General features: G+C 61.7%; 63 protein-coding genes (1 of these 63 running past the window's edge). 22 read left to right on the top strand and 41 right to left on the bottom strand.

All coding sequences use genetic code 11. The annotated features are described in order from the left end of the window. On the bottom strand, positions 1-903 hold the 5' portion of the coding sequence (locus X751_RS159200; protein ID WP_023743974.1) for a metallophosphoesterase. Its footprint begins 222 nt before the window's first position; 903 of the gene's 1,125 nt are visible here — the first part of the coding sequence; it begins with the start codon at positions 901-903; its stop codon lies beyond the left edge, outside the window. Between the two features lie 131 nt (positions 904-1,034). On the opposite strand from X751_RS159200, the gene X751_RS159205 reads away from it, so the two are divergent. Next, entirely contained in the window at positions 1,035-1,628 is a 594-nt protein-coding gene (locus tag X751_RS159205) for a hypothetical protein (RefSeq protein ID WP_023743973.1), read from the top strand. Positions 1,629-1,646: 18 nt separating this feature from the next. On the opposite strand, the gene X751_RS159210 is transcribed toward X751_RS159205, so the two are convergent. Further along, positions 1,647-2,333 (bottom strand): TetR/AcrR family transcriptional regulator, encoded by a 687-nt coding sequence (locus X751_RS159210; RefSeq protein WP_023712737.1) that lies wholly within the window; start codon positions 2,331-2,333, stop codon positions 1,647-1,649. A gap of 85 nt (positions 2,334-2,418) precedes the next feature. Here X751_RS159210 and X751_RS159215 point away from each other — a divergent pair, with 85 nt between their 5' ends. From X751_RS159215 to X751_RS159240, 6 genes are all read left to right on the top strand, one after another. Continuing rightward, positions 2,419-3,180, top strand: coding sequence for an NIPSNAP family protein (locus tag X751_RS159215; RefSeq protein WP_023743972.1), 762 nt, complete (start codon positions 2,419-2,421; stop codon positions 3,178-3,180). A 128-nt stretch (positions 3,181-3,308) separates the two neighbouring features. After that, positions 3,309-4,070 carry an SDR family oxidoreductase gene (locus X751_RS159220; RefSeq protein WP_023712735.1) on the top strand — a complete coding sequence of 254 codons (762 nt, stop codon included), beginning with the start codon at positions 3,309-3,311 and terminating at the stop codon, positions 4,068-4,070. 73 nt (positions 4,071-4,143) lie between these two features. Beyond that, positions 4,144-5,160, top strand: coding sequence for a glycosyltransferase family 10 (locus X751_RS159225; RefSeq protein ID WP_245265732.1), 1,017 nt, complete (start codon positions 4,144-4,146; stop codon positions 5,158-5,160). Positions 5,161-5,732: 572 nt separating this feature from the next. After that, positions 5,733-7,130 (top strand): class II fumarate hydratase, encoded by a 1,398-nt coding sequence (gene fumC, locus X751_RS159230; protein ID WP_023671491.1) that lies wholly within the window; start codon positions 5,733-5,735, stop codon positions 7,128-7,130. Between the two features lie 256 nt (positions 7,131-7,386). After that, complete coding sequence (locus X751_RS159235) at positions 7,387-7,809, top strand: DoxX family protein (RefSeq protein WP_023743970.1); 423 nt, start codon at positions 7,387-7,389, stop codon at positions 7,807-7,809. 135 nt (positions 7,810-7,944) lie between these two features. After that, positions 7,945-8,352, top strand: coding sequence for a DoxX family protein (locus X751_RS159240; protein WP_023743969.1), 408 nt, complete (start codon positions 7,945-7,947; stop codon positions 8,350-8,352). 256 nt (positions 8,353-8,608) lie between these two features. Here X751_RS159240 and ppx read toward each other — a convergent pair whose 3' ends face one another. Together ppx and X751_RS159250 are read right to left on the bottom strand one after the other, a co-directional pair. Then, positions 8,609-10,141, bottom strand: coding sequence for an exopolyphosphatase (gene ppx, locus X751_RS159245; RefSeq protein ID WP_023697723.1), 1,533 nt, complete (start codon positions 10,139-10,141; stop codon positions 8,609-8,611). Beyond that, positions 10,141-12,333 carry an RNA degradosome polyphosphate kinase gene (locus tag X751_RS159250; RefSeq protein ID WP_023689905.1) on the bottom strand — a complete coding sequence of 731 codons (2,193 nt, stop codon included), beginning with the start codon at positions 12,331-12,333 and terminating at the stop codon, positions 10,141-10,143. The genes ppx and X751_RS159250 overlap by 1 nt, the downstream gene beginning before the upstream one ends. Positions 12,334-12,567: 234 nt before the next feature. Here X751_RS159250 and X751_RS159255 point away from each other — a divergent pair, with 234 nt between their 5' ends. Further along, on the top strand, positions 12,568-12,813 hold the full coding sequence (locus X751_RS159255; RefSeq protein WP_023705697.1) for a zinc-finger domain-containing protein: 246 nt from the start codon (positions 12,568-12,570) through the stop codon (positions 12,811-12,813). Positions 12,814-12,832: 19 nt separating this feature from the next. Beyond that, positions 12,833-14,071, top strand: coding sequence for an FAD-dependent monooxygenase (locus X751_RS159260; RefSeq protein ID WP_023743968.1), 1,239 nt, complete (start codon positions 12,833-12,835; stop codon positions 14,069-14,071). A 224-nt stretch (positions 14,072-14,295) separates the two neighbouring features. Here X751_RS159260 and X751_RS159265 read toward each other — a convergent pair whose 3' ends face one another. From X751_RS159265 to X751_RS159285, 5 genes are all read right to left on the bottom strand, one after another. After that, positions 14,296-14,961, bottom strand: a complete 666-nt coding sequence (locus tag X751_RS159265) for a TIGR02117 family protein (protein WP_023743967.1) — start codon at positions 14,959-14,961, stop codon at positions 14,296-14,298. Between the two features lie 105 nt (positions 14,962-15,066). Then, entirely contained in the window at positions 15,067-15,870 is an 804-nt protein-coding gene (locus X751_RS159270) for an amino acid ABC transporter ATP-binding protein (RefSeq protein WP_023671483.1), read from the bottom strand. 84 nt (positions 15,871-15,954) lie between these two features. Continuing rightward, the gene (locus tag X751_RS159275) at positions 15,955-17,112 is read right to left on the bottom strand and encodes an amino acid ABC transporter permease (protein ID WP_023743966.1); all 1,158 of its coding nucleotides are present in this window, start codon (positions 17,110-17,112) and stop codon (positions 15,955-15,957) included. Positions 17,113-17,116: 4 nt separating this feature from the next. Continuing rightward, the gene (locus X751_RS159280; RefSeq protein ID WP_023671481.1) at positions 17,117-18,304 is read right to left on the bottom strand and encodes an amino acid ABC transporter permease; all 1,188 of its coding nucleotides are present in this window, start codon (positions 18,302-18,304) and stop codon (positions 17,117-17,119) included. A 63-nt stretch (positions 18,305-18,367) separates the two neighbouring features. Beyond that, complete coding sequence (locus X751_RS159285; RefSeq protein ID WP_023671480.1) at positions 18,368-19,396, bottom strand: amino acid ABC transporter substrate-binding protein; 1,029 nt, start codon at positions 19,394-19,396, stop codon at positions 18,368-18,370. A gap of 458 nt (positions 19,397-19,854) precedes the next feature. Here X751_RS159285 and X751_RS159290 point away from each other — a divergent pair, with 458 nt between their 5' ends. The 5 genes from X751_RS159290 to X751_RS159310 all read left to right on the top strand — a co-directional run bounded on the left by X751_RS159290 (position 19,855) and on the right by X751_RS159310 (position 24,069). After that, complete coding sequence (locus tag X751_RS159290; RefSeq protein ID WP_023743965.1) at positions 19,855-21,024, top strand: cystathionine beta-lyase; 1,170 nt, start codon at positions 19,855-19,857, stop codon at positions 21,022-21,024. A 224-nt stretch (positions 21,025-21,248) separates the two neighbouring features. Next, a complete protein-coding gene (locus X751_RS159295; protein ID WP_023700669.1) occupies positions 21,249-22,337 on the top strand; it encodes an HPP family protein in 1,089 nt (362 codons plus the stop codon). Positions 22,338-22,438: 101 nt separating this feature from the next. Continuing rightward, the gene (locus X751_RS159300; RefSeq protein ID WP_023743964.1) at positions 22,439-23,107 is read left to right on the top strand and encodes an RNA polymerase sigma factor; all 669 of its coding nucleotides are present in this window, start codon (positions 22,439-22,441) and stop codon (positions 23,105-23,107) included. 115 nt (positions 23,108-23,222) lie between these two features. Then, positions 23,223-23,747 (top strand): DUF4142 domain-containing protein, encoded by a 525-nt coding sequence (locus X751_RS159305; RefSeq protein WP_023743963.1) that lies wholly within the window; start codon positions 23,223-23,225, stop codon positions 23,745-23,747. Positions 23,748-23,757: 10 nt separating this feature from the next. Beyond that, positions 23,758-24,069: a cupredoxin family copper-binding protein gene (locus tag X751_RS159310; RefSeq protein WP_023689894.1), complete on the top strand. Its 312-nt coding sequence runs from the start codon at positions 23,758-23,760 to the stop codon at positions 24,067-24,069. On the opposite strand, the gene X751_RS159315 is transcribed toward X751_RS159310, so the two are convergent. Then, on the bottom strand, positions 24,045-24,929 hold the full coding sequence (locus X751_RS159315) for a crotonase/enoyl-CoA hydratase family protein (RefSeq protein ID WP_023743962.1): 885 nt from the start codon (positions 24,927-24,929) through the stop codon (positions 24,045-24,047). The genes X751_RS159310 and X751_RS159315 overlap by 25 nt on opposite strands. 81 nt (positions 24,930-25,010) lie before the next feature. On the opposite strand from X751_RS159315, the gene X751_RS159320 reads away from it, so the two are divergent. Continuing rightward, positions 25,011-25,601, top strand: a complete 591-nt coding sequence (locus X751_RS159320) for a TetR/AcrR family transcriptional regulator (RefSeq protein WP_023705688.1) — start codon at positions 25,011-25,013, stop codon at positions 25,599-25,601. 97 nt (positions 25,602-25,698) lie between these two features. Here the strand turns inward: X751_RS159320 and X751_RS159325 are convergent, their stop codons facing one another. After that, on the bottom strand, positions 25,699-27,000 hold the full coding sequence (locus X751_RS159325) for an anion transporter (protein ID WP_023743961.1): 1,302 nt from the start codon (positions 26,998-27,000) through the stop codon (positions 25,699-25,701). A gap of 764 nt (positions 27,001-27,764) precedes the next feature. Then, a complete protein-coding gene (locus tag X751_RS159330) occupies positions 27,765-28,001 on the bottom strand; it encodes a hypothetical protein (RefSeq protein WP_023671471.1) in 237 nt (78 codons plus the stop codon). A 274-nt stretch (positions 28,002-28,275) separates the two neighbouring features. Here X751_RS159330 and X751_RS159335 point away from each other — a divergent pair, with 274 nt between their 5' ends. Continuing rightward, entirely contained in the window at positions 28,276-28,602 is a 327-nt protein-coding gene (locus tag X751_RS159335) for a hypothetical protein (protein ID WP_023705687.1), read from the top strand. Between the two features lie 16 nt (positions 28,603-28,618). Here X751_RS159335 and X751_RS1000000167795 read toward each other — a convergent pair whose 3' ends face one another. Continuing rightward, the gene (locus tag X751_RS1000000167795; RefSeq protein ID WP_245265731.1) at positions 28,619-28,987 is read right to left on the bottom strand and encodes a sensor histidine kinase; all 369 of its coding nucleotides are present in this window, start codon (positions 28,985-28,987) and stop codon (positions 28,619-28,621) included. Positions 28,988-29,779: 792 nt separating this feature from the next. Here X751_RS1000000167795 and X751_RS1000000165285 point away from each other — a divergent pair. From X751_RS1000000165285 to X751_RS159355, 4 genes are all read left to right on the top strand, one after another. Then, positions 29,780-29,947 (top strand): Thivi_2564 family membrane protein, encoded by a 168-nt coding sequence (locus X751_RS1000000165285; RefSeq protein WP_023705685.1) that lies wholly within the window; start codon positions 29,780-29,782, stop codon positions 29,945-29,947. Positions 29,948-29,975: 28 nt separating this feature from the next. Then, positions 29,976-30,254: a hypothetical protein gene (locus tag X751_RS159345; protein WP_023705684.1), complete on the top strand. Its 279-nt coding sequence runs from the start codon at positions 29,976-29,978 to the stop codon at positions 30,252-30,254. Positions 30,255-30,415: 161 nt separating this feature from the next. Next, entirely contained in the window at positions 30,416-30,886 is a 471-nt protein-coding gene (locus X751_RS159350) for a GFA family protein (RefSeq protein WP_023705683.1), read from the top strand. Positions 30,887-31,456: 570 nt separating this feature from the next. Continuing rightward, positions 31,457-31,651 carry a hypothetical protein gene (locus tag X751_RS159355; RefSeq protein ID WP_023705682.1) on the top strand — a complete coding sequence of 65 codons (195 nt, stop codon included), beginning with the start codon at positions 31,457-31,459 and terminating at the stop codon, positions 31,649-31,651. Positions 31,652-31,734: 83 nt separating this feature from the next. Here the strand turns inward: X751_RS159355 and waaF are convergent, their stop codons facing one another. Beyond that, positions 31,735-32,757, bottom strand: coding sequence for a lipopolysaccharide heptosyltransferase II (gene waaF, locus X751_RS159360; RefSeq protein WP_023743960.1), 1,023 nt, complete (start codon positions 32,755-32,757; stop codon positions 31,735-31,737). Further along, positions 32,754-33,695, bottom strand: a complete 942-nt coding sequence (locus X751_RS159365) for a glycosyltransferase (RefSeq protein ID WP_023808296.1) — start codon at positions 33,693-33,695, stop codon at positions 32,754-32,756. The genes waaF and X751_RS159365 overlap by 4 nt, the downstream gene beginning before the upstream one ends. 629 nt (positions 33,696-34,324) lie before the next feature. Between X751_RS159365 and X751_RS01000000163505 the strand changes: the two genes are divergently transcribed. Beyond that, complete coding sequence (locus tag X751_RS01000000163505; RefSeq protein WP_023708544.1) at positions 34,325-35,023, top strand: glycosyltransferase family 25 protein; 699 nt, start codon at positions 34,325-34,327, stop codon at positions 35,021-35,023. A 19-nt stretch (positions 35,024-35,042) separates the two neighbouring features. Here the strand turns inward: X751_RS01000000163505 and msrA are convergent, their stop codons facing one another. The 25 genes from msrA to X751_RS159450 form a co-directional block, all read right to left on the bottom strand. Further along, positions 35,043-35,561, bottom strand: a complete 519-nt coding sequence (gene msrA, locus X751_RS159370) for a peptide-methionine (S)-S-oxide reductase MsrA (RefSeq protein WP_023671461.1) — start codon at positions 35,559-35,561, stop codon at positions 35,043-35,045. Positions 35,562-35,629: 68 nt separating this feature from the next. After that, on the bottom strand, positions 35,630-35,953 hold the full coding sequence (locus tag X751_RS159375) for a hypothetical protein (RefSeq protein WP_023689880.1): 324 nt from the start codon (positions 35,951-35,953) through the stop codon (positions 35,630-35,632). Between the two features lie 3 nt (positions 35,954-35,956). Beyond that, positions 35,957-36,148 carry a hypothetical protein gene (locus X751_RS159380; protein ID WP_023671459.1) on the bottom strand — a complete coding sequence of 64 codons (192 nt, stop codon included), beginning with the start codon at positions 36,146-36,148 and terminating at the stop codon, positions 35,957-35,959. Continuing rightward, complete coding sequence (locus tag X751_RS159385; protein ID WP_023705680.1) at positions 36,133-36,372, bottom strand: hypothetical protein; 240 nt, start codon at positions 36,370-36,372, stop codon at positions 36,133-36,135. The genes X751_RS159380 and X751_RS159385 overlap by 16 nt, the downstream gene beginning before the upstream one ends. A gap of 96 nt (positions 36,373-36,468) precedes the next feature. Next, on the bottom strand, positions 36,469-36,672 hold the full coding sequence (locus X751_RS159390) for a hypothetical protein (RefSeq protein ID WP_023705678.1): 204 nt from the start codon (positions 36,670-36,672) through the stop codon (positions 36,469-36,471). Continuing rightward, positions 36,669-37,361: a glycosyl hydrolase 108 family protein gene (locus X751_RS159395; protein WP_023743959.1), complete on the bottom strand. Its 693-nt coding sequence runs from the start codon at positions 37,359-37,361 to the stop codon at positions 36,669-36,671. The genes X751_RS159390 and X751_RS159395 overlap by 4 nt, the downstream gene beginning before the upstream one ends. Before the next feature lie 373 nt (positions 37,362-37,734). Then, positions 37,735-39,744, bottom strand: coding sequence for a pyocin knob domain-containing protein (locus tag X751_RS1000000164710; protein WP_023743958.1), 2,010 nt, complete (start codon positions 39,742-39,744; stop codon positions 37,735-37,737). A 110-nt stretch (positions 39,745-39,854) separates the two neighbouring features. Further along, positions 39,855-40,007, bottom strand: a complete 153-nt coding sequence (locus X751_RS1000000166785) for a hypothetical protein (RefSeq protein WP_023694660.1) — start codon at positions 40,005-40,007, stop codon at positions 39,855-39,857. Next, positions 39,998-40,288, bottom strand: coding sequence for a hypothetical protein (locus X751_RS159400; RefSeq protein ID WP_023694659.1), 291 nt, complete (start codon positions 40,286-40,288; stop codon positions 39,998-40,000). The genes X751_RS1000000166785 and X751_RS159400 overlap by 10 nt, the downstream gene beginning before the upstream one ends. 383 nt (positions 40,289-40,671) lie before the next feature. Continuing rightward, complete coding sequence (locus tag X751_RS1000000166780) at positions 40,672-40,929, bottom strand: hypothetical protein (RefSeq protein WP_156936355.1); 258 nt, start codon at positions 40,927-40,929, stop codon at positions 40,672-40,674. Positions 40,930-40,986: 57 nt separating this feature from the next. After that, entirely contained in the window at positions 40,987-41,247 is a 261-nt protein-coding gene (locus X751_RS159405; RefSeq protein ID WP_023694658.1) for a hypothetical protein, read from the bottom strand. Positions 41,248-41,381: 134 nt separating this feature from the next. Then, positions 41,382-41,588, bottom strand: a complete 207-nt coding sequence (locus tag X751_RS159410; protein WP_023734799.1) for a hypothetical protein — start codon at positions 41,586-41,588, stop codon at positions 41,382-41,384. Then, positions 41,585-41,980 (bottom strand): SMI1/KNR4 family protein, encoded by a 396-nt coding sequence (locus X751_RS159415; protein ID WP_023743957.1) that lies wholly within the window; start codon positions 41,978-41,980, stop codon positions 41,585-41,587. The genes X751_RS159410 and X751_RS159415 overlap by 4 nt, the downstream gene beginning before the upstream one ends. A gap of 181 nt (positions 41,981-42,161) precedes the next feature. Further along, positions 42,162-42,398: a hypothetical protein gene (locus X751_RS1000000164705; protein WP_023734797.1), complete on the bottom strand. Its 237-nt coding sequence runs from the start codon at positions 42,396-42,398 to the stop codon at positions 42,162-42,164. After that, positions 42,395-42,628 (bottom strand): hypothetical protein, encoded by a 234-nt coding sequence (locus X751_RS1000000164700; RefSeq protein WP_050592344.1) that lies wholly within the window; start codon positions 42,626-42,628, stop codon positions 42,395-42,397. Before X751_RS1000000164700 ends, X751_RS1000000164705 begins: the two co-directional genes overlap by 4 nt. 85 nt (positions 42,629-42,713) lie before the next feature. Further along, the gene (locus X751_RS1000000165275; RefSeq protein ID WP_084558240.1) at positions 42,714-43,028 is read right to left on the bottom strand and encodes a hypothetical protein; all 315 of its coding nucleotides are present in this window, start codon (positions 43,026-43,028) and stop codon (positions 42,714-42,716) included. 3 nt (positions 43,029-43,031) lie between these two features. Beyond that, positions 43,032-43,319: a hypothetical protein gene (locus tag X751_RS1000000166775; RefSeq protein ID WP_156936354.1), complete on the bottom strand. Its 288-nt coding sequence runs from the start codon at positions 43,317-43,319 to the stop codon at positions 43,032-43,034. A gap of 11 nt (positions 43,320-43,330) precedes the next feature. Continuing rightward, on the bottom strand, positions 43,331-45,949 hold the full coding sequence (locus X751_RS1000000167440) for a hypothetical protein (RefSeq protein ID WP_023743955.1): 2,619 nt from the start codon (positions 45,947-45,949) through the stop codon (positions 43,331-43,333). Further along, the gene (locus X751_RS159420; protein ID WP_023743954.1) at positions 45,950-46,480 is read right to left on the bottom strand and encodes a hypothetical protein; all 531 of its coding nucleotides are present in this window, start codon (positions 46,478-46,480) and stop codon (positions 45,950-45,952) included. Between the two features lie 2 nt (positions 46,481-46,482). After that, a complete protein-coding gene (locus X751_RS159425; RefSeq protein WP_023743953.1) occupies positions 46,483-47,202 on the bottom strand; it encodes a hypothetical protein in 720 nt (239 codons plus the stop codon). Positions 47,203-47,453: 251 nt separating this feature from the next. Further along, positions 47,454-49,934 (bottom strand): hypothetical protein, encoded by a 2,481-nt coding sequence (locus X751_RS159430; protein ID WP_023743952.1) that lies wholly within the window; start codon positions 49,932-49,934, stop codon positions 47,454-47,456. After that, a complete protein-coding gene (locus X751_RS159435; protein WP_023743951.1) occupies positions 49,931-50,533 on the bottom strand; it encodes a hypothetical protein in 603 nt (200 codons plus the stop codon). The genes X751_RS159430 and X751_RS159435 overlap by 4 nt, the downstream gene beginning before the upstream one ends. Positions 50,534-50,801: 268 nt before the next feature. Next, entirely contained in the window at positions 50,802-51,791 is a 990-nt protein-coding gene (locus X751_RS159440; RefSeq protein WP_023743516.1) for a hypothetical protein, read from the bottom strand. A gap of 45 nt (positions 51,792-51,836) precedes the next feature. Further along, positions 51,837-52,748 carry a hypothetical protein gene (locus X751_RS159445; RefSeq protein ID WP_023743950.1) on the bottom strand — a complete coding sequence of 304 codons (912 nt, stop codon included), beginning with the start codon at positions 52,746-52,748 and terminating at the stop codon, positions 51,837-51,839. A 247-nt stretch (positions 52,749-52,995) separates the two neighbouring features. Next, positions 52,996-53,568, bottom strand: a complete 573-nt coding sequence (locus X751_RS159450; protein WP_023743949.1) for a hypothetical protein — start codon at positions 53,566-53,568, stop codon at positions 52,996-52,998. 258 nt (positions 53,569-53,826) lie between these two features. Here X751_RS159450 and X751_RS159455 point away from each other — a divergent pair, with 258 nt between their 5' ends. Next, positions 53,827-54,144, top strand: a complete 318-nt coding sequence (locus tag X751_RS159455; protein WP_023743948.1) for a YMGG-like glycine zipper-containing protein — start codon at positions 53,827-53,829, stop codon at positions 54,142-54,144. Between the two features lie 121 nt (positions 54,145-54,265). Here the strand turns inward: X751_RS159455 and X751_RS159460 are convergent, their stop codons facing one another. Beyond that, entirely contained in the window at positions 54,266-54,751 is a 486-nt protein-coding gene (locus X751_RS159460; RefSeq protein WP_245265730.1) for a hypothetical protein, read from the bottom strand. Between the last annotated feature and the right edge of the window lie 128 nt (positions 54,752-54,879).

Genomic DNA, 54,879 nt, shown 5'->3' with positions numbered 1-54,879 from the left:
CTTCAGCGCCGCCAGCAGCGCCTGGCGGTCGGCCTCGCTCCACCAGTGCGGCGCGCCTGCGCCGTCATCGTCATAGGTGCGCTTGGCCGGGTCCCAGCGCTCGACCGAGAAAGTGTCCCAGCCATAGTGCTGGAACAGGATGACGGGACGGCCATCCGCCGCGTAGGTCGCCAGATCCTGCTTCAGCCACGGCAGGCTGCTCACCGCGCCATGGCCGGTGTCGCCGGCAAAGCGGTGGGTCTGGACGAGATGCAGGCCGCCCCAGTCCCAGGAATAGCAGTCGGTGTCGACATCGTATTCGGTGGCCGGCACCGGCGGCTTGAAGAACACGCCGGGGCGGTGGTTGACCTCGACATAGTCGCGCAGTTCACGCCGATACCAGTCGACATGGGGCGGCGAGCCGTTCTGGTCGAGATCGTGGTTGCCGAGGCCGACATAGACCGGCATGTGCACGCGGTCCGGGCCGACGCCTTGTTGATAGCGCTGGCTGAACTGCAACAGTTGCGTGCCTTCGCTGGGCTCGGTGATCTGGCCGCCGCCATCGTCGGTGATGTCGCCGCCGACAACGAGGCCGAGCGGCGCATCGATGCGGCTGCCGGCCGAACGCAGGCGGGTTGCAACGCCATCGATCTCGACTGGCCATTGCCGGCCGGCCAAGCCATTGAGGACAGCGACATTGCGCAACAGCGCGGCATCGGTCTTGCCTTCCTCCAGGCAGTTGGGGCTGAGGCCGCTCGACATGCGGCAGGCATGGACATCGGCGATGAACAGAAAGGTGGCGTCGATGGGCTGGATGCGCTTGCCGGTCTGGCCAAGCGCGGCGCGCGGCAGCATGCCAGCCATGGCAAGGCCGGCTGCCTGTGCGAGGAAATTGCGACGGGAGAGGACGAGCTTGCGATTCATGACCTGAAATTCAGCACAGCCGGCGCCCCACCGTCCAGTTGCCAGGAATGGCAGGTCGACACGGCACTGAGGCTCTGGCATTTCTTGGGTCATGCTGGCGCGCAGCAAATACAAGCAGAGGGGAGGATTTCATGAGAGCCGTTTCGATAGGCGTGGTGCTGGCTGGGTTGCTGCCGGGGGCTGCGGTGCATGCCGCCGATTGTGTCGACGCAAAATCGGCCAAGGCCGGCTTCGTTCTGGAAATGCCTGGCGTCCGCAGCGAGTTTCGGCCGGTGGCCGGCGGCATGGTGTCCGTCGCCAACAACTACGAATCGCAATCACCGCAGACACAGTTCCTGTTTGCAGGCCTGGTCGAAGTGTTTCGCGACAGCGATACCGGACGGGTGGCGACGATCCCGTTTTCCGATCTGCGAAAACTGTTTCCGCTGAAGACGGGAGCCAAGAGCACGATCGAATTCGTCGAGTTGTCGCCGAACAAGCAGCCGAAGAGCACCAAGACACTGAGCCTGGTCGTCAAGGGCAAGGAGACGTTCAGCGTCGGCGGCTGCAAATACAACGTGCTGGCGGTCACGGAGATCTTCAAGAACGGCGCCGGCGAAACGCTGGACACATTCACCGCGCTTTATGCTCCCGATCTGCAAGCGTCTCTCGCCCGGCGTTACGACGAAGGGACCAGCACGGAATCGGTGAACGGTTACGAGACGATCAAGCCGCTTTCCAACTAGAACAGCGCAGTTCCGGCCTCAAGGTTTTCCCGGCCGCAGCAGGATCCTGCGACGCCGCTTCGCTCTGCTCGGGAATGGCGGCGTTGAGCTGCCCTGAAGTTCGGCCAGGCAATCGCGCAGCACGCTGGCATCCTGTGCCGCCTTGGCCATCGACATGGCGCCGGAATAGGCGGCGATGGCGAGTGCCGCAAAGCGCTCGGGGTCGGTGCCCTGCTCCCTCCCCGACTGCTGGTCGGCTCGCACCTTGTCGGCAACCGCCTGACGCCATCCGGCAAAGATATCGTCCAGAGCGGCGCGGAAATCCGGGTCAGCGAGCGACAGTTCATGCGCCAGATTGTTGAGCGGACAGCCGCGCACGAAGCCTTGCTGCTCAAGGTCGGTCGCCACCGCCTCGAACACCGCGCGCACGCCTTCGCGCGCCGAGCCTGCCGCCCGTACAGGGTTGATCCAGGTTTCATCGAGGGCCGCTGCCACGCGCTCCTCGATCACCGCCAGAGCGAGCGCCTTCTTCGTCGGGAAATGATGATGCAGCGCGCCGCCGCTGACGCCTGCGGTCGTCATCAACTCGCCAAGAGCGGATGCATGATAGCCACGCGCCTGGAACGACGCTTCGGCGATATCGAGCACCTTGTTGCGCAGCCCTTCGGGATCGTTGGTGCGTTTTCGCGGCGGCCCTTTCGGAGCCCGAGCAATCTCTGCTGACATTTGCCAACGATAGCAGATTGACAAAACAGGACAACCGGTCTGTTTTATAAACCGGATGATCATCCTGTTTTTTGGAGACGACACAATGACCGTACCCCTGAATGCGCCTGCGGCGGCAAAACTGCTCGCTTCGCCTGTCGTCGAGTTGCGGCAGTACACGCTGAAGCCGGGCCGGCGCGAGACGCTGATCGACATCTTCGACAGTCGGTTCATCGAAGGCCAGGAACACGCCGGCATGACCATCATCGGACAGTTCCGCGACCTCGACCGCCCCGACATGTTCGTCTGGCTGCGCGGCTTCGGTGGCATGGAAGCGCGGAAGCAGGCGCTCACCGCCTTCTATGACGGGCCGGTGTGGACGGCGCACCGCGACGCCGCCAATGCGACGATGATCGATTCCGACGATGTACTGCTCTTGAAGCCGGCATGGCCAGGCGCCGGCTTCGATCTGTCAGGCGCGCAGCGAGGCGCCATGCCGCCGGATGGAAAGCTGAGAGCAGACAATCGCTTGACCGGTGTTGTTGTCATCCAGATTCATCATCTGCGGTCTGGCGCCGAAGCCGATTTCGCCGGCAATTTCGACACATATGCCCTTCCGGTCCTTATCGGCGCCGGCGGACGGTTGCTTGGCGCCTTCATCACCGAGCACGCCGAAAACAGCTTTCCCCGCCTGCCGGTGCGCTTGAGCGAAAACGTCTTTATCGCGGTGACGGGTTTCAACAGTCCCGAGGCGCATGCCAATTACGAAGCCGCAGTTGCCGCTTCGCTCCAATGGCAAGCGGCCGATGTGACCTGGCGGACCGAAACCTTGCGCCTGACGCCGACGTCGCAGTCGCTGCTGCGGTAACCGGATCGGCACGCGGCCAACCGAAGTTCATACTGAGCGATAGGCCGGCGGCTTGACCGCCCTCGCCGATCGGCATTGCCTTCGTGACGCGGGCAACAGCGAGAGCATTCGATGCGACTTGGCCTTCAATGAGACTTTCTGGCAAGCGAGCACTGGTGACCGGCGGCTCGGACGGCATCGGCCTGGCGATATCGGAAGCTTTCTTGCGCGAGGGCGCCGACGTGCTGATCGTCGGTCGCGACACCAGCAAGCTCAAGACCGCCCGCGAGACACTTGCGGCGGCGGGCAACGTCGGCACCCAGTCGGCCGATCTCTCGACCTCTTCCGGCATCGATGCCGTGGTCGATCGCGCGAAAGCAACCGGCCCACTCGACATCCTCGTCAACAATGCCGGCGTCGCTTATCTGGTGCCTTTCGAGACCGTCACCGAGCACCAATTCCAGCAATCCTTCGCGCTCAATGTGACGGCGGCGTTCTTCCTTACCCAGCGGCTGCTGCCGCATCTCGGCGCCAACGCCTCCGTCATCAACATCTCGTCCTACTTCGCCGACAAAATGATCCCGAAGCGGCCGTCGAGCCTGTATTCCTTGTCCAAGGGCGCGCTGAATTCGCTGACCAAGTCGCTGGCCTTCGAGCTTGGTCCGGGCGGCATCAGGGTCAATGCAATTGCGCCCGGCACGGTCGACACCGCCATGCGGCGCAAGTCGATCGACAACCTGCCGGCGGCAGCGCAGGCCGAGCTGAAAACCTATGTCGAGCGCAGCTACCCGCTCGGCCGCATCGGCCAGACCAGCGATCTTGCCGGCATCGCCGTCTATCTCGCCAGCGACGAGGCGGCGTGGACCAGCGGCGGCATTTTCGCGATCGATGGCGGGTATACGGCGGGGTGACCGTTTGGATGGCCCTCTGCCTCGAACAAGCGGAGCACTTGACCAAACTTCCGATACCGCGTCTGTCTGCAGATTGAGCAATGCTTCAGACATTCGTGGTGCCATGCCGTCTATCGATCCACTGATCCTCTTCTACACAACGTTCTTCAGCAAACCCGTCGATATCGCGTCGATACAGTGCGAAATGCCCGGGCGGTGGACACTGGACAAACGACGGATTTCCGAGGCCGCGGCAGTCGTCTTCCATATTCCGAACTTTCGCGAAGTTGGCGATGCCTACAAATACCCTGGTCAATATTGGGTCGCCTGGTCGATGGAATGCGGCCAAAACTACAAGCGACTTGCCGACCCCAAAATCATGCGGCACTTCGATATCATCATGACGCATGAATCCCGGTCCGATGTCTGGGTACCCTACCTTCCGCGTGCGGTGTGGTGGAAAGATGCGCTGGCCAGACCAATCGTGCCGAAAACGGAAGAAGCGCCGGTCGCACTCTTCCAGTCGGCCGGCCTGAATTATAGCGGCCGTGTCGATTTGGCGAACGAACTGGCGCGCCACATCAAGATCGATTCTTATGGCCGATATCGCCACAACCGATCGGTCTCTGGCCCCGATCTGGGCTCGAAGACCAAGATCGAAACCATTGCGCGGCACAAATTCTGCCTGGCCATGGAGAACTCGATCGAGGCCGACTATGTCACCGAGAAAATCTATGACGCGTTCATGGCGGGCACGGTGCCGATCTACCTTGGCGCTCCCAATGTGGACGAGTTCGTTCCGGAGCACTCCTTTATTGACGCCAGTGCCTTCGCCAGCGCCAGCGATCTTGCAGCCTATCTCCAGCACCTGATCGCAACGCCGCAAGACTACGAGGCTTATTTCGACTGGCGCTCAAAGCCATTGCCCGACAATCTCGTCAAACGGGTGCAATCATTGGAAACACCCGCGTTCTGCAGACTGATGAGCGTCGTGCGCCAGCGTCTGGAGGCGCGGACAAGCACGCCTTCCGGACGGCGAACACTTCCGTTCGGCTACAGATCCTATCTCAGGACAAAGCTGCGCCGTTGGAGGAAAAAGGTTCCGAGCTGACGGTCCGCGATCAGGCGCGCTTTCAGCAAAATACGGAGGACAAAGAGCGTCACTTGCGACGTCGAGACGGCTTCGACCTTGCCGCCATGCATCTTGGAAAACTCCGAGGCCATGTGGAGGCGCTCCCAGGGTGGACTTGAAATTCTCGGCTTCGCGATCCGAAGCTCGATCCGGATGCGATGCCGGATTTTGGACGGAAACTGAACAGAAGGACAAGTGCATAAGCTACCTCATCGCTGCTGTTGCCAGTGAGACGCCGGCACCGATGGTAGTTTGTGTGGCAGCGTCGCTCGTAGGTAGACGTGAATTGCGCATTGCTGATCCTGGGGGAAGTTTGCGTAGAGCAATCCGCCAGCTCGACATGATCGAGCTAAATCCGCAAGTTTCCGTCCACTTTATGGGATCAAGCCGCACTGAGGAGCAATTTCCTTCACACGAAAGTGGAGGGTGCAGGATCCCGAAGGGCGGCGCTACTGCTTCAACCGATTTACTGCCTGCCGGCCGCAATCTCTGCTTGAAGGCCATTGTGCAACGCGATACGCCGTTGCCGAATTCGATCGTCGGAGAGACAAGTGACCGCTGCCAGGACCAGAACCGAAACCGACACGTTCGGCCCCATCGAGGTTGCCGCCGACCGTTACTGGGGCGCGCAGGCGCAGCGTTCCCTCGGCAATTTCAGGATAGGCTGGGAAAAGCAGCCGGCCTCGATCGTGCGTGCGCTCGGCATCGTCAAGCGAGCGGCGGCGGAAGCCAATATGGAGCTGAAGCGGCTCGATCCGGAAGTCGGCAAGGCGATCATCGAGGCGGCGCAAGAGGTGATCGACGGCAAGCTCAACGACCATTTCCCGCTGGTCGTGTGGCAGACCGGCTCGGGCACGCAGTCCAACATGAACGCCAACGAGGTGATCTCTAACCGGGCGATCGAACTTCTGGGCGGCGTCATGGGCTCGAAGAAGCCGGTGCACCCCAACGACCACGTCAATATGAGCCAGTCGTCGAACGACACCTACCCGACAGCCATGCACATCGCTTGCGCCGAGCGCATCGTGCACGATCTGCTGCCGGCGCTTAGGCATCTGCACGCCGCGCTCGAGGTCAAGACAAAGGCTTTCGCCCACATCATCAAGATCGGCCGCACCCATACGCAGGATGCCACCCCTCTCACGCTGGGCCAGGAATTTTCCGGCTATGCCGCACAGGTGGCCTCTTCGATCAAGCGCATCGAGATGACGCTGCCCGGCCTGCAGGAACTGGCGCAGGGCGGCACCGCAGTCGGCACCGGCCTCAATGCGCCGGTCGGCTTTGCGGAAAAGGTGGCGGCGCGCATCGCCGACATTACCGGCATTGCCTTCGTCACCGCGCCGAACAAGTTCGAGGCGCTCGCCGCGCACGATTCCATGGTGTTCTCGCATGGCGCCATCAACGCGGCGGCCGCCGCCCTCTTCAAGATCGCCAACGACATCCGCTTCCTCGGCTCCGGCCCGCGCTCGGGCCTCGGCGAACTGTCGCTGCCGGAAAACGAGCCGGGTTCCTCGATCATGCCTGGCAAGGTCAACCCGACGCAGTGCGAGGCTCTGACGCAGGTCTGCGTGCAGGTGTTCGGCAACAACGCCTCGCTGACCTTCGCCGGCAGCCAGGGCCATTTCGAGCTCAACGTCTATAACCCGCTGATGGCCTACAACTTCCTGCAGTCGGTGCAGCTGCTGGCCGACGCTTCGATCTCCTTCACCGACAATTGCGTCGTCGGTATCGAGGCGCGCGAAGACAACATCAAGGCCGCGCTCGACCGCTCGCTGATGCTGGTGACAGCGCTGGCGCCGACGATCGGGTACGACAATGCCGCCAAGATCGCCAAGACCGCGCACAAGAAGGGCACCACCTTGCGCGAGGAAGCACTGGCCACCGGGCTGGTCAGCGAGGCAGACTACGACCGGCTGGTGCGGCCGGAGGACATGACGCATCCGGGTTAAGCGATTCCAGGGAAAGTGCCTTGCGTTTCCTCGGGAAGCGCGCAGCCCCTCTTCTTGGGAATTGCGTCAACTAGAAATCCGAATTGTGTGGCGGGACAATTTGCTCCCGCCGCTGCTGGCCGCGACAAGAATTTTGCGTCGGTCGAACGATCCCGAAATGTACGTCCTGTGAACAATGTGTCGCCGGACTGGCGGCTTTGGTGAACAGTCGGCTTGGTCTATCTGACGGGACATCAACCCTTTTCGGAGAGCCACCATGTCCATCAACACTTCCGCTGCCGGCGCCGGCATCGCGTCCAACAGTTCCACCACCATCCTGCTCGGCCGCATCCTGCTCGCCGCCATCTTCCTGCTTTCCGGCTTCGGCAAGCTCACCGCCATTTCGGGCACCGCCGGCTATTTCGGCGCCATGGGCCTGCCGGTGCCGACCACAACGGCCATTGTCGTCGGCCTGATCGAATTGCTCGGCGGCCTTGCCGTGCTCGTTGGCTTTCAGACCCGCATCGCCGCCTGGGTGCTCGCGGTCTTCACCATCGCCTCGGCCTTTGTCGCCCATACCGGCTGGGCCGACCAGAACCAGATGATCCATTTCCTGAAGAACGTCGCCATCACCGGCGGTTTCCTGCTGCTGGCTTCCTCAGGCCCTGGCGCCTACTCGGTCGACGCCAAGCGCGGCTGAGCTTTCCCTCCCAAGCCTGAAAAAGCGGCGTGGAATTTTCCACGCCGCTTTTTCGTTGTCTGCCCAAGCGCGCACCCGTCCCATCCCTGCTAGGATCGGTCTCGAACAGCCGGCGGACAGACAACGGAGATGACCATGCCCCGCGATGCATTGCTTCTGATTTCCCGGCTGCTGCTCGCCGCCCTGCTCGTTCCCTCCGGCTACCACGCGCTCGCCGACATTGCCGGGACGACCGGCTATTTCGCCGGCCTCGGCATGCCATTGCCGACGCTTGCCGCCTGGGGCACCGGGCTGTTCGAGTTGATTGCCGGTCTCTTGATACTGGTCGGCTTTCAGACGCCGGTCATTGCGATACTTCTTGCCGCTTTCTGCATCGTTGCAGGCTCCATCGGCCACTACGGCCAGGGCGGCGATGACCCGATGCTCACCTTCCTGCACCAGCAGATGCTGATGAAGGACATTGCCATCGCCGGTGGATTCCTGGCGCTAGCCATGGCCGGCGCCGGGGCCTGGTCGATCGAGGGGCGCCGCGCCGCGGTCTGATATCGTCAAATATCGTCCCGGTTGAACCATCCGTGCCAGGTCGACCCCCACTCCGTCTCGGCTTCGTCGAGCCACCTCTCCCCCGATCGACGGGGTAGAGGAAGTGCGCGAGCCTATTGCCGCCAACGCTTTCCAACGAGGCTCCCTTCCTTTCCCTCCGGAGGGGGAAGGTGGCGGTGCGAAGCAGCGACGGATTGAGGAAGCCGGTCCTCGAACGCGAGGCCGACGACGACATGGTTTTGCTGTCAGGCCGCGCCTACTTCACCGACACGCTCTGCCCACCCTCGACCGCCAGCACCAGCCGGCGGTTGGTGATCCGCGCCAGTTGCGCCAGCCGTCCGGCCGGGCGTTCGCCGTAAAGATCGGAAAGTGAGGCCGGCAGCACCAGCGCCAACGTGCCATTGCCGCGGTTTTCCCATTTCAGCCGCGGCATGACGCCGGGCATGGCCGCAGTCAGCAGATAGACGACGCGCAGCACCGCCGCCAGGATGCGGGCGCGCTCGAGATAGCGCGGCGTCGCCAGGCCGCGGATTTCCGGCGCCGCATCGTTGAACACGCCTTCGTGGCGGAACAGGCCGACCAGCGCCAGGAAGGCACGGCCGGGGTGATCGACGCCAATGAAGGACGCGTGGGCAATGATGTTGAGCGACTGCTTGCCGCGATATTCCGGGTGTGCGCGCCAGCCTATATCGGCCAGCAGACAGGCAGCGTGGCGATAGCGCGCCTCATCCTCCGTCTCGTCGATGCCGAAGGCGGCAAAGGTCTTGTCCGTCCATTCGACAAGCTCATGCGCATGGGTGACCGAGCGCGACCGCAGCCGCGCCAGTTCCTCCGAAGCGGAGACCAGCGGATCGGCCTTCTGCTCGGCAGGGTCGAGCAGCGAATAGAGAAACCCTTCGCGCACGCCCAACGCCGAGACGATGATCTTCGACGGCTGCATCGCCGCCATGATCTCCTGCAGCACGACCGCGCCATAGGGCAGCAGCGAACGGCGGTTCTTCGACACACCTTCGATGCCCTTGACCTTCTCGATCTCGCCTTTCGCCACCTGCTTCAGGAAATTGGCGGCGCTTTCGACACCGATCTCATAGTGGTGCATGACGCCAAGCGGGTAGTTGGTCATTTCCATGTGCAGCCGGGCAAGGTTTCGCCAGGTGCCGCCAACGGCGTAAAAGGGCCGTCCCAGCCCGCCCTTCAACAATTTGGCGCGCGCCAGTTCGTCGCGGGTGATCTTTGCCGCCTGGGCGAGCGAATTCCTGGCCATGTCCTGCAGCCGCAGGCCACCCAGCGGCAGCGTGATGCCGTCGCCGATCGCCTCGCCATTGATGTCGATAAGCTCCAGGCTGCCGCCGCCAAGATCGCCGGCAATGCCATTGGCGGGGTGGAAGCCCGAAATGACGCCAAGCGCCGAATAATGCGCCTCCTGCCGGCCAGTGAGCACGCGGATCTCGGTCTTGAGCACATCCTGGGCGCGGTGGATGAAGTCGGGGCCGTTGATCGCTTCGCGGGCCGCGGCCGTTGCCAGCACAAACATGTGCTCCGCACCCGCCTGGTCGGAGAGCGCGCGGAAACGGCGGAACTCCTCCATCGAGCGCGTCACCGCCTCGGGGTCGAGCTTGCCGGTCGAAACGATGCCGCGGCCGAGGCCGGCCAGCATCTTTTCGTTGAACAGCAAGGTCGGCGAGCGCGCCAACCCTTCATAGACGACAAGGCGGATCGAGTTCGAGCCGATGTCGATGATGGACAGCGGCCGGCGATCCTGCAGCCGGCCTTGGGACGTTGAAATCATCAGCCGGTGTTCTTCTTGCGACGCTTGAACTGCGCGATGCGCTTGGGCGCATGCGACTTCAGCGCGTCACCCCGTCCCGACAGGCTCGGATTGGTCATGAAATATTCCTGCGCGTTGAACGGTTCCTCACCCTCCTCCAGCACGACGCGCCGGGAGGTTCCGTCAGCCAATACGTCGAAACTTTGCTGGTTGTCCATGATGTTGCCCAGCATGATCTGGCCAAGGATCTGTTCATGCACCGTTGGATTGGTGATCGGCACCATGGTCTCGACGCGGCGGTCGAGATTGCGTGGCATCAAGTCGGCCGAGGCGATGTAGACGATCGCCTCGTCCGACGGCAGGCCATGGCCGTTGCCGAAGCAGTAGATGCGGCTGTGTTCGAGGAAGCGGCCGACGATCGACTTGACCCTGATGTTTTCCGACAGGCCGGGCACCTGCGGCCGCAGGCAGCAGATGCCGCGCACGACGAGATCGATCTCGACGCCGGCACGGCTGGCGTCATAGAGCGCGTCTATGATGTTGGGATCGACGAGCGCGTTCATCTTCATCCATATGCGCGCCGGACGGCCAGCCAGCGCGTGGGCGACCTCGTCGGCAATGTGCTTGAGGATGCGGCTGCGCAGCGTAAATGGCGAGATGGCGATCCGCATCTCATCGGTCGGCTCGGCATAGCCGGTGATGAAGTTGAACAGCTGGGCGACATCGCGCGCGATCGTCGGATCGGTGGTGAAGAAGGACAGGTCGGTGTAGATGCGCGCGGTCACCGGATGGTAGTTGCCGGTGCCGAGATGGACATAGTTGCGCAGCTTGCCGTCCTCGCGCCGCACCACAAGCGACATTTTCGCATGGGTCTTCAGTTCGAGGAAGCCGAACACGACTTGGACGCCGGCGCGTTCGAGGTCGCGCGCCCAGCGGATGTTGGCCTCCTCGTCGAAGCGCGCCTTGAGCTCGACCAGGGCGGTCACCGACTTGCCTGCCTCGGCCGCGTCGACCAAGGCGCGCACGATCGGGCTGTCGTTGGAGGTGCGGTAGAGCGTCTGCTTGATCGCCACCACCTCCGGGTCGGCCATCGCCTGGCGCAGGAACTGGACCACCACGTCGAAGGATTCATAGGGGTGGTGGACGACGATGTCCTTCTCGCGGATGGCCGCGAAACAATCGCCGCCATGCTCGCGGATGCGCTCGGGAAAGCGCGGATTGTAAGGGGTGAATTTCAGGTCGTCGCGCGGCACGGCAACGATCTCGGAAATCTGGCTGAGCGCCAACGGGCCGGTCAGAACGCTGATGCGGCTCGAAGAGACGCCAAGCTCGCCGGCGACGAACTCGCGCAATTCGCCGGGCATCGACTTGTCGAATTCGATGCGGATGACCGAACCGCGGCGGCGCCGCTTCAGCGCCGTCTCGAACAGGCGCACGAGATCTTCCGACTCTTCCTCGACCTCGATATCGCTGTCCCGGATGATGCGGAAGGTGCCGGAACCCTTGACCTCATAGCCGGGGAACAGCTTGCCGATATAGAGGCCGACAGCCTCCTCCAACGGAATGAAGCGAACGTGCTGCTTGCGGTCGGGCAGACGGATGAAGCGCTTCAGCGCCACCGGCAGGCGCAGAAGCGCGCTCATCTCCTCGCCATTCTTGCGATGGCGCAATTGCAGCGCCATCGAGAAGCCGAGATTGGGAATGAACGGAAACGGATGCGCCGGGTCGATCGACAGTGGAGTCAGGACCGGGAAGACCTGGTCCTGGAAATGGTCTTCCAGCCAGACTTTCTCATCCTTGGTCAGTGCATCGCGGGTGATGCTCTCAATGCCTTCCTTGTTGAGCAGCAGCATCAGCGCCGAAAGGCTGTTCTGCTGGTCCTCCTGCAGCCGCTCGACCTCGCGCAGCAATTGTTCCAGCTGCTGCTCCGGCGTGCGGCCGTCGGGGCTCTTGAGCGCAATGCCTTCGCGCACCTGGCCGGCAAGGCCGGCGACGCGGACCATGAAGAATTCGTCGAGATTGGCGGCTGAAATCGACAGGAAACGGACGCGTTCGAGCAGCGGATGGTGCTGGTTCTGGGATTCCTCGAGCACACGCCGGTTGAACTGCAGCCAGGAGAACTCACGGTTGACGAACCGATCGGGGTTGCCGCCCTCGGGGCTCGCCACCTCGACATTGATGAATTCGCTCTGCACCGGCTTCAGTTCGTTCATGGTTCCTGCTCTTCCCCCGCCAACCGTCCCTTGGAGCGCCGCTGGACGTGCCATGCCTCTAACACGCTTTTGTGGCGCATGACCCTTCGGCGAAAACCGTTCCGATTTCAGGGACATGCACTTAACCGGCTCAACGTATCCTCTGACAGGCTTTTGCGACAGTTTCATTTCATCGATCTTGCAAACAGGCCTGTTATGTTCCAGATGCTTTTCGACGAGATCAAGGAGACGACGATGGCAGGCGGTTCCATTCCCCATTTCCAGAACGATGCGGGCCATCCGGCAATCGACATCGGCGTCAAGGAATTCATGTGCACCGGCGCCAACCCGCCATTCGACCACCCGCATGTGTTCCTCGACATGGGCGACGACAATGAAAAGGTCTGTCCCTACTGCTCGACGCTCTACCGCTATTCGGCGAAGCTGAGGGCGACGGAAACGCTGCCGGCTGGTTGCCTTTATATCGACCAGGCCGCCTGATCCTTCCGCGACAAGCCCGATGGAAGACATCAGGTCCCGGCAGGTCATAATCGCCGGGGCCGGCATCGCCGGGCTGACCGCTGCCCTTGCCTTCGCCGGACGGGGTTATCCGGTAAAGCTTATCGAACAGGCACAGCACCTCGAAGCGGCCGGCGCCGGCATCCAGCTTTCGCCCAACGCAACACGCATTCTTGGAAAACTCGGCGTGCTCGACCGACTGCTGCCCGCAGCGTTGCGGCCGGAAGCGGTCGTGCTCAAGGACGCCGGGACGCTGCGCGAACTGGCACGGGTACCGCTCGGGCACGCCGCCGAAGCGCGCTGGCAGTCGCCCTATCTTGTCGCCCATCGCGCAGATCTGCAGGCAGCGCTGCTGGGGCAAATGGCTGAACGGTCGCAGATTGAGCTCATCACCGGCGCCCGCGTGACCGGCATCGTCAAAGACGCGCAATATGTCGCCGTGACCGCCGAAGTGGACGGCCGCGAGATCGAGGCACGCGGCAAACTGCTGGTCGGCGCCGACGGCGTCTGGTCGGCGGTCAGGGCGCAACTCGCAGGCGAGGACTTCGTCAAAAGCCGTTTTTCGGGCGAACTCGCCTGGCGGGCTACAATCGCGGCCGACGGTGCGGCCGGAGAAGCCTTTGTCGCGATCGGCGCCGCCGACTGCGTCACCACGTTCCTGCATCCTGGCTTCCACATGGTCGCCTACCCCGTCAGCAAAGGCCGGGCCTTCAATCTCGCCGCCTTCACCAAGGGTGAGCGCATGGCCGAAGGTTGGTCGGGCCATGCCGATCCCGCGATCCTCACGGCTGCCCTGCGCGGCACCGCGCCGGGCCTGACGAAGCTTGTGGCACTGGCCGGCCCATGGACGGCCTTTCCGATCCACACCGTCGAACAGAAGCGGTGGACGAGCCCGCAGGGCATCGCGCTGATCGGCGACGCTGCGCATGCGATGACGCCGTTTGCCGCACAGGGCGCGGCAATGGCGATCGAAGATGCCATCACGCTTGCCGACGCTATCGCCGATTTCCCTGGCGATCTGCCCAGAAGTTTTCAAATCTGGGAAAATCTTCGGCGGCCGCGTGTCGCCAAGGCCGCGCGTCGTGGGGCCGTAAACCGCCTCGCCTGGCATGCTGCCGGCCCGGTGGCGATCGCCCGCAATCTGTTCCTGGCCATGCGCTCGCCCGACAAGCTCGCCGCCGACCTCGACTGGCTCTATGGATGGCGAGCGGACACTCGGCAGTCTAGATCGTCGACGTAGCGATCCTTCCCACCCCCCTCTGTCCTGCCGGACATCTCCCCCGCAAGGGGGGAGATTGGATGTCGCCGTCGCCTTCGCCAAAATCGCCGGCGTTGCAGCAGGAGCGCCGCGGGCAAAACGGCTGATCTCCCCCCTTGCGGGGGAGATGGCCGGCTGGCCAGAGGGGGGTGCTGTCCCGCTGACTTCAAAAGATCCAACACTGTCGGGGTGCGGCGTAGGAGCTGCTAATTATACAGCCGCATTGAAAATCGCAGCGAGGCCGGCAGCGGGTTCCACCAGCCGGTGCGCAGGCCGGCGGTGCGCAGGCCGGCGGCTGTCCAGGTGTTACAGCCGACAAGCGCGTTGAATTGGCCGTTCGCCTCGAAGAAGCGGTCGAAGCTGGAATAGGCGGCGTTCTCGATGACGACCGGACCATGCGGCCCTTGCTGGAAACTCGCGTCGATATAGTTGAGCAGCGCTGCAAAACGTTCCTCATCGATGTCGAAACCGGTGACAGCAGGGTGCGGCTCGGCGATGGTCCCGGCGATATCGACATGCATGACCGAGGCGTCCAGTGTCAGCGCCTTGAGGACGGGCACTGCTTTCAGCTGCGACCAGCTCGGCGTCTCCAGATAGAAGGCCCGGCCGCCCCAGCCAAAGACGATGTAGCGCACTTCCGGGGCGTCGACAGGGATGCCGGCAGCGACCAGGAAATGGAAGCGCCGGCGCACCTCGTCATCGACGGGAATGGCGATGTCGGTGTGGATCGGATTCTCCAGCACCAGAATATGGCGCGTGCCCTCACCCGCCGCTGACGCCGGCCACAGCGGACGCGGCACCAGCGTGCCGAGCGTGGCAGCGAGCGCGACCACGATAATCAGCATGGCCACGAAACGCAGGGCTTTTCTCATGCGGCGCCGGCTTTGTGTTTCAATGGAGAAGATCAACCCCGACCCCAGATAGCAAAAGAGCCCGGCCGCATTACGGCCGGGCTCTTTTGGTTCGCATGAAAATGCTCAGTGCAGGATCTGCGACAGAAACAGCTTGGTGCGCTCGTGGCGCGGATGGTCGAAGAACTCGGCCGGCGTGTTCTGTTCGACGATCTGGCCCTGATCCATGAAGATCACCCGGTTGGCGACCTTTCGGGCAAAGCCCATTTCGTGGGTGACGCACAGCATGGTCATGCCTTCCTCGGCCAGGCCCACCATCGTCTCCAGCACTTCCTTGATCATTTCTGGATCGAGCGCCGAGGTCGGCTCATCGAACAGCATGATGCGCGGGTTCATGCACAGCGAACGCGCGATCGCCACGCGCTGCTGCTGGCCGCCCGACAGCTGGCCCGGATATTTGTTGGCCTGTTCGGGGATCTTGACGCGCTTGAGGAAGTGCATGGCGATTTCCTCGGCCTGCTTCTTCGGCGTCTTGCGCACCCAGATCGGTGCCAATGTGCAGTTCTCCAGGATGGTCAGATGCGGGAACAGGTTGAAGTGCTGGAACACCATGCCGACCTCGCGGCGCACCTCGTCGATCTTCTTGAGATCGTTGGTGAGTTCCTTGCCGTCGACGATGATCTTGCCCTTCTGGTGCTCTTCCAGCCGGTTGATGCAGCGGATCATGGTCGATTTGCCCGAGCCCGAAGGACCGCAGATGACGATGCGCTCGCCGCGCATCACCTTGAGGTTGATGTCCTTCAGCACATGGAACTCGCCATACCATTTGTGCATGCCGATGATGTCGATTGCGACATCGGTGGTCGAGATGTGCATCTTCTTGGCATCGACCTTGATCTCTTCGGCGCTGACGGCGTTTTCTATGACCATGGCAGGTTCCCCTTTTTGTTCTGTCTTTTAGCTATGATGCATGTCGTTGTCCCAAAACCGCTAAACACTTTTGGGCGACATGCATCAACGTTTGTGGCCGGTGTCGAGCCGGCGTTCCGTGTACATCGAATAGCGCGACATGCCGAAGCAGAACAGCCAGAAGACGAAGGCTGCAAAGATGAGGCCGGATCTCGCGGTCTGTGGCGTCGCCCAATTGGCGTCCGAGAAGTTCTGCTTGACGACGCCAAGCAGGTCAAACATCGAGATGATGATGACGAGGCTTGTGTCCTTGAACATACCGATGAAGGTATTGACGATGCCGGGGATGACCAGCTTCAGTGCCTGCGGCAGCACGATCAGCACCATCTTCTGCCAGTAGCCCAGGCCAAGCGAATCCGCCCCCTCATACTGGCCCTTGGGGATCGCCTGCAGGCCGCCGCGCACCACTTCCGCCATATAGGCGGCGGCAAACAGCGAGACGCCGATCAGCGCCCTGAGATATTTGTCGAACGAAACACCGGCGGGCAGAAACAGCGGCAGCATGACGCTGGCAAAGAACAGAACGGTGATCAGCGGGATGCCGCGAACGAACTCGATGAAGACCACGCACAGTGTCTTGACGATCGGCATCTTGGAGCGCCGGCCGAGCGCCAGCACGATGCCCATCGGCAGCGACACGGCAATGCCGACAAAGGACAGGCTCAGTGTCACCAGCAGCCCGCCCCATAGCTGGGTCTCCACTTGCGGCAGGCCGAAGATGCCGCCGACCAGGAGCACGAACGCGATGATCGGCAGTGCCAGGAATAGAAGAATGGCGTTCAACCCCTTCCGCGGCACACGTGGCATCAGCAACGGCACCAGCAGCGCCACGAACAGGACGGCGACCAGGATCGGCCGCCAGCGCTCTTCCAGGGGATAGCGGCCAAGCATCAACTGGCCGAACTTCGCGTTGACGAAGGCCCAGCAGGCGCCTGACCAGCCGTCCGGCTGGATGCCGCCTTGCGCCACCGTGGCGCATACAGTCCGGTCCGGCCCCGTCCACTGGGCGTTGATGAAGGCCCAGTTGACGACGGGCGGCACGATCATCACCACCAGCGCAATAGCCACTACAGTCAGGATGACGTCGCCCACCGAACCGATCAGGTTCTTGCGAACCCAGGCCAAAGGCCCCCGCACGCCGGCCGGGGCTTGTTGAGCGAGTGCCATTTCGGTCCGCACCCAGGAGGTATCATGTTCCTGCATGGTCTTACCTCTCCACCAGCGCCATCCTGGCGTTGACCACATTCATCACCGCCGACGTCACCAGGCTGATGATGAGATAGACGACCATCATGATCAGCACACCCTCGACCGCTTGACCGGTCTGATTCAGCACTGTGCCGGCGATCGCCGTCAGGTCGGGGTAACCGATGGCAATGGCCAGCGACGAGTTCTTTGTCAGGTTGAGATACTGGCTGGTCAGCGGCGGGATGACGATCCGCATGGCTTGGGGAACGACGACAAGCCGCAGGATAGATCCCGGCCGCAGCCCCAGGGCGCCAGCCGCTTCGGTCTGACCCTTGCTGACGCCGAGAATGCCGGCGCGCACGATCTCGGCGATGAAGGAGGCCGTGTAACAGGACAGCGCCAAATAGAGAGACAGGAACTCCGGCCCGATCTGAAAGCCTCCGGTCAGGTTGAAGGTCGATTGCTTTGGAAAGTCGAAGCTCAAGGGAAAGCCGCTCAGCGCATAGGCCAGGAGCGGAAGGCCGACGATCAGCGCCGCCGAAGTCCAGAATACGGGAAACTGCTGGCCGGTTGCCATTTGCCGCTGGCGTGCCGTGCGCGCGACAAAAAAAGCCATGGCGATGCCGACAAGCAAGGCGACAAACATCAGCCAGGAGCCGTCGCCCCAGATAGCGCGCGGAAAATAGAATCCGCGTTGGTTGAGGAAAGAGCCGAACGGCAAATTGAAACTGTCGCGAGGCGCCGGCAGTACCGCGAGCACGCCTGAATACCAGAAGAAGATCACCAGCAGGGGCGGAATGTTGCGGAACACCTCGACATAGACCGTGCAAATCTTGCGAACCAGCCAGTTGCGCGATAACCGGCCGACGCCGACAATGAAGCCAATGATGGTCGCGGTGATAATGCCGGCAACGGCGACGATAATGGTGTTGATAAGCCCGACGACAATGGCCTGGCCATAGGTCGAATCAGAATCATAAGCGATGGGCCTGACTGGAATGTCAAAGCCTGCTCGGTTGTTCAGGAAGCCAAAACCGGAAGTAATATGCAGGCGCTGCAGGTTGACGATGACGTTGTGGACGATCCACCAGACGCCCGCCACCAGCAAGATGACAACCACCGCCTGGAAGAAAAACCCGCGGACTTTCGGATCGTTGATGAAGGAACCGCGGCTCGGCTCCTCGCGAAGAACTTCCTGCGATGCCATTGCTTCATCCCCTGGAAAGAGAAACCGGAAGGCAGATGATCTGCCTTCCGGATCACATTTCGATCAGCGGATCGGCGGTGCGTATTGCAGGCCGCCCTTGGTCCACAGCGCATTGATGCCGCGCGCGATCTTCAGCGGGCTGCCGGTGCCGACATTGCGCTCGAACATCTCACCGTAATTGCCGACTGCCTTGACGATGTTGACGACCCAGTCATTGCTCACGCCAAGGTCGGTTCCGATCTTGGTTTCGGCTTCCTGACCGAGCACGCGCTTGATCTCCGGATTATCCGAGGTCTTCATCTCTTCGACATTGGCCTGGGTGATGCCCAGTTCCTCTGCCTGCAACAGGGCGAAGTAGGTCCACTTGACGATGTGGTACCACTGGTCGTCCCCCTGGCGTACGGCGGGGCCGAGCGGCTCTTTGGAGATGATCTCGGGCAGCACGACATGGTCGGCCGGCGCACTCAGCGTCAGGCGGATGCCATAGAGGCCGGATTGGTCGGTGGTGTAGACGTCGCAGCGGCCGGCGTCATAGGCAGCGTTGACCTCTTCCAGCTTTTCGAAGACGACCGGGTTGTACTCCATCTTGTTCGCCTTGAAGTAATCGGCGAGGTTGAGCTCGGTGGTGGTGCCGCTCTGCACGCAGACTGCCGCACCTGAAAGCTGCAGCGCCGAATTGACGCCAGGCAATTTCTTGGCGTTGATCATGAAACCCTGGCCGTCATAATAGGTGACGCCGATGAAGTTCAGGCCAAGCGCGGTATCGCGATTGATGGTCCATGTGGTGTTGCGCGACAGGAGATCGATCTCGCCCGACTGCAACGCGGTGAAGCGCTCCTTGGCGCTGAGCGGCGTGAACTTGACCTTGGAGGCATCGCCGAAGACTGCGCCAGCGACAGCGCGGCAGAAATCCGCGTCGATGCCTTTCCAATCGCCTTTGTCGTCAGGCGCCGAGAAGCCGGCCAGGCCCGTCGAGACACCGCACTGGATGAAGCCCTTCGCCTTGACGGTATCGAGCGTTGTCGCCGACGCGGCCGAAGCCATCCATCCAAGCGCAGCGGCACCGAGAATGCCAATTGCAATATGTTTCATAACCCACAGACCCTTTTCTGTTTTCAGGTAAACCCTGATCCTCAGGCAAATCCTGATCTTTTCCCGCGTGAACCCGGCTCCCATCCGGCTCATTCCGGAACCTCGCGTCGTAACCGACGCCCGGCCCCTCCCATTCACGAACTGCATCGAAGGCGATTATCTCTGTGAGGTCAAGGGAAATGACCGTTTCACGACAGCTTTGAAAACCAATTGCCGCAAATGCCTGAATTGCAGACAACAGCATCAGGAAAGCAGCAAGCCCCGCAAATAAAACCGGCAAAGTCCGTCGACGCTAATCCACATCCACTCATGAAATCCGCGGCTCTGGATCGCCACGCTTTCCAGACTATTCATGGGGGAATTGGCCTATGCAAAGGGCACCGCCTGGCGGGCGCCCGCTGTTGCACGGCCAATGCCGCCGCTCTATGGCTAGCGCTTTCACCACAAGGCGAAGAGCAATGGCGACTGACGGCAACGAAATGGGTATCAACACGCGGCTTGCCCATTCGGGCAACAATCCGCACGACTATTTCGGCTTCGTCAATCCGCCGATCGTGCATGCCTCGACCGTGCTCTATCCCAATGCGTCGGTGATGGCGGCGCGCAGCCAGAAATACACCTATGGCACACGCGGCACGCCGACCACCGATGCGTTGGCGCATGCGATCGACGCGCTGGAAGGCTCCGCCGGCACAATAATCGTGCCGTCGGGCCTGGCGGCGGTGACCGTTCCGTTGCTGGCGTTTCTCTCGGCAGGCGATCACATCCTGATTGTCGATTCCGTCTACCATCCGACCCGCAATTTCGCCGACACGATGCTGAAGCGGCTGGGTGTCGAGGTCGAGTATTACGATCCGCATGCCGGCGCCGGCATCGCCAGCTTGATCAAGCCGAACACCAAAGTCGTGTTTACGGAATCACCGGCCTCCAACACCTTCGAGGTGCAGGACGTTCCGGCGATCGCCAAGGCGGCGCATGAAACGGGCGCCATCGTCATGATGGACAACACCTGGGCAACGCCGCTCTATTTCCGTCCGCTCGACCACGGCGTCGATATCTCGATCCATGCGGCGACGAAATATCCGGCCGGGCATTCGGACGTGCTGCTGGGCACAGTGTCTGCCAATGCCAACTGCTGGAAGCAGCTTTGCGAGACGTTCTACACGATGGGCTGCTGCGCCGGCCCCGACGACGTCTACCAAGTCCTGCGCGGCCTGCGCACGATGGGCGTTCGGCTGGATCACCATCAAAAGAGCGCGCTTTCGATTGCCACCTGGCTTGAAGGCCAGCCCGGCGTGGCCCGCGTGCTGCACCCGGCGCTTCCCAGCCACCCCGACCACGCGGTGTGGAAGCGTGATTTTTCCGGCTCGAGCGGCATCTTTTCCATCGTGCTCAAAGGCGGCGGCCAGAGACAGCAGCATGCCTTCCTCGATGCGTTGAAAATCTTCGGTCTCGGCTATTCCTGGGGCGGCTATGAGAGCCTTGCCGTGCCGGTCTTCCTCGGCGACCGTACCGTCGCCAAGGGCCCCTATGACGGCCCGCTGATCCGGCTGCAGATCGGGCTCGAGAATGTCGAGGACCTCAAGGCCGATATCCTGCGCGGGCTGGAAGCGGCCGCTGCGGCATGACACCAGCAAACTTGCGAAGCTGATTCCGCTGGTCGCCCAACCCGTTGAAAGGGTTGGCGAGCGACTTTCGCAGGCGATCGACGTCGCAAAGCCGCTCATGGGTCGACCAAGCGCAATGTTATTTCCCCAATGCGCGCTTTTTCGGATCGGTTTGACTTTCAAAATCGTCGGTCCAACGCCATTGCAGGCGCTGCGCGCACAATTCCAGCCTGACTGAGCTTGCCATGGCCTTTCGTCTCTTTGTCCCCATTCTCGCCGGCGCGACGCTGCGCGAGCGCCTCATCGCCTGCATCGGGGCGATGATCGGCATTGCGCTGACCGGCGCGATCGGCGCGCTGGTGCTTGGCAATGGCCCGCATGTGCCGCTGCTGGTGGCGCCGATGGGGGCGTCGGCGGTGCTGCTGTTTGCGGTGCCTGCAAGCCCGCTGGCGCAGCCATGGTCGATCATCGGCGGCAATACAATATCGGCGCTGGTCGGCGTGATCGTGGCCCATTTCGTCCATCAGCCCGTTCTCGCCACGGGCATTGCCGTGGCGATGGCGATCGCCGCCATGTCGTTCTCGCGCTGCCTGCATCCGCCGGGCGGAGCCGCCGCACTGACCGCCGTGCTCGGCGGGCCGGCCGTGATCGGTGCGGGCTTCCTGTTTCCGTTCGTGCCGGTGGCGCTGAACTCCATGATGCTGGTCGCGCTCGGCTATGCTTTCCACAGGCTGTCGCGACGCAGCTACCCGCATGTGCCGGCCCCTGCCCCGAAAAGCACGCACGGAACCATCGATCCGCCGGCTCAGGAGCGCATCGGCTTCCGGGCCGAGGACATCGATGCCGCGCTGGCTGCGCTCGACGAGACCTTCGACATCGACCGCAACGATCTCGAACAGCTGCTGCGACAGGTCGAACTGCAAGCGGCGATGCGCGCACACCGAACCATGTTGTGCGAGGACATCATGTCCCGCGACGTGATTTCGGTCGATGAACACGCGTCCGCTGATCGGGCGCGTCATCTGCTGCTCGACCACAATATCCGCACGCTGCCGGTTGTCGACAAGGACGCCAGGCTGGTCGGCACCGTTGGATTAAGGGAATTGGCGCGAGCCGACGAAGCCGTCGGAAGCGTTACCTCGACAGCGTCGACCGCCGCCGCCGGTACGCCCGCCATGGCGCTGCTACCGGTGCTCACCGACGGCCGCACCCATGCAGTCATCATCTTGGACGGGGACAGCCGCATCCTTGGCCTGATCACGCAGACCGACCTGCTTGCGGCCACGGCGCGAGTGCAGGCTGCTGACAAGCCGCTGGCGGAAGCAGTATTCTAGGCGCCGTCGGAGCCGGGCGAAAATGGCCGGGAACCTTTTGCCGGCGATGTCATCCAATGTCTATCGAGGTTTCGGACGGGGATTGGATCGAGGAACTGGCCATGCCTGCTATGTCTGTACCAATGCCCACGGCTGCTTCAAGCGAGATGCTTCTCGTGCGCCGCGCGCTGGCACGCGAAGGCAACGCCTTCCGCATCATCATGAAGACCCATAATCAGCGGCTCTATCGCATCGCTCGCGGGGTGGTGCGCAACGATGCCGAAGCCGAGGACATCGTCCAGGAGGCCTATGTCAGAGCCTTTGCCCATCTCGATGCCTTTCGCGGGGAGTCCTCATTGGCCACCTGGCTGTCGCGCATCGTCATCAACGAGGCGCTCGGCCGTCTGCGCAAAAGGCGGCGGACGGTGGCGAAAAACCCGCAAGCCGAAATCATCCAGTTCCCCCTCAATCCCAGCGACGATCCGGAGCGGACGATGGCGCAGCGGCAGATCCTCGAGTTGGTGGAACGGGCGACCGACAGCCTACCCGATGTTTATCGGACGGTGTTCGTGGCGCGGGTTATCGAGGGGCTCAGTATCGAGGAGACCGCCGAGCTGCTTGGCGTGCGGCCGGAAACCGTCAAGACAAGGCTACACCGCGCCCGCGCCCTGGTACGCAAGGCACTCGACGACCAGATCGGGCCGGTGCTGCTCGACGCCTTCCCGTTTGCCGGCCGGCGCTGCGACAGGCTGACCAGCGCCGTCATGCAGCGGCTCGGCCTGGAGAGCTGATCATCGGCTGATTTGGCCGATTTCCCCGGGAACGTTTGCCGCCGCTGCGCATCCAATGACCGTCAACTCAAAAACATGGCCCGGCGCGATCCCGCGTCCGGGCGAAGGAGATGCCATGCTTACCCGACACACCGCCGCCCTCGCTGCCTTGCTGCTGCTTGGCGCTGCCCCGCTCGCGCAAGCCGCCGACAAGCCGACGGACCCGCAGATCGCCCACATCGCCTACACGGCAGGCGTCATCGATGTGGAAGCCGCCAAGCAGGCGATCAAGAAATCGAAGACCAAGGAGGTCGTGGATTTCGCCAACGACATGGTGCGTGACCACGAAGCGGTCAACGCGCAGGCACTGGAACTGGTAAAGAAGCTGAAGGTGACGCCGGAAGACAACGCAACCAGCCAGGCGCTAACCAAGGCTGCGGCCGAGGAGCGGGCGAAGCTCGCCAAACTCGACGGCGCAGCCTTTGACAAAGCCTATGTCGACAACGAGATCGCCTACCACAAACAGGTCGACGGCGCGCTTGAAACCCTTTTGATCCCATCGGCCAGTAATACCGAGTTGAAGAGCCTGCTGGAGACCGGCCTGAAGATTTTCCAGGGCCATGAACAGCACGCCGAGCATGTTGCAGGTATGCTGAAGTAAGGACCAGGCTATGTCGAAACGGCAGCTGTGGATTGCACTGGCGCTGGTCTTCGGGACCTCACCCGTGCAGGCCGAAACCATCCAGGTCACCATCGACAAACTTGTCTTTTCGCCGGCCACCGTCGACGCGAAGGTCGGCGACACGATCAAGTGGGTGAACAAGGACGTGTTCGCACATACGGCTACCGTCAAGGGTGGCTGGGAAGTGATGATCCCGCCGAAGACAACAGCGAGCCTGACCCTGCGGAAGGCGGAAGCGGTCGAATATTTCTGCCGCTTCCACCCCAACATGAAAGGTCATGTGGCCGTGACGGCGCCTTGATCCCGGTCCGCAAGCCCGTCCTGCTGCGTTGAGGCTCGCCTGGCTTCATCCGGACGGGTGATGTGTGTCCACGAGCCGTCACAGCCCGGCTGGCGCCGTGCGATCCAGGCATCCAGCCCTTCGCGCAGATCAGCGGTCGGAGCCATGCGGGCGAACTGCTCGGCCTCGACAGCCAAGCCTTCCGCGATGCTCTGGTTCAGGCCCCGCGCCACTGCTGTGAGGATTGAGGCAATTGCTGCAGGAGAATGTCTGGTCATGCGCCGGGCGAGATCAATTGCGGCGGGCATCAGCTCCTCATGCGGCACCACCTGGTTGACGAGGCCGAGTTCGACGGCGCGCGGCGGCGGGAACCAATCGCCGGTCAACAGCAGCTCGAGCGCCCGCTTGCGCCCTGCCAGTCTCGGAAGCCGCTGCGTGCCGCCGAAAGCGGGCGGCATTGCAAGGTTGATCTCAGGCTTGGCGAACAAGGCGCGGTCGCTGGCGATAGCGAGCGGCACGGCTTCGGTGATCTCGCAGCCGCCGCCGAAGGCGATGCCGTTGACGGCGGCGATGACGGGCTTGCGGAATGCCTCCAGCCTTGCGGTCAGGCGCTGTCCGCGCATGACGAAGTCGCGCAGGGCAACGTCGACGCCGATGTCCACGCTGCCTGAGAATTCATGGATGTCGCCGCCGGCGGAGAAGGCGCGCTCTCCTGCTCCAGTGAGGATGACGGCGCGGATGGCATCGTCGGTCTCGGCGGCATCGAGGAGCGCAAGCAGGCGATCAATCAGCGCATAGTTCAAGGCGTTGAGCTTTTCCGGCCGATTAAGTGTGAGGATGGCGATCCCGTTGCGGGCCTCGGTGAGCACAAGCTCGGTCATGTCTTCTCCTTCCCTGTGTTTGTCGACGGAGAGGATCAGGCTTTCGGTTGTATGTATATTCACTAGTCGGTATACTTGCGTATGAGCGAAGCACCAAGCCCTACCCGCAAACGCATTGTCGATGCCGCAACGAAGCTGTTCTATGCCGAGGGGATCGGCCGAGTCAGCGTCGATGCAGTGGCGGAAAAAGCCGGGCTGACCAAGCGCACGCTCTACTATCATTTCAAGAGCAAGGACGATTTGATCGCGGCCTATCTCGACGGTCGCGACCAGCCGAACCTCAAGCAGATGGCCGGCTGGTTCGAGATGACCGAAGGCGATGTCGAGCGCAAGGTCGAGGCGATTTTTACCAATCTGGCGCGCGTGGCGAAGCACCCGAAATGGAGAGGCTGCGGCTTTCTGCGCACGGCAGCCGAACTCGCTTCCATGCCCGGACACCCGGCCGTTAAAGCGGGGGCGCGGCATAAGCAGAATTTCGAGACCTGGCTGGCCGGCGAACTCACAGGCCACGGCGTCGACGAGCCGCAGACCCTGGCGCGCGAAATCGTGCTTTTGATGGACGGCGCGTTCTCGATCATGCTGATCCACCGCAACCCCGACTATGTCGAGGCCGCCGGACAGGCCGCTGCAACGCTGGTTCGGGCAAGGTCAGGATCGGCGACTATCCGCTAGAGCGTTCACCGTTTAGTGGAGACGGCGAAACACGCTATCTCTTTGTTTTGACGCAATTCCGGACGGAGAACCGCTTCACATTTTTCGTGGAGTTGCTCTAGAATCCAGCCGCCAGCCATGCCGTGCCGACGGCAAGGGTGAGCAGCGTCAGTGGCAGGCCGACCTTGAAGAAGGCTGAGAAGGACAGCTGCGTGCCGGCCGCCCGCGCCTGTTCGGCGACGATCAGGTTGGCGACCGAGCCAAGCAAGGTGAAGTTGCCGGCCAGCGTCGAGCTCATCGCCACCACCAGCCAGGCACGCCCGGGGTTTTCAAGGCCGGGTATGAATGGCCGCAGCGCCAGCACGGCCGGAACATTGCTCATGATGTTGGAGAGCACCGCGGTGAAGCCCGATAGACGCCAGACGTCGTCCAGCCCGAGGTTCTTGGCCGAGGCGATGATGTCGGGCGTCAGCAGCGTCTTTTCGGCGCCGGCGACAACGATGAACAGGCCGGCGAACATGAACAGCAGCGGGCCGTCGATCTCGCGGTAAATGCGTGCCGGCTTGATGGCGCGGGTGAGCAGCAGGATGGCGCCGCCGATGAGCGCTGCCTTGGCAACCGGTACGCCGGCGAAGAAGGCNATGGCGCGGGTGAGCAGCAGGATGGCGCCGCCGATGAGCGCTGCCTTGGCAACCGGTACGCCGGCGAAGAAGGCGATGGCCAGGCCAATGCAGACAACCACCGCCTTCAGCACCTGTCCCGGCAGCATGCGGCCGCGATAGACTTCCGGGTTGAGATCGGCGGTGCGGGCGAATTCGGCGCGGTAGACGATGCGCACGATGACGACGACCGCGACGAGGCCGAAGAGGGCAACCGGCGCCAGGGCGGCCGAAAAAGCTGGGTAGGAAATTCCCGACAGCGCGCCGATGACCATGTTCTGCGGGTTGCCGGTGATGGTGGCGACGCTGCCGCAGTTGGACGCGGTGGCGGTGGCGATCAGATAGGGAATGGGATTGCGATTGATGACACGGGTGACGTGGACGACGATCGGCGCCATGACCAGGCAGATGGCGTCGTTGACCAGGAACGCCGACAACACGCCGGTCAACAGCGTCACCATCACCAGCAGCACGAAAGGCGCGTGCGCATGCTCGATAGCGTAGGCGCCAAGCGCCCGGAAGGCGCCGGACACCTTCAGATGCGCCACCACGATCATCATGCCGAGCAGCAGCGTAATGGTGTCGAAATTGATGGCGCGATAGGCATCTTCCATACTGAGTGCGCCGATGGCGATCATCGCCGCCCCCCCCAGCAAGGCGATCCCTGCCCGGTCGAGACGGAGGCCTGGAATACGCCCGATTGCGACGCCGGCATAAGTCAGGACAAGGATCAAAAGTGCCGCTGCGCCCATCAATGTCATTGGCAGACATCCTTGTCCAAACGAACCGACGCAGGAACGGACTGTTCCCGCTCGGGCATTTGCCGGGCAGCTTTAACGCCGCTCCAGCAAAGCGAAAGCCTATAACGATCCGAATGCGAAAATCGGTGGGCAAAATCGCGGGTTGACCGATGCCGGGAGCAACCGGAGCTTGATCTTGAGACGGCCGAGATTGGGAATGAGACACGCGCGGCGGACTGCCGGTGGCCTGAGATTGCCATCCGCGAACTTCCCCTCGGAAGGCTCTCGTGGCGTATGTAATTAAATTCTAATTTAGGCTTTCCGGGTATGGATAGCTTAGCATATTTCGTCCTTGGGGTTTCAGATGGTCCAGGTTCTTGAGAGGGAATGCCGTGTCTCGGAGAACGAGGCTCTGCTGGCGCGTCCGATGGAATGTCCACAATGCCACGGAACCCGCAAGGTGTTTGTCTGTGCCCGGTGGGCCAGCTCGAACGGCCATTGCTGCCCCGGAGGAACACACCGGCTCAGTTGCCCCGGTCACAGCGTCGCGTGCATGGAGTGCGAAGAGAACCTTGAGCGTGTCTGAAGCGATCGCGACTATTTCCTGTCGGGAAAACGCAAAAAGCCCGCTCCGGCGAACCGGAGCGGGCTTTGCAACCATACGCCAAGAGTACCCTGCTGAGACCAGTACCCTGCCGAGAGCCGACCCGCTTTGCGTTTCCGCCACCGCAATAAATTGGTAGCGGCACTTCCAGAAAAGCGATTGTTGGCTAACCGCCGTCGAATTACTCGCCCGACTGGCCGTCGCCAGTCACACTGCTGCCCAGAATTCCAAAGTCCTGAGACTTAGTTCCTTGTCCCGCAGTCAGGAATCCATCCGCATCCAGGCCGCGCCGCAGCAGTTCCCGCACCGCCGCGGACCGGCTTGGCATGCGCTTTTCGAAGCGCCAGTTTTCCAAGGCAGCCAATTCCTCGGCTGTCAGCATGATCTGCAGTCGCTCGGGTCGTTCCAGCTCGGCCATTCGCGCCTCCAACCGTCAAGACCAAAAAATATGGTGAGTTAGTATGTGTCTCAATTGCAGTATAGCTAGGGGTCCCCGTGCAGCGCGTCAAGAGAGGCTGATGGGTGACTCACATACAAGACCAACGATGAGGAAGACACGCCGATAGCACAACCCGCGCAGTCTGCTAACTACTTGATTTACTTGAGAATACTTTATATTCTTCTTGCCATCTGAAGGTCGTTGGCGCATCTTGACCACGACGGGACAACCGGCTCCTGAAAGGAAGGTTTCCATGCGCTACGGATATTCGGCTCGGCTACGGGAGGATCTCAATTCACGGGTCCTGGGCGCGCTGCGCTCGCGCGGAATGGTCAATATTGCGGTGGTTGCCGAGGACATACGATTGCGTAACCTGGACGAGAACGTCGCCCTTGAAGATGTCGAGCGGCTTGTGATGCAGACGGCCCAACTCTACGGCGCGGTGATGGAGTTGGACGGACTGACCTCCGTCGAGGCGGGGAGATTGACTTCGCTTGCCGACGATAAGCACGAACTGCCTGGCATCGGCAATTCCGACACCACAGGCGGCCAAACCGGTCACCTATTGGGATTGTCCTAAGGCGCGACCCGCTCTTTCAATCGACAAAATCCGCGAGAGAGATTTGGACCGAGCGCAGCGGCGCCTTGAGCGTCCAGACAACGCCTTGTTCCCCAAATTTTAGTTGTCCGGTGCCGCTAAGCGCTTGTGGCGCAACCCGCTTGAGCACGACGGAGCCAAAACCGCGGCGCGTCGTCCCACTCAGGTTCGGCCCACCCAATTCACGCCAGATCAAGCTAAAGGTATCGGTGCCGTCGGTTGCCGGCGCCGTATCCCATTCGATTTCGACTCGTCCGCCGTGACGTGAAAGTGCTCTATGCTTTGCGGAATTGGTGGCCAGTTCGTGGAAAGCGATGCCGAGATACTGCACGGCATTCGGGCGAAGCGTGATCACAGGCCCGGCCACCGACAAACGGTCCTGCGCCGCGAAAGCTTTGAGTTGCGCCTTGAGCAGGTCGCCGATGCTGGCGCCGCGCCATTCGGCGTCGACCAGGAGATCGTGTGATTGCGAAAGCGCCGAGATGCGCTATCGCACCTGTTCGAGGAATGTCGCCGGACTGCCCGCCGATTTGCTCGTCTCATAGATCATCGAAATGATGACCGGATGCGGGCTTCGTCGGCTTGCGTTTGCGTGCGCAGATCAAGCAGCTGTTGATGGCGCCGACAATTTCGCCCGATCCGTCGCGGAGCAGGCGTGGGTGGGCTATAAACGGAATAAGTTCGCCGTCCGGCCGCTCTGCCTGCAATGGCCTGGTCCCACGTGATATCGTGTCCTTCAACCATGGAAACGGCCATCGGGCACTCAGCATGCGCCATCGGCCGACCATCGAGGTGACGGAGTTTCCACGAGCCGCACCACAGGTCTCGGCCAAGACCGGACGATGCCCCCAAATGTCGGCAGCGGCCTCGTTGTAGAACGTGATGCGGCCGTTTTTGTCGGAACCTCGTCAGCCCGGGGCGGTTCTCCCGTTAGCCCAGCCTGACCCAGCAACAAGTCGCCTGGAAACCGTGTCGCCGATGGCAAACGACAACCATTACGGCAAACAGACCTGATCGGCATCCAGCTTCAAAGGCCGCGGAACGCTGTTTCGCAGCCTTTACGTTGCGCCGGCGGCTTCGCATCGACAGGAACCAATCTATGGCCAGAGCGTTTGCCGCTGCGTACTCTTCTCAGACGTAGCCAGACGGAGTGAGGGACATGGCTTCATCGGTACTTATCGGCATTCTGATCACTTTCCTGGTGATCATCCTGGTGCTCTATCTCATCCAGCGTCTGCCACTCGATGGCCGCACGAGGCAGATCGCGCAGATCGTTGTCATCATTATCGGCATCATTTCGCTGTTGAAATACCTGGCCGCATTTTAGGATAAGGATCGCCATGATATCCCAAACAATGGCATGGATCATTGGAACGGCGTTGTTTGCAGCAACAAGCACGGCCTACGCCCGACCCGACACGCGTTCGATGACCTGCGAGGAGACGCAGCGCCTGATCCAGAGCCATCACTCGGCGGTGTTGACGACCGGCCGGAATACTTACGATCGCTATGTCCGCCAATACGGCAACGAGTGCGACTGGCCGGAGGTGCCGGTCGCTGCCTCCGTTCCGACACGTGATGGCCAGTGCCGTGTCTATTGGTGCCGGGAACCGGTGTTCGATTTCCCGAACTGACATATCCAGCAGCCTTGCGGCGGTCGTTGCCATGGCGCTCCCGGGTTCAGACGATGCATTGCGCGAGGCGACATGGAACCCTTGCGCTGCGGGTGAATTGATTGTGCGCATGGCGCTGCAAGATGTAGCGGTGTGATGCCCAACCAGATGGAGGAGCGGTCATGCCCAATGATACAAGGCGGAGCGGCAGCTGCCTGTGCGGCGGCATCCAGTTTTCGGTGACGGGAGATCCCTTTCGGATTGGCCTTTGCCATTGCAAGGACTGCCGCAAGGCTAGCGGGTCGGCTTTTTCGGCGTTTGCAGTGTGGCCGCTCGAGGCGTTCGAAACGACGGGTATCGTCAGCAGCTACGGCGACAGAAGTTTTTGTCCCACCTGCGGCGGCCGGGTCCCTTTGGTTCGTGAGAATGAGGTGGAAGTGACGATTGGCAGCCTCGATGAGGTGCCCACCGAAGGGCTGGAGCCCAGCTATGAACTCTGGGTCAATCGCCGTGAGCACTGGTTGCAACGCTTGCCTGCCGCCCGGCAATTCGAGCACGACCGAGTCGATGACGAGCCGACAAACCGGACAGCCGAACCGATTTCTGACGGTGTCGAGACGCCGTCTAGCTTGCCGCAACGCAAGTCGGCCTAGCGCGAGCGGCGCAGACAGCCGGCAGGCACGAAATTCATTCTCGAAACCGCCCGATGCCGACAGGACCGGGTCCGACAACATTTCACCCGGTAGAAGCCAAACGCAAAAAAGCCCGCCTTGGCGTCAAGCCAAGGCGGGCGGTAGATCATCCGGCCTGCGCTGCCGTGGAACGATGGATTGGCCAAAGCCCTGGGCTGAGACCCATGCCGTTTGTAACCGCGATTGACTACGGAGCGGCCCCGGTCAGCTGGAATTCGTCTTGTGGTTGCAACGATGCTACGTTTTGTTTGGAAACGAGAGCTTAAGACCACGCAATATCGTTACGTCAACTATGCTGTCCAAGTATGTCGTGGTGTGAACTGAAGGAATCTTCCTGTCTTGTACAAAAGAACGCTTTGTTTATTTTCTTTCCGTCACATAGTGTAGCGAATCTTGAATCCGGATGGGGCGGCTTTCATGCAGCCAGCGCCTTCGCAGGATCGCGGTCCGCACGTGCAATATCCACTTCACGGCAATCTTCATGCAAGCATAGTCAGCACAAAGTTCATGCGCAGACATTGGGGGGCACCGATGGACCAGCCGAGCAAAATGGAGAACCTGCAGTTCGCGCAAGGGATACTGCGGGAGCTTCGGCAGAAAGCCGAAGGCGACGGCGAGAAGCTTCTGACCTACCTCATCGACATGGCCTACCTTGAAGCCAGCGACCGTATCCGTGCCCACTGGGTCGGCAATCACGAGCCCGAAAACCGCAGGGCCAAGGGGTAGTGCCAAGGGGTAAACCCGAAACGGGGCGATGGTTGCCCCCACGGAGCGTTTGATCAGACGCTTGGGGCCGGCGAGGCCACCGGTCAGTTGGCAATACCGGCTGAGAGGTCAGCCAGAACCTCCCTCACCCGAGTTTCGCTGACGCCGCGCGTGTCCTTGACCCAGCTGGGCGTCGAAAGCGGCGGTTCGATAAAGCGAACATGGTTGTTTACGGGCCCATGCACATAGGGGCGATTCAGCCCGTAGATGAGCGCGCATGGGACGTTCAGGGCAGCGGCGGCGTGGGAAATCCCGCCATCAACCCCGAGGAACATGGTCGACGCAGCGATTTGGCACATCGCGTCAGCAATCGACGGGGTCGAGGTGAAGTCGATTGCCTCAGGAATGGCGGCGCGGATTTTTGCGGCACCGGCGTGCTCGCGCGGTCCGCCTACAATCCAGATTGCCCAGCCGCGATCATGATGGTCTCTGGCGATCGAAATGAAGCGCTCGACGGGCCATGAGCGGAAATTCTCAATGTCGGCAGTATAGAGCGCCAGTGCCGGTCGGTCGGCATCGATCTTCTTGTGCTGGCGCCATTCGTCCAGTTCGGCCGGATCGACCACAAGCCGGGGCGCCGGCCACTCTGCGCCCGCAGCCGGCGTTTCGCCAAGCGAGGCAATCGAGCAGACTTCCTCGAACAGCCGCGTCTTGCGGGGTCCGAAGGCCCATAGATGGGCCAACCAGCCGGCGGGGAAGCGATTGAGGAGGCCGAATTGCAACTCCTGCGGATAGCCGATGCGCTCCTCTATTCCGGCCATGAACGCCATCAGCGCCGCCTTGGTGCTGCTGGTCATCAGATAGGCCGTACGGTAATTTTCCTTGCGCAACTCGCCAACCAGGCGGCTGCGCTCGCCAAAACCGGGGCGCTGATGACGCTTGGCAAGCGCCCAGCCCTTCCTGACATGCGGCATCAGGCGCGCCAGCGGCGCTGCAACGGGCGAGGTGACGACATCTATTGGGCGATCAGGAAATCGCGCGGCAATGATCTGGATGGCGGAATGGCAACGGACGAAGTCGCCGACCGCGGGGAAGCCGACGAAGAGGATTGGATCGCCGGTCGTCAAGGAAGCGCTTCGCCGTCAAGGATGCGGGCATAGAGATCCAGATAGCCGCGCGCCGCTTTTTGGATGGGAAATCTCGTCGCGGCCGATTCGCGGCATTGCTGAGGCGTAAGGTCGGCGACGGCCTCGAAAGCGGCCGCAAATTCTTCATCGGTCTCAAAGAAGCGCCCGCTGTCGGCATCGACCGTCTCGGGCAATGCGCCTCGCGTCGTCGTCAGCACCGGAGTGCCGCACAACATGGCTTCGACCGGTGCGTTGCCGAACGGCTCCTCCCAGGCGATGGGGTTGAGGAAGGCTCGCGCTTCGCCGAGAAGGCGAAGCTTCGGCTCGCCGTCAACGATTCCGTGGAAACGGTATCGCCTGCCAAGGCTCTTGAAAAACAACCCTTCGCGGCGGGTCTGACTTCGGCCCAGCAGTTTCCAACGCGAGCCACCGGCGATATCGAGACCGAAATCGAATTTTTTGGCGAGATCGACGGCGCGGTTGAGGCCTTTGCTTGATCGTGCAATGCCGGCGAGAAATAGCAGGCGGTCGCCCTTTGCAGCCGACAAACGATAGGCGTCCACCGGAAAGCCATTGTAGACGAATGTCTCGCGCCCATGCTGGCGGGCATGATTGGCGCTGATAAAGCTCCAGTTCGCAACTGGCATGGGCTGGTCCGGCATAAAGCCGCGCTGCGTATTCAGCGTTGGAAATGGCACCTCGACGGGCCAACTATGGGTGTGGACGATTTGCGTGTCCCGCGGAATGGCTGCCCGGCATTCGGCATCGGTCGAAGCGTGCCGGACTTCGAAGAGCGGGTGGCTGGAGCCAGGGCCAGCGATCACCACGACTTCGTGTCCGAGACGAACCATCTCCGTGGCCAGCCATTCGACCTGACGCTGAATCCCACCGTAACCTCGGCAGGGTATTACGCCCTTCAAAACGAGCGTCACCCGCATTGACCTTGCCTCACAATGCTCTCAAAGACGGCCCAGTTGCGTCACGGGCTGGGCATTGTCAAGGTCGCGCCAGAAACGCAAAAAGCCGCGGCGGCCTCGATCGGGTTACGGAATCGTTAATCAGCGCTTGCTACTATACCGGATGACCAAGAATCTCGGCAATGCACCCAGGACCATCTCCAGGCAACAGCCAAAGACCTCCGCTCTTGGTGGGCTGACGCCCGCCCTGTTTCCCCTTGTGGTCGTCGCGCTCGGATACATGATCGGTCGGCAATTCTTCGGCTTCTAGGGCGACTCGTCTAGGCGCGCACGGTAAAGGCTCGCGCCACGCGGGGGACGCCGTCAATGTCCACCCAACCTCCAAAACCAACCGGCGGCACCGTACGCCGCTACCCACTGCCCCGCACGTAAGCAAATTTTGTGCAATCACGGGAACGTGATATTCACTGATCACCAGACAAGGGGGCGCTGATGAGGTGTCTGGTGATCAATCTTGATCGTTCTCGCGATCGGCTGGCGCATGTCGCGTCCGAGTTCGGCCGGATCGGAGTACCATTTGAGCGTGTCTCCGCCATCGATTGCCCCGATTGCTGCTCTGTCGCCAAAAGCCCGCTAAGCGCTGCTGAGGTTTGCTGTTCCTGAGCCACCGCTCGTGTTGGGAGATCGTTGCGAACGGCGCGGATCAATATGGCGCGGTTTTCGAGGACGACGTCGTTTTCGGCGCGGGCGCCGGCTCGCTGCTTGCTTCCGATCGATGGGTGCCGCGCGATGCCGATGTGATCAAGCTGGAAACGCATTTTGCCAAAGTGAGGGTCGGACGCAAGGAAGTCGCTCTCGATGATGGGTTTTCGCTTGCCAGACTTTATGGCCTGCACGCGGGCGCCGCAGGCTATGTCATCTCCAGATCGGCAGCGCAAAGATTGCTGCGCAGGACCATGCATCTGAGAGGAGAGGTCGACTTCGTTCTTTTTCACCCAGGATTCATGACCTGCTCGCTCAACCGAATCTATCAGATCATGCCGGCGCTTTGCGCACAGCACCATTTTGTTTCGGGACGAGAGCGCTTTCCAAGCCTCGTGCGACGGCCCGGGAGGCGGCCAAAACCGTTTCTCGATCGAATTGTCGGAGAAGCGGTGCGAACCTTCGCCTATCTTCGAAACCAGAGCCTGACCGGAACAAAGAAGATCGAGGCCGTCGCGTTCTCAGGCTCTGAGGTCGACGGCAAACCCGTCCACGGCGCGTTCATCTATGGGCAGCCCGAGCACGGCCACCTCAACAAGGCGGCCGGCATACCGATCCAGCGGAAGAATAGTTCGACCGCCAGATAAGCAGACGATAGCGGCTGCGTTACGAAACAGCCTTTTCGCGGACCGGAAGCTTCCAGCCCGGCCTGACAAAGTGGCAGGTATAGCCGTTGGGGTATTTCTCGAGATAGTCCTGATGCTCTGGCTCCGCCTCCCAGAAATCGCCCACCGGCGCAAGCTCGGTGACGACCTTGCCCGGCCACAGTCCAGAGGCATCGACATCGGCGATGGTGTCTTCGGCGACGCGCTTCTGCTCGTCGCTGGTGTAGAAGATCGCAGAGCGATAGCTCATTCCGACATCGTTGCCCTGGCGGTTCCTGGTGGTCGGATCGTGGATCTGGAAAAAGGATTCGAGCAATGTGCGAAAGCTGATCCTGGCCGGATCGAAAACGATCTCGATGGCTTCGGCATGGCTGCCGTGGTTGCGATACGTGGCGTTGGGCACATCGCCACCGCTATAGCCGACGCGGGTAGAGATCACGCCGGGATAGCGCCGGATCAAATCCTGCATGCCCCAGAAACAGCCGCCGGCAAGGACTGCACGTTCGGTGGACGTCGCCATATCATACCTCCATTGGATTGCTCCTTAGGTAGGCATTGTCGCTGGCTTCTTCCAGCATCTCAAGTGCATCACTCGTTGCCGGCCGAGCCGAACCGCCGCACGATGACCTCGAAGACGATGTCGGAAATCCACATGGCCGAGACGCCGATCAAAAAGGCGGCGGCGAGCGTCGTAGTGTCGTCGGCCGGATCGGGGATAGGCATGCCGGTTGCCCTGAACCAGGCGACGGCAGGCAGCGTCAGATACGCAGCCGCCAGCGCCCCGCAGATCGGCGAGGCAATCATCTCGCGCAGCTTGTAGCGATGGCGCGACAGTGCTCGCAGCACGCCGCCAGCTAGCCCGGCGGCGACGACCGGCCCCTTGATGCCGAGCATGTCGAAGAGGTCGTGCATCGGCTAAGGCCTCCATCCGCAGAGCTTTTGTCCCTTGCGGTTGTGCGCCAGGAGCGCTCTCGCCTCGGCGTCCGACAGGACGTCGACGGCTTCGGCCGACAGGCGCAGCGGGCTCGAAATCGCGCAGAAGCCGCCCGAAGCAGTCGTGCACCCGGCAAGCGCCACAAGCAGCGCAAGCATCAGTCCCTTGCCCATGATTTCAGCTCCTTTCGAACAGCGTCCGCCGGCAGTGCGCCGACGTCGTTCTGCACCTGCTCAGCGACCGCGCGCGCCGCGGCCTCAGCGGCCGCCAGTTTGCCGCGCTCGGCCCAGGCGCCGGCCAGCCGCTGGTGAGCGCCCCAGCAAAGGGCGGCGATGGCCGATGCCAGGAAGCCCAGCAGCACTTTGTTGCCAAGCAGGACGGCGAGGAGCGCGCTCACAGCAGCCACCCGGCGACAAGCCCGGCGGCAAAGCCGATAGCATAGGGTTGCGCGGCTTCGAGATAGGCGATGATCAGTTGTTGAAACCCTTCCATGTCAGTGCTCCCAGCCGGATTTGCGGGCCAGCCAGTGCCAGGTCTCGGTGACCGAGGCGATGGCGAGACCGGCGGCGATCTCCAGACCAGCTTGAGTGTCGGGGTCGGAAGAAAATGCCGCCGCGTCGTCGGCGCCGAGCAGGCCACGCGCGACCAGAACACCGGCGCCGTAACGCAAGCCGATGCGGATGAAGACGGCGATCATGTCGAACTCCTTGCGAAAATCGATTTCAGGATTTGAAGCAGCGCACGCCAGAACGGCAGGCGTTCGACGGGGCTGACGCGCCCGCCGGTAGGCACCGGCGGCATCGCACTGCCGGGCTTCGGCGAGAGCGCTGATGGCTGGGTCGGGGAGCCCGGCAAAGGTGCCGGAGCGGGCTGTAGTGCCGACATCAACAGCGCCTGGGAACGGACCGACCGGATGCGATCGCTCCAACCCTTGCCGAAAACCGGCCAGGTCGGCAGCCGCCGCAGGAATGCCAGGCGGGCATCGCAAAGATCGTCGATGACTGCGCCCGGTGGCCTGGCGCCGACAGCTTTGAGCGTGGCCGGGCCGATCCTGCCGTCCTGTGCGGTGCCAACTGCAGCCTGCAGATATTTAGCCGCCCTGCCCGGCCCACTGTTCACGGCGAAGTCGAAGACGGCATAGTCGACACCGCCGGGAAGCTCGGCGCCCGCAGCGGCATCCCAATAGAAGCGGCGATAGACCGTCGCCACCTGAGCATCCGTGATATGGCGAAGGTCGTCCTTCGTCGCATCCGCCTTCACGTAGCGGCGGAAATTGGCCAGCGTCACGCCCTTCATGGTAGCGCCGCCCGGATCGGCCGGATTGTCGGACCAGCCGCCTTCCGATTTGAGGACGAGCGCAAGCGCCCGCGCGAAGTTGCGGTCCATTGGGGTTTTCCTTTCTGCCCGCGAAAGGCAGGTTGTCGATTTGCGAAGCTGCTTGCGGTTAGGCGTCGATCATCGAGACAACGTCGCTGGAGACCTTGGCGGGGCGGTATTTGGTGGCGTCGGCCGGAAAGGAGATCGGAACGGCGAATCGAGCGACGGCACCATTGCCGTCGTCGCCGCTGCGATGGTGATCGAAGATGCACCTCCGTATGCAGTGTTAGGAAGAATTCCGGCAAAGGTGATCAAGAAGCGCTTCGACGACGAAAATAGCCGAGGCTTATTGAGATTCGGTGGTGGATTGGGCAGACGCCATATCTCGGAAAGAGAGAGCGGCCTTTTGATCTTTCTTTTGAAGAATTCACTCGAATTTATGCTAGGCCCATGCCCTAATGACAAGCCGCCAGCTTGCATTGGTAATATTTAGAAATCCACCAGTGTCTTTGCGTGTAATCTGAACGGCACTAGAAGCCTGCGACCCAAATCTAACGACCATATTTGTAGCATCGGGAACGACACTTAGGCCTCGATTGGTGCTTGCTTCGTGCGATCCAATCGAGACAGGTTCTTCGTCTCCAATAGAATAGCCACCCTCAGCAGTGGTGCACTGTAAGAATGCAAGGTAATTTTTCGGCTTCACCCCCAGCCCATGAGCCAACGTCAGCGACCCGCCGGATGTGATCGTCTGTTGCGGGCTTTCATAAAACTTCTGAAGCAACGCCGTGGACGACTGGACATAGCGTGCATCCTGTTCGGCCTGCGACCATTGCAGCTTGATCCATCCTCCCCAGGCACCGCCAGCCTGCCTGCGCCGCCATAGCTTTTGGTCTGCCGCCGTAGTGTCGTTGACGAAATCATGCACCGTCTGCGTCCGGTAGCCAGTGCTTCCGTGCGCTTCCACAAACCCCAGGAACCAATTTACGCCGTCTGGCGCATTAGCCGCCGCCGAGGCCATATACCAGCCGTTGTCCAGGGCGTTGTTCCAATCGGTGATCGTCTGCGCGACGACACCAAGGTTGGGTCGGCTATCAAGTTTCAGATCAAACCCAGCCTTGACGAACCCCGTTGTAGCCAATTGCGTGGTATTCGTTCCAGGCGCTGCGGTCGGCCCCGTTGGCGTCCCGGTAAATGTCGGGCTGGCCTTCGGCGCCAGGCTGGACACCGCGATCCCACTATCCTTCCCCACCTTGCCCGTCGTGCCCGCGAAAGTGACAATATTGTCGGTTGCCGAAGACGCAGGCCCCAAAAAATCTCCTACTCCCGTCCCGTCGGCGCCTCTGTCGCCGGCCCGGTCGAACATCAGCCAGATGCCGTTGGCCGTCGTCGGCAAAGTGCCGGCGCCACTGACATAGGCGAGCGTCAGTTTGCGGTAGCCGCTACCATCCACAACTGCGCCACTGACATTATAGACAGAGTAGATAGCGGTGGAGGCTTTCGAGCGCAGGGTCAACTGGCCCTTGATGGGGTTCGTGCTGTCGTCAAAGCCATCGAGGATGCCACTCACCGTGGAGCCGCCGGCGTCGAGATTGTCGATATAGGCCGCGGTCACCAAGGCAGCGCTCGCATTGTTCAGCCGCAAGGTGCCATTGCCCGGATCGGCGTCGGCTGTGGTCGTGGAAAAGGTGTAGCCGAGCGCCGCCACCGAGGTTAATGCCGCCGCAGCGCTGGCCGCCGCATTGGAAGCGGAGGTCGCGGCATTGGTGGCTGAGGTGGAAGCCGCGGTTGCCGAGCCCGAGGCAGCGCTCGCCGAACCGGCTGCAGCTGTAGCCGAGTTGCCTGCGTTGGTGGCGCTGGTCGCCGCGCCCGATGCCGAGCCGGAAGCCGCCGTTGCCGAATTGCCTGCATTGGTGGCGCTGGTCGCGGCTGTTGTGGCGGAGCCGGCGGCGGCCGTGGCCGAACCCGCGGCGGCGCCGGCCGAGGTGCCGGCATTGGTGGCGCTGGTGGCGGCAGCGTTCTTGGAGGTGAGCGCCGCAGCGGCGCTGGCGGCGGCGGCGCTGGCAGCAGCCACCGCATCGCCCAGCGTGTCCTCCGACAGGTAAAAGGCGATCGTGACCGCGTCGGTGCCGATCACCGGATCGAGCGTTTCGAAAACATAGACGAAGTCGGCCGAGACCGCGCCCTGCTGAACATGCACCGTCGTGCCCTTCTGCATGGTGCGGCTGGTGCGGGCATCGGCGGCGCGGAACCATTGGCCTTCGCTGGCGGTATAAATGCCGTTGTCGCGGGCATCGGTCTGGTTCTTGACCAGCACACGGTCGCCGACCTCGGCCGGCACGCCGTCGGTGGTCTGCAGGCCATAAAGGGTGATGTTGCCCGTCGTCGCCAGGCGCACGGGTTCGCGTTCGCCGGTCAACAGACGAACGGCGGCAGTTGCAGGTCGGGCCATAAGGCTTGCTCCATTAAAAAAGCCCCGCGAAAGCGAGGCTTGAAAGAAGTTCCAATTTGGTGCGCGACGATCAGCGCTGTGATGAAGACCGAAGAGTTAGACGCGGCGCATCACCCGTCCTCAGGGTGCTTGCGCAGGTAGCGCAGCCGCTTGCGCTGCGCAGGCGTCACATAGCCATCCCCGGCCTCGGCCAGAATACGCTCTTCTTCGGTCGGCACTTTCTCCGGTTCAGCCGGCAGCCCAAGCTCGATCCTCAGCGCCATTGCCTCGGCGTCGCCCTCTGCATGACTGTGCGACCGATGTCATCAACGTCCAGCAAGGGGCAAAAGCTGCGGTGTTCCCAACCCTTGGCATTCCGCTTTTTCTCTTCATGGAGTTGATTCCATTCTTCGTATTTGGCCAGTAGCTCTGGCCTTTCCGAAGGATCACATGTCCCCAGCCGCCACAACCAGGCTATGGTCGGGTGTTGCCGCCGCGTGTTCAGTTCGATGTCGTCGTCATAGGAAACGGTTCCACCGAGAAGTATCTTCCTGCCCATGTTCATTGCGGCGAGCCAAGGCCGCCGTCCCACGCGCTTTTCAAAGTGACCGCTGGCCAGCCCTTCAGATGTAAGTGGGCGCCAGCGCAGCGAATCTAATAGACATTGCTGTTCTTCTCAACGGGTCCGTCCATACTGGAGCCACTTTGTCCGCTGGACAAGTATAATCCGGCAGTTCCTCCAACGCCCACGATCAGGCTGTCCAGCTGAATTATGCGTCTCAATGCTTCGGAATTACGGTGACAGTGCACTCTTTTCAATTTGTCAGCTTTAGAGCTTTCGCTCTACCTCGCACTGGTGCGGACCTCTAGAAATACGCTGTCACCGTAATCCATCATTCTCGAAATTTTCATCTACGAACATCTCGGCAAATTTCTGAGGCGAAAGCGTTACGTCGTTGTCGCGAGCGATTTCGAGGTTCCTCGCCCATAGACCCCGGATTTCCGCCGGTATTCCTCGGAAAAATGAACAGATGCGGCAATTGCGCCCTGCCACTGTCCATCGCCGCCATAGAGAGTGTGCAGTTTGGGAGCTATCGCCTTCAAGGATTTATCCACCTCTTCGGGCAGCTCACCAATTACCCACAAAACATAAAATTCCAATAGTTTAAGCAGCGGCTTTCCGTCATAGCGCGGGTTATGTTCCACTCTATCTCTCCTATGCGTCATTGATGGCGTATTCGATAAGCCTTTGACAAACCCCCGCTAGGCTAGGTTTTTCTTTATTGAGGCAAGCCAACCCTCGATGACTTCTCGACAGATATGTATCTCAAGAAAATATTCCAAACCGGCTTCGACGGCCTCCGGTGGCGATCTTCCCGTGTCCAGCCCGGTAGCAACCATCGCAACGGAATCCTCGGTCCAAGGCTCCGACGCATAAATCGTGTCGTACTCGTCAAACTCCGACAGCCTTTCGACTATCTCTATCAGCCTACCTACTTTCCCCAAAGAGAAACCCTCCGCCACGATTCGGATGCAAAACCTCTGGAAGATGGTACCATTATTATGTTGGGATCTAGGGACGAGTTGCTTACGCCGGCGGTTCGGTGGATTTGCAAAATGATCGTCCGACGCTGGTCATGGCTCGTGCTCCTTGCACTCTATTCCCCGTTTCGTCCCGCCTTTTCCAGCGCCGCCTTACGCTGAACTTCGATAGTTCGATTCCAAAAGCGCACCACTTGAAAATGCTCTTGCCTGGTCAACCAGATCTTGTTTTCCATGCTAACTGGATCGCCGCCAACCGCTACCGGTTTGATCTCGAACAATTCCATGCCTTTGGAACGCGAATCTGTACCTTGGACGCTCATTTCAAGTCCTCCAACGCAGCAAACAGACCGGCGAGGTCACGCGCTATCGTCTCGGCGGATTGCCGTTCCATAAATATGAATGGGATGCGCACGATCGGCATTTCCACGTCGTGGGTGTCGAAGCCATAGGCTTCCCCTCCTCCATTCGACGCAAACAAGAGGATGCCTGGTGCGTATTTCTCAACCTCATATTCTCGATTGAAGTCTACCAACTCTTCAGCCTTGAAAAAAATTATATAGCTGTCGCCGATGAAGCCTTCACCTCCATTATGCTCCCTAACGAAATCGGCGTAATCCTTCGGCAATGTCACTCCCAGGCTTGCGGGCAGGCCATCGACAACTGCAGCTTGAGCCGGTGGGTCGAAACGTCCCTTAGTTAGTGTATATCCCACTGCTATTCTCCAATGTCTTTTAGTAATTTGTTCCACCAGGGCGTAACCTGCTGCTGATGAACTTCTCGGGGCAGAATCACCTTGTTGGACGGATCGGTCGGACTCCCGCCAAACTTCACTGGCTTAATTTCATGCACATCCACGGGCTGGCCGACAAGTCGTCGCTGCACGCTTCTTGGCATCACCCTTGAAGCAACGGCAGAATCCTCTCATCGAGGAACTCGAGGCGACTTGCCAGCATCTCGGCATTGGCAGGAGTCGCATCGACATTGACTGGTATCAACTTCGCCACGGATTTTCCCTGACGCGCGGCCTCAACCCAATCTTCAAGCGCACCGATGTAGCCATCCAGAGCCTCGAAAGGGGTTTTGGTGTCGTCAGCCGGGTTATATGTCGTTGGCACATCGCCGACGATCACCCAAATCCATCTTGGTATGTCCGGCCTTCCAGGCTCGATCTCGAACAGAAAGATATGATGCCTTCGCCGCCGTAGCCGAGATACTCGCCCTTGATGGACAAAACCCAATCGAAGAATTCGAGGTGTTCGCGAGCCTCGACGCGGGCAGAGTCAAGTTCGCTTTCACCGGTGCCGACATTGGCTGGAGGCAACCTTACAACGGTGGACAGGTCCGGAATTGCGTTGTTCATTTCTCTCCCGCGCCTTCACTCACGCGTTGAGCTTCAAATTATAAAATCCGTCCCATTCGAACCTATCCCATTCGGGATGATGGAACTAACTCAGCGTCGACCCTGGAACCTCGTCAGGCATTTTGGCTCGCTTCCATGGCGAGGTTTTTGCATCGCGCCAAGCATGCCAGCCCAATGGCAGATCCGCCAGCTGTGCAACTGTTTCATCAAGCTCCACGACCTCAACCAAGCCTACCAAAATCAAGTCGTTCTGATCGACTTCAGCTTCATTTCCGTAGAACTGCCACGACTCGTCGTCAGCATCATGTGACGCGTATGCAATCCAGCCGCCGCCACGAAATATTTTACGCGTCGATATGACAGCCAAGTTTCTGGGGTCCTCGAATTTCCATTCGCCCATATTTTAGGCCCTTCTGCCTCGCTTCCATGGCGACGATTTCGTCTCACGCCAAGCATGCCACCCATAAGGCAGGTCGGCCAACTGCATGATAGTATTATCTTTTTCCACAATGTTTCTTAAGCTTAGAATGATAATATCTACATCATCGATATCTTCAGATACATGCGCATGAAACTGCCATGCCCCATCATCATCATCATGCACTACACGGGCAATCCAGCCTCCATCCTGTATGGCCTTTCTATTTACGAAAACAGCTACGTTCTGCGGATCTTCAAATTTCCATTTCATTGTCGCCAACCCTATTTGTTGGTTTTTTTTCTATTTCGTCTTCTTGCTGCCAGACTTGCGTTTCTATAGCTGTTGGTTCCTGGAGATTTGGTCGGATCTGCTGGGTTGAGGGGATTTATGTGATCAAATTGTGCTTCGTTTGGTGGAGGCGTTACACCTTTTTTACTCTTCTGAGGCGGTATCAATTCCTGCCCGTCCTCGTCGTCTCTTAAGACCCCTCGGTTCCATTTTCTATTCTCCTCCGCCATTTTAAACTTCTGCGCCCTTGTAAAATCCTTGCCAGGCGCAACGTTAGGAGGGTCTTCCAAATGTGCATAGGGCCTCCTTATTTCGGGTGCCTGGTCGGTTGAGACTGGAATCTCTTCCGCTTTGACCGGAGGAACCGGGGTTGGATCATTATCTGGGACGGTCGTGGGCTTAGCAACTGCTGCGCGTTTCGCGAGCCGTGCAACCACCTGTCTGCCAATTGAAGCAAGTCCTTCGGCAAGGACATTGCCGGCAGCACCCCAAAGCGCGCCATTCAGGACGCCTTGCGGGACGCTTTCTCCAACATTGTAGGCATATGCCCCACCATAAGCGCCGCCAGTCGCGGAGCCTACCGCGGTTCGAGCTCCAAGACCAGTCAGGCTCTCCGCACCCACGCCGATTCCTGCCCGGCCGAGCACACGGTAGAGGCCGATCGCAGCCCCGTACCCTGCCAAGCCGGCACCGAGGCCCCCGGCCACCCAACCGGCCGAACCGGCCCGGTCCTCGGCATCCTCCGTCTGCTCCTGTTCGAAAGCGAGACGACCTTGGTAGCTTTCACCTGATCCCGATGATGCGAGCTTGGCGACGATTGCATCCGCGCCTCCAGCGGTCGCACCCTTGGCTATGGTCCGGCCAATATCCCCGAATGCCATGCCGAACTGCCGAAACGTCGACATGGTGCTGTACTGGGCCTGAGCCGGATTTTCCCCAATCCACGTCAGACCATTCTTCAGCGCTGCAAGTTGGAGTTCCAATACCTCCGGCGTCATGGTCGGATCTTGGGCGGCCTTGGCTCGCCACCGGGCTTCCGCTGTCAGCAAGATTTGTTTGGCTACTGCCTCGCGCGCTTCCGGATCGCGAACTGCGAGGACAATCGAACTCAACTCCGCGAGACGGGTGTTGAATGGCAAACTTGGGTCGATGTATTTCGCAGCCCACTGGTCAGCTACAGCCCAGGGCAGCGGCAGTCTCGTGTCGAAGCCCATCTGCTCTTGAGCGGCCCTGGCCCAGGTCACCGCTTTCTGGAAATCCTGTGGCGTTGAAACCTTGCTCCAGTCCGGAGCTTCGCCGGGGAACAGTTGGGTGACATAGGCCACGGGATCCCCGCGGCGGGCGGCCATGATCATCTCGGCGGCGCCGGCCCTTATGTCGTAGCGTTTGTGCTCTTCTGGCGTACCCTTCGGGCCGGGTTCGAAATCACGAAGCTCGGCATGTATCTCGCGGTTCGATGCGCGGTAGAAATTGTGAAATGAGTTGGCGGCATCAACCGTCGCCCTGAACTCATCGAAACGCGTCTGCCCGTCTGTGGCGCCGTAGGTACTGACGAAATCCTGAGCGGCTGGCTCTTCCTCTTCCGGGCAATTGCCTGTGAAGGCGATGACAGCGGGCGCGTTTTGTTCGGCAAGCCGCACCCTCGCATGCCCGTCGATCAATCGAGCCGCGGTGGCGGAGTTCGCCTCATTCTTCAATGCGGCAATATCGCTGGACTTAAGGTAGGTGATGGCTTCCAGTGGAATATCCGCTTCGCCATTCGGCGCAGGAGTTCCGCTAGCCTGTGCCCTGCTTTCGTCCAGCGATAGTTTGCCCGACTGTTCCTGCGTCACCGCGGTCGCATTGGATTCACCTGAAACATTCGAGCCGCCTACGGCCGCCGTATCATTTCGTACCCGCCCTCCCACCGGCACCGCACCCAACATTTCAGCAGCGCGCTTCGGGTCCGTGGCGATCATCGCCTGAACCAGCGCCTTGGCCGCGTTGGTGCGCCAGGCTGCTTCCGCCGCTTGCCTGGCAAGCGGGTTGCCGATCTTGGCGATCAGGTCGAGCCCGCTCTGCCGGATCGCTTCGAAGGTCGCGGTGTCGTTCGGGTCGCCTTTTGCGATGGCGATGGCATTGGTTGTCAGCGTCGTGTCGACGGTGGCCTTCTCGTAGTCGTCGCGTTTGGTCCTTTGCCGCAGCGCCATGCGGTATGCGCCAACGAAGCGCTTGTTTTCCTTCTGACCTGCGAAAGCGGCTTGCTGGCTTTCGGGCATCGTCCGTTTCGCATCGTCGAACAGCGTATCGTACAGGCCTGGTTTCACCACCCGGCCGGCGCGCAGGTCGACCTCGCCATACATGGCTTCATGCATGCCTGCGCCATCCGCCGGCGCGTTCGCCGCCACTTCATCTTCGGCCTGCGCGATCCGCGCGTCGAAGCCGCGACGCGCCAGCTCGGCGTCGAACGCGTCCTGCTGGTCCTTCATCTGCTGGTAGCGTTCGGCAAGAGCGGAAAGGTGGTCGCCGAAACCTTGCATGGCGCCGCCGATCGGCGACCCCTGGGGATATTGCACGGCGTTGCCGGTATCGAGCCGGCGCTGGCCGACGGAAAGGGGGATGATGTGTACCATCTAGGTGTTCCCCGCCCACGGAGCCCTGAGGGCCGCACTGCCGAAGATCACGGAGCGGCCCGGCACAGCGGCGGCCGCAGCGCTTGACGCTGCCGCTTTCGTCGGGTCGTTGATTTTGGAGAGGCCGCCAACGAGCGCGCTGCCGGCGTTGAAGATTGACGCCGTCACCGCCTGCTTGCCCTGGAAGCGCGAGATGGCGGCTTGGCTGTTGAGATTGTTCTGGCGCAGCTTCGAGCCATACAGCAGCGCGCCGAGATCCGCCTGGCCCTGCCTGGCATTCGCCGCCAGCACCTCGGTCGGCGAGCCGGCTATGCCGACGCCGGACGCGCCGGCCTGGGCGCGCGCCTGCGCCTGCAGCAGGTCCTGCTTGTGGCGCTCCTGGCCTTGCTCGAAGGCGGCGGCTTGAGCGTCCGCCTGCGCCTGCTGCTGATACGCCTTGGCCTGATAGTCGGCCATCTGCTTCGACTGCTGGCCCTCGGCCAGCGCGCCGCCGACGGAAAGAACGGTGCCGAGAAGGGCAAGTGTGCACATGGTCAGCCTCGTTCGCCCAGGGGTTTGATTGCAGGAATGGGTTTTCTCGCGGGAATGGGTTTGATTGCGGGAACGGGTTTGCTTGCGGGAATGAACTTGCTTTTGACGCCGGCGACCGGCGCGCCAAGCTGCGGGCGCGGGTCGAGCGCACCGCCGGTGGCGAGCAGGGACAAAAGCAGCCGGTCGGCCTGCAGGCCGGCGCGGCTGAGGCGAGCGGGTGCGGCTGCCCGTGCGCCGGCCATGGCGGCGCGGCGGGCGGCGGTGAGGTTTATCTTCAGCTCGGCGACGCTGGCGGCGTCGAACAGGCCATTGGCGGTGGCGATGGCACGGACGAGCGCATCGGCCTCGAACAGTTCCTGGCGCAGCAGCTCGACCAGCCGGGCAGCGTTGCGCCAGCGCTCGGTCAGGGTGGCGGCTTTGGCCGCAATCTCGTCGCCAATAGCGGCAATGTCGGCGCGGGCTTCGCTCTCGGCGGCGTCGATGCGGCGCGTGTCGGCGACGCAGATGGTTTTTTCCAGCAAGGTGATGACGTCGTTGCAGGCATCGAGCGCGGCGCGCGCCGCGGCCAGGTCGCCGTCGCCAAAGACGGCCCGGTCCTCGGCCTGCTCCAGCGCGCGCCTGCGGACGACGGCGTCGTTAATGTCGGTGTCGAGCAAGGCGATGACGGCCGCGAAATCGGCAGCCGTCCGCGCCCTGCCGAGGGTCTCGGCATGGGGGGTCATTGGGGTGGGTTCCTTGGTGGGAATGGTGCGAGAATGGTGACGTCGGCGGGACAGCACCCCCCTCTGTCCTGCCGGACATCTCCCCCGCATGGGGGGAGATTGGCAGCTCGGGCAGGCTCGCCAGTCTTGCTACGTCAGCGATTAGCGAAGGCAAAGATGCCGTTGATCTCCCCCCTTGCGGGGGAGATGGCCGGCAGGCCAGAGGGGGGTGGGCGGGAACTCGGCGTTGACTATTGCCGCATCAAATTTTTCTACGGCTCGGCGTCGAACACCGGGGTAAACGCCCGGATCGTGCAGGGCGTCGGGTTGAGGTGGCGGATGCGGACCCTGCCCTGCCCTTCCCAGCTGTCGTCGACCGGTACATCGACATTGCCGGTGTAGAGTTTCGCATTGCCGTCGGGTGCGACGATGCTCGGCATGCGCACGCTCTCCCAGCGGCCGCGGAGGAAGGACTGCACCTGCAGCCCGGTGGTGTCGGTCTCGAGCAGCGACAGGATGACTTTCGCCACCTTCTTGCGGCGGCCGATGACGGAACCGTCCTGGCCGCCGACGTCGAGTTCCAGCGTGTTGGCCTCGGACTGGAAGGGCAGCCCGACCTGCCACTTCCCAGCTGTGGCGCCGGCGGGCAGCGCCACCTGGCCGGAGGCAACCGGCAGGCCGCGATAGACCTTGCCGCCGGCCAGCACGTCGACCAGCTGGCCGTTGAGATGGCCGAGCCCGGAGACGACGTTGACGGGTGCACCCGAATAGGTCAGTCCGCAATCGACCTGGAAGGCATCCTCCAGCATGCCGTATTCGAATGGCGTGGTCATGATTTCGATGTAGCGCCTGGTCACCCCGCCAATGGTGCGCTTGACGATCAGCCAGATGTCGTCGACGCCGTTCTGGCCAGGCGTCACCACGGCGCTTTCAACGACCGCCCAAGTGGGTTGACCGGGGGCGGATCCAGCGAAGCTGCCGCCGAAGCGATGGCGGTGCATGCCGCGCACCTCCTGGCTCGGCTGGTGGGTGTAGCCGCCAAGTTCGCCATTTTCGAGCGGGAACCACAGCATCGGGTCGGGGTCGGTCTGGAAGGCGAGTTCGACCACGCCTTGCTTGGGGATATGTTCCGAGATCTGGCCGATGTCATCGGAGGTGAATTTGGCTGTAGAACTCTGCGTCAGCTCGGCGATCGATTTGCGCGAGCGGGTGACATAGAGGAAGGACTGCCCCGCATCGACCGGGCGGATGCGGGCGCAGCCGAAGGTGCGCGAACGGCGGTTCTTGAACGAAGACGGGGTGAGCGCCTCGTCGATGCCGGAGCCGGACAGCGCGCGGATGCCGCCCGAGGTTCCGATCAGCAGCGCACCATCGGAATCGGCGATCCAGACGATGTCGTTGGCCTGGCCGCCGCCGGCCTGGACGAATTCCAGCGCGTCGTCATCTTCCTCGCCGAGCGCGAAATTATCGAAGTCGCCGGTCGCCGATGCATAGACCGAGAATTTTCGACTGAAGGCCAACCGCTCCTCATAGAGCGAGCCCGCCTCGACATATTTTCCGGGCACGAAGGTGCCAAGCCGCCAGCGACTGATCGGACTGAGATCCGGCAAGGCATGGCCATACTGACGAACGGTAACGACTGTCGCGCTCGTGCGCGCTGCAATCTTGGCCCAGCGCCACCGCCCATCCGAACCGAGCAGCCGGATGGCGCGGCCAATGTCCGATGTCTGGAACCCGGTATCATCGTTGATGCCGATGACCGATGACGCCGTCAGATTGAACGGCGTCATAAGGTCGCCGTCCTCGTTCGGCGCCCATTCGGCGAAGTCGGTTCTGGTACTGTCAGAGCCGCCGCCACCGTCCATGTCCATGCGCAGATATTCAAAGGCGGCCTTGTTGAAGAATTCGAAGAACCGGCGCTCGGAGTTACCCCAGCCTATCTGGCCAATCCGCGAGTCGATGGTTGTCCATGTCGATCCGTCGTTCGAGCCCTGGATTTCCCATTGCGTCGGCATGTTTTCTGCTTCCGACGCGCTGTTCATGGCTTGCACCCAGTAGGCGTTGCAAACCTTCTGCGCTCCGCTCGCCTGCCGATATTGGACCCAGCCATTGGTGCCGGCACCGATCTCCGCACCTGTTCTGCTGTCCTTGTCGAAAATCGCCCACGCTGACGCGGAACCGTTGCTGGCCAAAGCCGTTCCGGCCGGAGCCGTCAAGCCTGTCATCTTCGGCACGTACGAGCCGTAACTGGCCGGCGTCATCGTGGTGCCGGTCCTGTTGATTGGGTCGTAAGGGCCGTCGAGGAACTCGTAACCTGCCAGCGTCCATGTCGTGTGGGCGGTGCGGGTCAGCACTTTGGGCGCATAGTTCTTGTGGGTGATCCACATCTGGTCGGCTGACTGGACATAGGCGAGGTCGAACAAATCGGCCTCCAGATAGGGCGAGGCCACCTCGACCGTGCCGACGCGGGCGCCATAGGCATAGACGCGGATATAGAGGTCGCCGAACTCCAGGCAGTAGGCCTGCTCGGAGGAGAAGATGAAGGGGATGGCGCGCGTCTTCCTGGCCGAATTCTTCACCTCGTTGACGAAATAGCTGCCGCCGCGGGCGCGGATACCGCCATGCGGCAACGCGACGAAGTTCTCACATTTGGACAGCGCCGCACGATAGAGATCGAGTGAGGCGCGCGCGTGCAGGCGCGGGCTGATTTCGCCACGGGTGAAAACGTCCTGGATAGGGTAGAGCGCGGTCATCGGGCAGACACCCTGAAGTCGCCGCGCTGCTGCGCCCAGGATGAGGTGTAGAGCCGGCCGCCGCGCTGGATGGCGTTGGCGGCGAAGGCCGCGTCCAGCGCCCGGTCATAGGCGGAGCGGGCGATGTCGATCATGCCCGCCTTGTGCGTCAAGGGATGCGCGATCTTGATGGCAAGGGCGGAGACCAGCACTTCGGTGAACAGCGCGTCCCAGTCGTTCGGGTCGGTAAGGTTGGCGATGTAACGGATGATCAATGGACCGGACCGATCGCTGTAGATCAGTCCGGCTTCCTGGCGCCACGAGATCGGCACGCCGTTGGGCTCGCCATTTGCGGTCAGCGGCAGCGGCCGCAGGCAATCGGCGGGCAGTTCATAGGCGAAGTTCAAGGTGCAATTGCCGCTGCCGGTGTCGGCGCCGGCGACGCTGGCGGCAAGGATGGCGAACACCCAGGCGTGCCTGGCGAGTTCGGCTTCCCGCGTCAGGTCGAAATGCAGGTTGAGCAGGCGCGCCGCCTTGACGTCCTGGTCGAGACTGTCGATCGGCGCCTCGTCGAGGACGGCGAGCGCCATATTGGCGATGTCGAGCGGGGTGATGGCCATGGATCAGCGCCTCGTGGATGGTGGTTGATTGGGCAAGGGCATATGGCGGAGCGCCAATCTCCCCCCTTGCGGGGGAGATGGCCGGCAGGCCAGAGGGGGGTGCTGTCCCGCCGACCTGACGTAATTTGGAGAAGCGGTTGTGGGTTGAAGGGGGTTGAAAGGGACCGGAAGTTGGCGATCCTTCACACCCCCCTCTGTCCTGCCGGACATCTCCCCCGCAAGGGGGGAGATCAGCAGTTTCGGCGACCCGCTGGCCGGACGAAAGGTACTACGCCTCGGTCGTTTTCAGCGCGATGAACGTCATGCTCTTGACGCTGGAGGCCGTACGGTCCCAGTTTGCCGCCAGCGCGAGTTCGGCGTCGGTGGCGAACTCGCCGGCCGAAGACGCGTCGAGGAAACGGGTGCCGGGCACGTGCGGCACGAAGTGCCTTCGGCCAACCATTTCGGTGACGCCGCCGCCATGCCCCTGGCGCGGCTTGCGGTCGAACTCCAGCGGGCCGCCCTCGGTGTTGACCGGCAGCTCGTTCCACAGGATCGCCTTGTCCTTGAACATGAAGGCGGTGTAGACGCCGGCCGCCACCGGAATGTCGTCATCGACCACGCAGCGCAGCCCCATGTAATAGGGGATGAGCGGCCCGCCCTGTTCGGAGGACGGCACGTAGTCGATGAGGTCGGCGAGCTTCAGCGCCTTCATCTGCTTGGAATGCATCCAGATCGTCTTGAACTTGTCCGCGCGGTCGCCCATCAGATAGGCGGCCTCGATGATGTCGGTGTCGACGATGGAAGCGCCGGTGACGCGGACCAGATCGCTGCCGTCATTGGCGATGTTGTCGGCAACGACCCCCTTCAGGATGCCGAGCAAAGTCAGCTTGTTGGCGCGCTGCCAGTACTCGGTCTGGCGCTTGACGATCAGCTTTTGCGGATCGTCGCCGGCCAGGATCGAGGTCAGGTCCGGAACGCCCCAGGCCTGGGCGCGGACATTGCGGGCGGCCACCTCGCGGCGGGCGCCGATCTTCTTCATCTCGATGGAATCGGCCGGATCGTCATTGACGGGTTCCGACGGATCGTTGCCGAGATCCTTCCAGCCGGGCATGTCGACGGAACGGCCGCCCATCGACAGCTTGGCGGTGGTGGCCGGGTCGTTGAACAGGATGCCGGCCTGGAAGATTTCCAGCGACTGGACGTGCTCTTCGAACGAGTACTGGGCATAAACGGACGGAACGATCGCGTCCGCGATACGGGTATAGGCGTCTGCCATTTTTCACTTCCTTTGAGGTTTGATGTGGCGGCGGGTAGCTCGGGATCAGAGCGGGTTGTTCGGCATCCATAGATCCGGGTTTTCGCCCGCTTCCCGCGCCAGCCGCCGGGCGCGGGCGGGGTCGCTTTTGACAAGGGCTGAAATCGCCGAAATGTTGCGATCACCAGTGGCGTTGCGCTTGAACGGATTGCCGCCGCTCACGGCCGCGCCGCCGTCGATCGTGTCTTCCCTGAACATCGCCTCGCCGACGGCGTGGAACGCCTTGGCAATCTGCGGATCGGTCAATGCGCCGTCCGGGAGAAGGATGCCCTTGGCCTTATAGGCGTCGACCAGTCCGAGCTTCTTCATCGCCCGGTTGGCGACCTCGAGCTTCTGGCGAAAGCCGTCGCTGCCGGTCGGTCCCCAGTCGCGCACGAGATCGTCATGCGTGGCTTCGACCGAGCGGGCGAGCGCGACGTCCTGGCGCGCGGCCTGCTCGGCCATGTAGCCGACGAAGCGGTCGTGATAGGCCTGCGCCACCTTCGGCGTGGCGCCGGCCTCGACCGCCCAGGCCTTGGACGCCTGGGCAAGCTCGTCCGAATAGGCGAAGTTTTCCGGCAGGCCGTCGGGCCGCCTGTACTCGACCTTGTCGGGCGATGTCAGCGGGCGCATGGTCTCGGGCAGCCGGGCATGAAATTTCTGCCAGTCTTCCGGGGATGCGTCCGGTGCGGGAACGCGCAGGCTCTCACCCTGCTGCCGCTCCAGCTCCGCATAGGAGTTGAAAACCCGATCCAGGTTTTCAGCCTTGGTCCAGCCCTTGGCTTCAGCGAGCTTGCGGTTGCCTTCGGAAAGACCGTCAAACCAACTTTTAACGCCAGGCGCGGCGGACCCGTTCTCCGCACCTGCCGGTGGCCGTACTGGGTTGCCCGCCGGCTGCGCACGCGCCGCCACGGACCCGGAATCTGCCAGATCTGTCATGAGTGGATTCCTTTGATTGTTGTTAGAAGGAGCCGGCGGCGAAACTGCCAATCTCCCCACCTGTGGGGGAGATGTCCGGCAGGACAGAGGGGGGCGCGAAGGAACGCCAGCGTTCGGGCACTTCGTCAGCCGAAGCCTCTCCGAATAACGCAAGTGTAAAATCGACAGGACAGGCCGGCGGGACAGCGCCCCCCTCTGCCCTGCCGGGCATCTCCCCCACGAGGGGGGAGATTGGCTATATCACCGCCTACGCGTTATCGCCCCAGTTCTCCCACAGCAGCGTGATCGTACCCGTCACCGCCAGCGTGCCATCGGCATCGATATCCGTGCCGGTCGCAAACGCCAGGTTGAGATAGAGGTCGACCGGCGTCACCGTGCCGTCCAGCGTGGCGGCTGCCGCGACATCCGCGGTCGAGGCCGTCGACAGCGCGGCGCCCAGGCCATCCAGTGTGCGGGCCGTCGAAGCCAGCACATTGACCATGGCGCCGGCCAGCGTCGCACTCGATGCCGCCACAGAGCCCAGCGACCAGGTCAGCGCCGCATTGTCGTTGATGGTCGCCGCGCGGGTGGTCAGTACCGCAAATTGCAGTCTGGCCGTGCCGCCCTTGATGCGCACCTTGCCGTCGGCGAAATCGAGCAGTTTCTGGCTGGCATAGGCCAGCGCGTCGGCGACCGGCACCTGCATGCCGGCAAGGGTGAAGACGGTGCGGTACGAGCCGCCCTGCCCCGTGGTGACGGCCTTGAGGCCGAATTTGGGCGGGGCAGATCCGGCCTCGCGGGCGGCGGCGCGCGACAGCGTCCGGGGAAGACCTCGGGTCATTGGTATCTCCATTTCTGTTCGGAATTCTGGAAAGGACGTTATTCAAAAAGCGCCGGATCAGCGCTGGCGTATCGATTCAAACCGGGGCGCTATGGCCCTGTTCGCGCAAGGCGTTTCCGCTTTGGCGACCATTGTCTTCAAGGCCCGAGAAACCACGTCTCATTTCGTGAGCGGGCGCGCCGCCGTTTGGCCGCAATGCGACAGCTACTGGCAACCATTCGCTCCAATCCGCGTTTGGGGCTTCAAAGGAGTTCCAAGATGATCATCAGACAAGCCATTGCCGCCGTGCTCATGACTGCCGCTCTGGCAGGCTGCGCGACGCAGACCGAACAGCAGCAGAGGGCAACCAACGGCGCGCTTATCGGCGGCGGTGTCGGCGCGCTCGCCGGCCAGGCGCTGGGCGGCAACACCAAGAGCACCGTGATCGGCGCCGCCGGCGGCGCCCTGCTTGGTGCCGTTATCGGCCAGTCGACCACGCCGCAGCGCCGCGGCGAACAGCTCTGCCGCTACCAGGATCGCTACGGCCGCATCTACACCGCGCCTTGCGACGACCGGTATTACAACGGCGATTATTGAGGACGGGTTTCCCCTTCTCCTCGTTCAACGGGGAGAAGGTGCCCGAAGGGCGGTTGAGGGGCAGCGCGATCCTCTGAGAGGCTGGCCCCTCACCTGCTACCGGCATCCTCAATCGTCAGAATTACCTTTTAAGCTCCGGCAAGATTTTTTCGTCGAGAAATTTGAGGCGGCCAGCCAGCATTTCGGCGTTGGCGGGATTTGCGTCGACATTGACCGGTATCAATTTCGCCACCGACTTTCCTTGTCGCGCTGCCTCAACCCAGTCCTCAAGGGCACCGATATAGCCATCAAGAACCTCGAAAGGCGTCCTCGCGTCGTCGGCAGGGATATATGTCGGCGGCACATCGCCAACGATCACCCAGATCCATTGGTTCACATCCGGTCGCGGCTCTATCTCGAACAGGAAAATGTAGATTATTCCTTCCGCGCCATATCCGAAATATTCGCCTTTGATGGATAAGACCCAGGTGTAAAATTCGAGATACTGCCGTGCCTCGATTCGGGCGGCATCAAGATCGTCATCGGCGGTGCTGATGTCGGCCGGAGGCAGACGCATAACGCTGCTTAAGTCTGGTTTGGCGGTCTCTATGGCTAACTCCCTTGCCACCTTCGTCTAGCCCAGCGCACCGAGGCGGTCACCTCAACATCTGCAAAAGCCACGCCCGAAACACCTATCTCCAAAGGTTCCCGCTTGGCTTGCTCGGTGACAAGATAGCAGGGGAAGCTTGTTATGAG

The sequence above is a fragment of the Mesorhizobium sp. LNJC394B00 genome (assembly GCF_000502555.1).
GTDB lineage: Bacteria > Pseudomonadota > Alphaproteobacteria > Rhizobiales > Rhizobiaceae > Mesorhizobium.
The sequence above is the reverse complement of the archived record's forward strand: the minus strand, read 5'-3'. Positions and strand labels throughout refer to the sequence as shown.

Coding starts and splice junctions, on each gene's coding strand:
- X751_RS159205 (WP_023743973.1), top strand. CDS start 1,035: ATGAGAGCCGTTTCGATAGGCGTGGTGCTGGCTGGGTTGCTGCCGGGG.
- X751_RS159210 (WP_023712737.1), bottom strand. CDS start 2,333: ATGTCAGCAGAGATTGCTCGGGCTCCGAAAGGGCCGCCGCGAAAACGC.
- X751_RS159215 (WP_023743972.1), top strand. CDS start 2,419: ATGACCGTACCCCTGAATGCGCCTGCGGCGGCAAAACTGCTCGCTTCG.
- X751_RS159220 (WP_023712735.1), top strand. CDS start 3,309: ATGAGACTTTCTGGCAAGCGAGCACTGGTGACCGGCGGCTCGGACGGC.
- X751_RS159235 (WP_023743970.1), top strand. CDS start 7,387: ATGTCCATCAACACTTCCGCTGCCGGCGCCGGCATCGCGTCCAACAGT.
- X751_RS159240 (WP_023743969.1), top strand. CDS start 7,945: ATGCCCCGCGATGCATTGCTTCTGATTTCCCGGCTGCTGCTCGCCGCC.
- ppx (WP_023697723.1), bottom strand. CDS start 10,141: ATGATTTCAACGTCCCAAGGCCGGCTGCAGGATCGCCGGCCGCTGTCC.
- X751_RS159250 (WP_023689905.1), bottom strand. CDS start 12,333: ATGAACGAACTGAAGCCGGTGCAGAGCGAATTCATCAATGTCGAGGTG.
- X751_RS159255 (WP_023705697.1), top strand. CDS start 12,568: ATGGCAGGCGGTTCCATTCCCCATTTCCAGAACGATGCGGGCCATCCG.
- X751_RS159260 (WP_023743968.1), top strand. CDS start 12,833: ATGGAAGACATCAGGTCCCGGCAGGTCATAATCGCCGGGGCCGGCATC.
- X751_RS159265 (WP_023743967.1), bottom strand. CDS start 14,961: ATGAGAAAAGCCCTGCGTTTCGTGGCCATGCTGATTATCGTGGTCGCG.
- X751_RS159270 (WP_023671483.1), bottom strand. CDS start 15,870: ATGGTCATAGAAAACGCCGTCAGCGCCGAAGAGATCAAGGTCGATGCC.
- X751_RS159275 (WP_023743966.1), bottom strand. CDS start 17,112: ATGCAGGAACATGATACCTCCTGGGTGCGGACCGAAATGGCACTCGCT.
- X751_RS159280 (WP_023671481.1), bottom strand. CDS start 18,304: ATGGCATCGCAGGAAGTTCTTCGCGAGGAGCCGAGCCGCGGTTCCTTC.
- X751_RS159285 (WP_023671480.1), bottom strand. CDS start 19,396: ATGAAACATATTGCAATTGGCATTCTCGGTGCCGCTGCGCTTGGATGG.
- X751_RS159290 (WP_023743965.1), top strand. CDS start 19,855: ATGGCGACTGACGGCAACGAAATGGGTATCAACACGCGGCTTGCCCAT.
- X751_RS159295 (WP_023700669.1), top strand. CDS start 21,249: ATGGCCTTTCGTCTCTTTGTCCCCATTCTCGCCGGCGCGACGCTGCGC.
- X751_RS159300 (WP_023743964.1), top strand. CDS start 22,439: ATGCCTGCTATGTCTGTACCAATGCCCACGGCTGCTTCAAGCGAGATG.
- X751_RS159305 (WP_023743963.1), top strand. CDS start 23,223: ATGCTTACCCGACACACCGCCGCCCTCGCTGCCTTGCTGCTGCTTGGC.
- X751_RS159310 (WP_023689894.1), top strand. CDS start 23,758: ATGTCGAAACGGCAGCTGTGGATTGCACTGGCGCTGGTCTTCGGGACC.
- X751_RS159315 (WP_023743962.1), bottom strand. CDS start 24,929: ATGACCGAGCTTGTGCTCACCGAGGCCCGCAACGGGATCGCCATCCTC.
- X751_RS159320 (WP_023705688.1), top strand. CDS start 25,011: ATGAGCGAAGCACCAAGCCCTACCCGCAAACGCATTGTCGATGCCGCA.
- X751_RS159330 (WP_023671471.1), bottom strand. CDS start 28,001: ATGGCCGAGCTGGAACGACCCGAGCGACTGCAGATCATGCTGACAGCC.
- X751_RS159335 (WP_023705687.1), top strand. CDS start 28,276: ATGCGCTACGGATATTCGGCTCGGCTACGGGAGGATCTCAATTCACGG.
- X751_RS1000000165285 (WP_023705685.1), top strand. CDS start 29,780: ATGGCTTCATCGGTACTTATCGGCATTCTGATCACTTTCCTGGTGATC.
- X751_RS159345 (WP_023705684.1), top strand. CDS start 29,976: ATGGCATGGATCATTGGAACGGCGTTGTTTGCAGCAACAAGCACGGCC.
- X751_RS159350 (WP_023705683.1), top strand. CDS start 30,416: ATGCCCAATGATACAAGGCGGAGCGGCAGCTGCCTGTGCGGCGGCATC.
- X751_RS159355 (WP_023705682.1), top strand. CDS start 31,457: ATGGACCAGCCGAGCAAAATGGAGAACCTGCAGTTCGCGCAAGGGATA.
- X751_RS159365 (WP_023808296.1), bottom strand. CDS start 33,695: ATGCGGGTGACGCTCGTTTTGAAGGGCGTAATACCCTGCCGAGGTTAC.
- msrA (WP_023671461.1), bottom strand. CDS start 35,561: ATGGCGACGTCCACCGAACGTGCAGTCCTTGCCGGCGGCTGTTTCTGG.
- X751_RS159375 (WP_023689880.1), bottom strand. CDS start 35,953: ATGCACGACCTCTTCGACATGCTCGGCATCAAGGGGCCGGTCGTCGCC.
- X751_RS159380 (WP_023671459.1), bottom strand. CDS start 36,148: ATGGGCAAGGGACTGATGCTTGCGCTGCTTGTGGCGCTTGCCGGGTGC.
- X751_RS159390 (WP_023705678.1), bottom strand. CDS start 36,672: ATGATCGCCGTCTTCATCCGCATCGGCTTGCGTTACGGCGCCGGTGTT.
- X751_RS159395 (WP_023743959.1), bottom strand. CDS start 37,361: ATGGACCGCAACTTCGCGCGGGCGCTTGCGCTCGTCCTCAAATCGGAA.
- X751_RS1000000164710 (WP_023743958.1), bottom strand. CDS start 39,744: ATGGCCCGACCTGCAACTGCCGCCGTTCGTCTGTTGACCGGCGAACGC.
- X751_RS1000000166785 (WP_023694660.1), bottom strand. CDS start 40,007: ATGGCGCTGAGGATCGAGCTTGGGCTGCCGGCTGAACCGGAGAAAGTG.
- X751_RS159400 (WP_023694659.1), bottom strand. CDS start 40,288: ATGAACATGGGCAGGAAGATACTTCTCGGTGGAACCGTTTCCTATGAC.
- X751_RS159410 (WP_023734799.1), bottom strand. CDS start 41,588: ATGAGCGTCCAAGGTACAGATTCGCGTTCCAAAGGCATGGAATTGTTC.
- X751_RS1000000164700 (WP_050592344.1), bottom strand. CDS start 42,628: ATGAACAACGCAATTCCGGACCTGTCCACCGTTGTAAGGTTGCCTCCA.
- X751_RS1000000165275 (WP_084558240.1), bottom strand. CDS start 43,028: ATGGGCGAATGGAAATTCGAGGACCCCAGAAACTTGGCTGTCATATCG.
- X751_RS1000000166775 (WP_156936354.1), bottom strand. CDS start 43,319: ATGAAATGGAAATTTGAAGATCCGCAGAACGTAGCTGTTTTCGTAAAT.
- X751_RS1000000167440 (WP_023743955.1), bottom strand. CDS start 45,949: ATGGTACACATCATCCCCCTTTCCGTCGGCCAGCGCCGGCTCGATACC.
- X751_RS159420 (WP_023743954.1), bottom strand. CDS start 46,480: ATGTGCACACTTGCCCTTCTCGGCACCGTTCTTTCCGTCGGCGGCGCG.
- X751_RS159425 (WP_023743953.1), bottom strand. CDS start 47,202: ATGACCCCCCATGCCGAGACCCTCGGCAGGGCGCGGACGGCTGCCGAT.
- X751_RS159430 (WP_023743952.1), bottom strand. CDS start 49,934: ATGACCGCGCTCTACCCTATCCAGGACGTTTTCACCCGTGGCGAAATC.
- X751_RS159435 (WP_023743951.1), bottom strand. CDS start 50,533: ATGGCCATCACCCCGCTCGACATCGCCAATATGGCGCTCGCCGTCCTC.
- X751_RS159440 (WP_023743516.1), bottom strand. CDS start 51,791: ATGGCAGACGCCTATACCCGTATCGCGGACGCGATCGTTCCGTCCGTT.
- X751_RS159445 (WP_023743950.1), bottom strand. CDS start 52,748: ATGACAGATCTGGCAGATTCCGGGTCCGTGGCGGCGCGTGCGCAGCCG.
- X751_RS159450 (WP_023743949.1), bottom strand. CDS start 53,568: ATGACCCGAGGTCTTCCCCGGACGCTGTCGCGCGCCGCCGCCCGCGAG.
- X751_RS159455 (WP_023743948.1), top strand. CDS start 53,827: ATGATCATCAGACAAGCCATTGCCGCCGTGCTCATGACTGCCGCTCTG.